General features: G+C 46.1%; 37 protein-coding genes, 2 tRNA genes and 1 riboswitch. Of the genes, 16 read left to right on the top strand and 23 right to left on the bottom strand.

Going from position 1 to position 46,248, the window contains the following annotated elements:
• Positions 1-62 precede the first annotated feature (62 nt).
• The 12 genes from C7379_RS10885 to bcp form a co-directional block, all read right to left on the bottom strand.
• Positions 63-449: a thiamine phosphate synthase gene (locus C7379_RS10885; RefSeq protein WP_165815066.1), complete on the bottom strand. Its 387-nt coding sequence runs from the start codon at positions 447-449 to the stop codon at positions 63-65.
• A 4-nt stretch (positions 450-453) separates the two neighbouring features.
• Positions 454-1,230, bottom strand: coding sequence for a sulfide-dependent adenosine diphosphate thiazole synthase (locus tag C7379_RS10880; protein ID WP_116617337.1), 777 nt, complete (start codon positions 1,228-1,230; stop codon positions 454-456).
• A 28-nt stretch (positions 1,231-1,258) separates the two neighbouring features.
• Positions 1,259-2,833, bottom strand: a complete 1,575-nt coding sequence (gene thiC, locus C7379_RS10875; RefSeq protein WP_116617332.1) for a phosphomethylpyrimidine synthase ThiC — start codon at positions 2,831-2,833, stop codon at positions 1,259-1,261.
• 12 nt (positions 2,834-2,845) lie between these two features.
• Complete coding sequence (locus C7379_RS10870) at positions 2,846-3,505, bottom strand: thiamine phosphate synthase (protein WP_116617331.1); 660 nt, start codon at positions 3,503-3,505, stop codon at positions 2,846-2,848.
• Entirely contained in the window at positions 3,502-4,317 is an 816-nt protein-coding gene (thiD, locus tag C7379_RS10865) for a bifunctional hydroxymethylpyrimidine kinase/phosphomethylpyrimidine kinase (protein ID WP_116617330.1), read from the bottom strand. The genes C7379_RS10870 and thiD overlap by 4 nt, the downstream gene beginning before the upstream one ends.
• 74 nt (positions 4,318-4,391) lie before the next feature.
• Positions 4,392-4,490: riboswitch (TPP riboswitch) on the bottom strand.
• A gap of 722 nt (positions 4,491-5,212) precedes the next feature.
• Entirely contained in the window at positions 5,213-6,538 is a 1,326-nt protein-coding gene (gene lpdA, locus C7379_RS10860; RefSeq protein WP_116617329.1) for a dihydrolipoyl dehydrogenase, read from the bottom strand.
• Complete coding sequence (gene gcvPB / locus C7379_RS10855) at positions 6,535-7,926, bottom strand: aminomethyl-transferring glycine dehydrogenase subunit GcvPB (RefSeq protein WP_116617328.1); 1,392 nt, start codon at positions 7,924-7,926, stop codon at positions 6,535-6,537. Before gcvPB ends, lpdA begins: the two co-directional genes overlap by 4 nt.
• Before the next feature lie 15 nt (positions 7,927-7,941).
• Positions 7,942-9,258, bottom strand: coding sequence for an aminomethyl-transferring glycine dehydrogenase subunit GcvPA (gcvPA, locus tag C7379_RS10850; RefSeq protein ID WP_116617327.1), 1,317 nt, complete (start codon positions 9,256-9,258; stop codon positions 7,942-7,944).
• A gap of 18 nt (positions 9,259-9,276) precedes the next feature.
• Positions 9,277-9,636, bottom strand: coding sequence for a glycine cleavage system protein GcvH (gene gcvH / locus C7379_RS10845; RefSeq protein ID WP_036892811.1), 360 nt, complete (start codon positions 9,634-9,636; stop codon positions 9,277-9,279).
• Between the two features lie 22 nt (positions 9,637-9,658).
• Complete coding sequence (gene gcvT / locus C7379_RS10840; protein ID WP_116617326.1) at positions 9,659-10,744, bottom strand: glycine cleavage system aminomethyltransferase GcvT; 1,086 nt, start codon at positions 10,742-10,744, stop codon at positions 9,659-9,661.
• Between the two features lie 545 nt (positions 10,745-11,289).
• On the bottom strand, positions 11,290-13,725 hold the full coding sequence (thrA, locus tag C7379_RS10835; RefSeq protein ID WP_116617325.1) for a bifunctional aspartate kinase/homoserine dehydrogenase I: 2,436 nt from the start codon (positions 13,723-13,725) through the stop codon (positions 11,290-11,292).
• Positions 13,726-14,231: 506 nt separating this feature from the next.
• The gene (gene bcp / locus C7379_RS10830) at positions 14,232-14,684 is read right to left on the bottom strand and encodes a thioredoxin-dependent thiol peroxidase (protein ID WP_116617324.1); all 453 of its coding nucleotides are present in this window, start codon (positions 14,682-14,684) and stop codon (positions 14,232-14,234) included.
• A gap of 202 nt (positions 14,685-14,886) precedes the next feature.
• On the opposite strand from bcp, the gene C7379_RS10825 reads away from it, so the two are divergent.
• From C7379_RS10825 to C7379_RS13030, 5 genes are all read left to right on the top strand, one after another.
• Positions 14,887-16,026 carry a dTDP-glucose 4,6-dehydratase gene (locus C7379_RS10825; RefSeq protein WP_116617323.1) on the top strand — a complete coding sequence of 380 codons (1,140 nt, stop codon included), beginning with the start codon at positions 14,887-14,889 and terminating at the stop codon, positions 16,024-16,026.
• Positions 16,027-16,048: 22 nt separating this feature from the next.
• Positions 16,049-17,101 (top strand): mannose-1-phosphate guanylyltransferase, encoded by a 1,053-nt coding sequence (locus tag C7379_RS10820; RefSeq protein WP_243406787.1) that lies wholly within the window; start codon positions 16,049-16,051, stop codon positions 17,099-17,101.
• Positions 17,102-17,108: 7 nt separating this feature from the next.
• Entirely contained in the window at positions 17,109-18,146 is a 1,038-nt protein-coding gene (locus C7379_RS10815; RefSeq protein ID WP_116617322.1) for a type I phosphomannose isomerase catalytic subunit, read from the top strand.
• Positions 18,147-18,875: 729 nt separating this feature from the next.
• Positions 18,876-19,127 carry a hypothetical protein gene (locus tag C7379_RS13035; RefSeq protein ID WP_243406786.1) on the top strand — a complete coding sequence of 84 codons (252 nt, stop codon included), beginning with the start codon at positions 18,876-18,878 and terminating at the stop codon, positions 19,125-19,127.
• 33 nt (positions 19,128-19,160) lie between these two features.
• Positions 19,161-19,325, top strand: coding sequence for a hypothetical protein (locus tag C7379_RS13030; protein ID WP_243406785.1), 165 nt, complete (start codon positions 19,161-19,163; stop codon positions 19,323-19,325).
• A gap of 406 nt (positions 19,326-19,731) precedes the next feature.
• Here C7379_RS13030 and C7379_RS10800 read toward each other — a convergent pair whose 3' ends face one another.
• From C7379_RS10800 to C7379_RS10775, 6 genes are all read right to left on the bottom strand, one after another.
• On the bottom strand, positions 19,732-21,423 hold the full coding sequence (locus C7379_RS10800; protein ID WP_116617321.1) for a peptide MFS transporter: 1,692 nt from the start codon (positions 21,421-21,423) through the stop codon (positions 19,732-19,734).
• Positions 21,424-21,471: 48 nt separating this feature from the next.
• Positions 21,472-22,239 carry a porin family protein gene (locus C7379_RS10795; protein WP_116617320.1) on the bottom strand — a complete coding sequence of 256 codons (768 nt, stop codon included), beginning with the start codon at positions 22,237-22,239 and terminating at the stop codon, positions 21,472-21,474.
• A gap of 3 nt (positions 22,240-22,242) precedes the next feature.
• Entirely contained in the window at positions 22,243-23,559 is a 1,317-nt protein-coding gene (locus C7379_RS10790) for an amino acid ABC transporter substrate-binding protein (RefSeq protein ID WP_116617319.1), read from the bottom strand.
• 277 nt (positions 23,560-23,836) lie between these two features.
• Positions 23,837-23,908, bottom strand: a tRNA-Glu gene (locus C7379_RS10785).
• Between the two features lie 20 nt (positions 23,909-23,928).
• Positions 23,929-24,015: transfer RNA gene (locus tag C7379_RS10780), tRNA-Ser, on the bottom strand.
• A 150-nt stretch (positions 24,016-24,165) separates the two neighbouring features.
• Complete coding sequence (locus tag C7379_RS10775) at positions 24,166-24,648, bottom strand: helix-turn-helix domain-containing protein (RefSeq protein WP_116617318.1); 483 nt, start codon at positions 24,646-24,648, stop codon at positions 24,166-24,168.
• A gap of 334 nt (positions 24,649-24,982) precedes the next feature.
• Between C7379_RS10775 and C7379_RS12615 the strand changes: the two genes are divergently transcribed.
• From C7379_RS12615 to C7379_RS10760, 3 genes are all read left to right on the top strand, one after another.
• Entirely contained in the window at positions 24,983-25,339 is a 357-nt protein-coding gene (locus C7379_RS12615; protein WP_133241895.1) for a hypothetical protein, read from the top strand.
• A gap of 268 nt (positions 25,340-25,607) precedes the next feature.
• Entirely contained in the window at positions 25,608-26,876 is a 1,269-nt protein-coding gene (locus C7379_RS10765) for a hypothetical protein (protein WP_133241894.1), read from the top strand.
• Positions 26,877-26,911: 35 nt separating this feature from the next.
• On the top strand, positions 26,912-27,961 hold the full coding sequence (locus C7379_RS10760) for a DNA/RNA non-specific endonuclease (protein WP_116617315.1): 1,050 nt from the start codon (positions 26,912-26,914) through the stop codon (positions 27,959-27,961).
• 958 nt (positions 27,962-28,919) lie between these two features.
• On the opposite strand, the gene C7379_RS10755 is transcribed toward C7379_RS10760, so the two are convergent.
• On the bottom strand, positions 28,920-30,677 hold the full coding sequence (locus C7379_RS10755) for a calcineurin-like phosphoesterase C-terminal domain-containing protein (protein ID WP_207773426.1): 1,758 nt from the start codon (positions 30,675-30,677) through the stop codon (positions 28,920-28,922).
• A 269-nt stretch (positions 30,678-30,946) separates the two neighbouring features.
• Complete coding sequence (locus C7379_RS10750) at positions 30,947-31,498, bottom strand: DUF3332 domain-containing protein (protein WP_116617313.1); 552 nt, start codon at positions 31,496-31,498, stop codon at positions 30,947-30,949.
• A 272-nt stretch (positions 31,499-31,770) separates the two neighbouring features.
• Between C7379_RS10750 and C7379_RS10745 the strand changes: the two genes are divergently transcribed.
• The 8 genes from C7379_RS10745 to C7379_RS10710 all read left to right on the top strand — a co-directional run bounded on the left by C7379_RS10745 (position 31,771) and on the right by C7379_RS10710 (position 40,002).
• Positions 31,771-32,361 carry a 30S ribosomal protein S16 gene (locus C7379_RS10745; RefSeq protein WP_116617335.1) on the top strand — a complete coding sequence of 197 codons (591 nt, stop codon included), beginning with the start codon at positions 31,771-31,773 and terminating at the stop codon, positions 32,359-32,361.
• A gap of 525 nt (positions 32,362-32,886) precedes the next feature.
• Entirely contained in the window at positions 32,887-34,029 is a 1,143-nt protein-coding gene (locus C7379_RS10740) for a replication initiation protein (RefSeq protein ID WP_116617312.1), read from the top strand.
• A gap of 43 nt (positions 34,030-34,072) precedes the next feature.
• Complete coding sequence (locus tag C7379_RS10735) at positions 34,073-34,591, top strand: DUF4494 domain-containing protein (RefSeq protein WP_116617311.1); 519 nt, start codon at positions 34,073-34,075, stop codon at positions 34,589-34,591.
• Complete coding sequence (locus C7379_RS10730; protein ID WP_116617310.1) at positions 34,591-35,265, top strand: YggS family pyridoxal phosphate-dependent enzyme; 675 nt, start codon at positions 34,591-34,593, stop codon at positions 35,263-35,265. Before C7379_RS10735 ends, C7379_RS10730 begins: the two co-directional genes overlap by 1 nt.
• A 4-nt stretch (positions 35,266-35,269) precedes the next feature.
• Positions 35,270-35,761 (top strand): Fur family transcriptional regulator, encoded by a 492-nt coding sequence (locus C7379_RS10725; protein WP_243406784.1) that lies wholly within the window; start codon positions 35,270-35,272, stop codon positions 35,759-35,761.
• A 15-nt stretch (positions 35,762-35,776) separates the two neighbouring features.
• Positions 35,777-37,054 (top strand): adenylosuccinate synthase, encoded by a 1,278-nt coding sequence (locus C7379_RS10720; protein ID WP_116617309.1) that lies wholly within the window; start codon positions 35,777-35,779, stop codon positions 37,052-37,054.
• 8 nt (positions 37,055-37,062) lie between these two features.
• Complete coding sequence (gene hisS, locus C7379_RS10715) at positions 37,063-38,433, top strand: histidine--tRNA ligase (RefSeq protein ID WP_116617308.1); 1,371 nt, start codon at positions 37,063-37,065, stop codon at positions 38,431-38,433.
• 489 nt (positions 38,434-38,922) lie between these two features.
• Positions 38,923-40,002: a tetratricopeptide repeat protein gene (locus C7379_RS10710; RefSeq protein WP_133241893.1), complete on the top strand. Its 1,080-nt coding sequence runs from the start codon at positions 38,923-38,925 to the stop codon at positions 40,000-40,002.
• Between the two features lie 731 nt (positions 40,003-40,733).
• On the opposite strand, the gene carB is transcribed toward C7379_RS10710, so the two are convergent.
• From carB to C7379_RS10690, 3 genes are all read right to left on the bottom strand, one after another.
• Positions 40,734-43,955, bottom strand: a complete 3,222-nt coding sequence (gene carB, locus C7379_RS10700) for a carbamoyl-phosphate synthase (glutamine-hydrolyzing) large subunit (RefSeq protein WP_116617305.1) — start codon at positions 43,953-43,955, stop codon at positions 40,734-40,736.
• A gap of 8 nt (positions 43,956-43,963) precedes the next feature.
• Positions 43,964-45,040 (bottom strand): glutamine-hydrolyzing carbamoyl-phosphate synthase small subunit, encoded by a 1,077-nt coding sequence (carA, locus tag C7379_RS10695; protein WP_116617304.1) that lies wholly within the window; start codon positions 45,038-45,040, stop codon positions 43,964-43,966.
• A gap of 205 nt (positions 45,041-45,245) precedes the next feature.
• Positions 45,246-46,043 (bottom strand): polysaccharide biosynthesis/export family protein, encoded by a 798-nt coding sequence (locus C7379_RS10690; protein WP_116617303.1) that lies wholly within the window; start codon positions 46,041-46,043, stop codon positions 45,246-45,248.
• Positions 46,044-46,248 lie beyond the last annotated feature (205 nt).

Below are 46,248 nucleotides of genomic sequence, written 5' to 3'. Positions count from 1 at the left end.
GGGGCTTACTTTTGAAAAAATAAACCCCGAAGTCCAATTTTACTGGGCTTCGGGGAGGATATTTATGCTCTTTTGAGTTTTACCGGACAGCAATAGTCAAAAATAGGACTTAAAAACACGTATCGCATGCCGTCTTTGTGTTCTTCCACCTCTTGTAAGGAATGACATGAGCGCGACAATCGTCCTTTGAAGCCCGGACATGGAGTGGGGTGACGGCCATTGAGGTGCAGTCCCCCTATCTGAAATTCCTTGGTTAGCTCAAAATGGTCGTGCAGCACCAATCGGTCGTGCCATCGAGCTGAAATGCTCGCTATCAACTCTCGCATCTGTCCAGCGGTGTATTTGGGTTTTCGCAAATGCGCATAGTCAACCCCTTGCTGTAGCATTTCCTCGATAATACGAGCTTCCCCCGCTTTGCAGTCGGGGGAAGTGACAATAATGATTTGCATGTGACTATTTTTTTGCCAGCTCCTTGATGATGAGGTTGGCCACCTTTTTGCCAGACAGCAACATGCCACCGAATATCGGGCCCATGCGCGGAGTTCCTGACACGGCCGACACGGCCATGCCGCACACATACAGCCCGGGGTAAATCTCCTTGGTGCCCTCGACCACAAGGCGCTCGCCCTCATCAACATTGAGCGACCCCTCGCCAACTACTTGGCCTGTGGGCGTGCGCAACTCAGCTCCGTTCTTACGCGCCACAACCTTGCATACCTCGCTGTCGTGCCCTGTTCCATCAATGACGCAGCGCGCCATGATGTTCAAAGGGTCCACGTGCAAGCCCTCGCGCAGCACTGGAGTCCAGTTCACTACTACGCCGCTCACTTTCTTATCCTTGAAAACCACGTCTTCCACCGAGTAGCAGTTGAAAAGTTTGGCGCCTGCGTGCACGGCCTTGTAGAGAATGGCCGAGGTACTCTCGATAGAGTCGATGGTGTAGAGGCCATCCTCGTATTTCTCGTAGTTGATGCCAAACTCCTTGATGATATCCATGGCTTCCTGTTGTATCACCACTTGGTTGAACATCATGGCGCCGCCCCACATGCCACCGCCGGGAGACAGTTTACGGTCAAAAAGAGCCACTTTTAGGCCTGCTTGCGCCATATAATAGGCGGCCACAATGCCACTGGGGCCTCCGCCGACAATGGCCACGTCAAGTTCCAAGCACTTTTCAAGTTTGTCAAAATAGGTACTGATGATACCTTTGGATACTTTTGTTTCAATCATTTTTTTAGGTTTTATGATGTTAAACTTATCATTGTTCGTCACATTTCTCTATTGTCTGACTGATGCGCATGGCACAGAAATGAGGCCCGCACATGGTGCAATAACGACCGCCCACGTCGTTAGATTGCTTGTAATATTCCAAAGCTCGGTCAGGGTCGAGCGACAGGTTGAACTGGTCTTTCCACCTAAACTCATAGCGCGCCTTGCTTAGTGCGTCGTCACGCAGCGTGGCTCCCGGAAAGCCTTTGGCTATGTCGGCGGCGTGCGCGGCTATCTTGTAGGCTATCACCCCAGTGCGCACGTCATCCTTGTCGGGCAGACCAAGGTGCTCCTTGGGTGTGACATAACACAGCATGGCCGTTCCCATCCATCCTATCATGGCTGCCCCGATGGCCGACGTGATGTGGTCGTAGCCCGGAGCGATGTCTATAACCAATGGGCCAAGCGTGTAAAAAGGCGCTCCGTGGCACTTCTCTATTTGGCGCTCCATGTTTTCTTTTATCTTGTGCATGGGCACATGTCCCGGTCCTTCTATAAAGGCTTGTACGTCGTGTGCCCATGCCCGTTCCACCAATTCGCCCATAGTGTCAAGCTCGGCGAACTGCGCCGCGTCGTTGGCATCGTGCGTGGAGCCCGGGCGCAATCCGTCGCCCAAGGATATTGCCACGTCGTATTGGCGGCAAATCTCGCAGATGTCATCAAAATGCTCGTATAGGAAACTTTCTTTTTGGTGCACTTGGCACCATTTGGAGATGATGCTTCCGCCCCGGCTTACCATGCCCGTGAGACGGCTGTTGGCCAAGTGGATGTTTTGCAGGCGGATGCCGCAATGTATGGTGAAATAGTCTACGCCCTGCTCGCACTGCTCTATTAGCGTGTCGCGAAAGATCTCCCAAGTGAGTTTCTCCGCCTTTCCGTCCACTTTTTCAAATGCCTGATACATTGGCACGGTGCCCAGTGGCACGGGGCAATTGCGCAATATCCACTCGCGAGTATCGTGGATGTCCGCTCCAGTGGACAGGTCCATGATGGTATCTCCGCCCCATTTACAACTCCATACGGCTTTCTCCACTTCTTCTTCGATGTTGGAATTGTTGGCTGAGTTGCCAATGTTGGTGTTAATTTTTACACGGAAGCGTGGCCCGATAATCATGGGTTCCGACTCGGGATGCCGGCGGTTGGCCGGTATGACGGCGCGGCCCGCGGCCACTTCCTGCCGCACGAACTCTGGCGTGATGTAGGTGTCGATGCCCCGTTGCTTGCAATCCATGGTTTCCCTGATGGCCACATATTCCATTTCCGGCGTAACGATTCCCTGTTTGGCGTAAAACATTTGGGTGCCCTCGCGCCCCTCTATCCATGACTCACGCATGCGTGGAATGCCACGGCGCAAGTCAATGTCTATTTCTGGGTCGCTGTAAGGGCCGCTGGTGTCATAAACAAGCAGTGGTTCGTTGGGTTTCTCGACGCGTTTGCCTTTCTCCATTTTTATCGTGGGAGTGAGGTTGATACGACGTACGCCGACACGTATGTCAGGGTAGATTTTACCATGAAGATACACTTTCTCCGAGTCTGGATAGGATATTTTGATGTTATTTTCCATGTTTGGGGTTTGTTAGTCGTTGTTTATCGCTGTTTGATGGTTGGCGTTCCCATCAAGCGCGGCCATGAAACGCTGAGTTTCCGCTGTGGGATTTTCCGCTTGGAGAATGGCTCCACTGATGGCTACGGCTTGGACGCCAACTTGTCGCAATGTCTTGATGTCCGCCAAGGTGATGCCACCTATGGCCACCAATGGGATGTCTATGCGTTCCCGGCGCATGGTGTCGATGATTTTCTTATAGCCATCAACGCCAATGATTGGAGCCAAGCGTTTTTTGGTGTGGGTAAAGCGAAAAGGTCCGCAACCAATATAGTCCACCCCCTCGGCCGCCAATCGACGAATGTCCTCTATGGTGTTAGCGGTGCCGCCGATGATGTATTCGCCTTTGGGCAGCAACTTTCGAGCCTCTGCCACGGGCATGTCGTTTTTGCCCAAGTGCACGCCTTGTGCCCCAACCTCGCGCACCAGAAGCGCTCGGTCGTCAAGAATGAGTGTGCCACCGATTTGTCTGCAGTGTGGTAACAATTGTCTGGCGGTTTCCGCGAACTCAGTGTCGCTCGCGTCTTTCATGCGCAGTTGTATCCATTTGCAGCCGCCACGCAGGGCGGCTTGGGCTCCCTCCGTGTAGCTTACACGCTCGTTGGTGTGCGTGATAAATTGCAATGGTGTCATCGCTTGATGAGTTTTTGAGGATTAAAAAAATGGTTCACGGGGCCGTGTCCATGTCCTATTGCCACGTCCGCGCCATGGCGCAACGCCTCGCCAACGTATGCTTTCGCCTTTCTGACAGCGGTTGGCAGGTTCTCTCCTTGGGCCAAGAAAGCCGTGATGGCAGACGAAAGCGTGCAGCCCGTGCCATGTGTGTTATTTGTCCGCACGGTTGGCGACGTGAGCCTTATGCATTGACCGTCATCAGTGAGTAGCAAGTCTGTTTTCTCCTCGCCGTTGGCATGCCCGCCCTTGACGAGCGTGGCGTGGCATCCCATGTGCGTGATGGTCTCGGCGGCGCGGCGCATGTCGGCTTCGTTCTTGATGGGCATGCCAGCCAAAATCTCCGCCTCCGGTATGTTAGGTGTAAGCAACGTGGCGCGTGGCACGAGTCGCTCGCAATATTTTTTGAGCGTGTCGGCTTGCATCAAGCGGTCGCCTGAGGTTGCCACCATTACTGGGTCAACCACCAAAAGAGCGGGCCATTGGCTGGAAAGCGTGTCGCATATTGCGTTGAGCGTGTCAAGGTCGTTTACCATGCCTATCTTCACGGCCTCGGGCGACAGGTCGTCCATGACGGCTCTGATTTGTTGGGCTATAATACTGGGTTTTACATTCTGCACGGCCTTGACCCCAAGGGTGTTTTGTGCCGTTATGGACGTAATGACCGAGGCTGCGTAACAACCCAACGCGGACATGGTTTTCAGGTCGGCCTGAACGCCTGCTCCACCACTGCTGTCTGATCCAGCGATGGTCAATGTAGTGATATATCTCATGCTTGCCTTAATATAATGCACACAAGTCTAAGAAGTGTGGTGAGGAAGGCGCGCCCGGACGTGCGCATGAAAAATCAGATGTCGTTTCACATTCCCTACGGCAGCATTATCTGCATCAGGTTAAACGGGTATGATCTCAGCAAACCAATGGGTTTGCACCCCTCGACAGAACACTCTGTTTATTTTTACAAAGATAGGTACTATTTGTATGAAATGCAAGCGACAGCATCTATTTAACAGTAATTAATATTCGCTGGCGCACGGATGGAATGATGTTTTTTGTGTAAAAAAAATCAATAAAATAGTGTCTTGCCACACGTGTGTTTTAGCGTGAAAAAGGGCCATCTTTTTAAACATGGCACTCTCTGTGTAATGCGCTAAAATAATAATACTTTCATGATTAAGGCTCAATCACGTGTGGTTTGGTGCCTAAACGCTTTGTCTTTGGAGCTTATTGGCAACGCGTTTGGCATCTAATCGCGCCACGATGAGGCACTAAAGGCAACGGGAAAAATATGGATATTGTTTGCCAATGTCTCGTTTTTGGGCATAAAGCGTTCATGTTAAGGCATTTATGAAACAGGTTCATTTTGGGCGTATTTGTGGCTGCCATGCTTGTTGTTTGTAAATATGCGAGTTTCAAGAGGGGTTTTGTCATGTATTTTCACTTGCGTATACATTTCCCGTCATGGTGGGTTAGCGTGTCGCCCCTGTCATAAGGTTTAAGAGCGACGTGCCCTTTGTGGGTTGGGGGGCGTGGGCATGGTCATCCGTTGGGGACGCGATGATAGTTGACGCACGTTTTAAAATATTTTTTTCGTGTAATAAAAAAAGAGACGAGCGTCGCGAAATGGACACTCGTCTTCTCTTTTATAGGTTTGCCAATGAAATGACGTTACGCCTTGGCGGCATCTAAAAGAAGCTCATTGAGCGTTGGGTGGATATGGACGATATCTACCAATTGCTCGCGTGTAACGCCGAAATTCATGAGTGAGGCCACCTCTTGCACGATGCTCGAAGCACCAGCTCCGAAAGCGTGGCAGGCGATAACGTGATTTGCCTCGTCGAAGAGCAGCTTAACAAAACCGTCTGTTTGCTCCATAGCTTGCGCTCTGCCGTTGGCGCGACAAAGCACCTTGCGTGTGGTGAAAGCTATGCTGTTGTTTTTGCAAAAATCGTCGGTCGGCCCTACGGAGGCTGCCTCTGGATAGGTGAACACGGCCGCTGGCATGATGTCCAAACGTATGTTGTCAGTTACACCAAGTATGTGGTTCACGGCGCGCCTACCTTGGAACGTAGCCGCGTGAGCCAGCATCTGCCGACCATTCACGTCGCCAATGGCGTAGATGTGTGGCAGATTGGTTTGCATGTTGTCGTTGGTCACGATACCCATCCGACTTGTCTCAATGCCAATGCCTTCCAAATTAAGATCCTCCGTGCGTGGCTTCCTGCCCGTGGCAACGAGTATGGCGTCGGCCTCAACACAACTCTCAGTTCCCTTTTTGGTGTCTTTAATGACTACTTTGTTGCCATCTATGCGCTGCATGGCGGTGGCGAGATGGAACTTGATGCCCCGTTTTTCCATGATTTTGCGTAGGCGGCGCGCTATCTCGGCATCCATCGTGGGTAGACATTCTTTTAAGAACTCCACCACGGTGACCTGTGTTCCGAATGCCGCGAATATGGACGCCATCTCCATGCCGATTACACCTGCGCCAACGATACAAAGTGATGATGGCAATTCCTCTCGGCTGAGCAGTCCCTCAGAGGTTACGAAATATGGGCTCACGGGTTGTCCGTCAGCCCCCAACCCTGGCACGGGGGGCAACTTGGCGGTGGACCCTGTGGCGATAATGATGTTTTTAGCCTCTATCTCTTCGCCGTTCACGACAATGGATTTGGCTGTCTTGAAAGAAGCGTGCCCCTGCATAAAGGTTATGCCGGGTTGCTTCATCAAGGCTTCCACACCCTGCCTAAGGCCAGCCACGACTGCGTCTTTGCGAGCGATGGCTGCACGGAAAAGTTCCTCGCCGTTTTCGCGCCCTAAAACTTTCTCCGCGTCATGCACAAGAGATTTGGTGGGTATGCAACCACAGTTGAGGCATGTGCCACCAGCGTATTTCTCTTCGACGATGACCACTTGCAGCCCTTGCGAGGCGGCATAAGCGGCGGTCTCGTATCCACCGGGACCGCTACCGATAATGATTAGATCTGTTTTCATTGCGCGTTCTCCGGGAAAATTAAGATGGGATTGCGTGCTGCCATTACGTCATCCACTCTTGAAATGGGCGTGTGTTGTGGCGCGCCCTTGACAATTTCTGGCTGTTCGGCGGCTTCTTTCGCGATGCGTCGCATCACGTCAACGAAACTGTCAAGCGTTTCCAAGCTTTCATTTTCGGTGGGTTCTATCATCATGGCCTCGTGGAAAAGGAGCGGGAAGTAGATGGTGGGCGCGTGGAAGCCAAAGTCGAGTAGGCGTTTGGCCACATCCATGGTTGTGACGCCGGTTGACTTGTCACGCAGGCCATCAAAGACAAACTCATGTTTGGACAATGCCTCGATAGGCAAGTCGTATACATCTTTGAGACGAGATTTGATATAGGTGGCGTTGAGTGTGGCCAATGGTCCAACCTGCTTGATGTTCTCTTTGCCGAGGGTTAGGATGTAAGTAAGCGCGCGCAGTTCCACAAGGAAATTGCCATGGTATGGGTTTACCATGGGGAAGAACTCTTGCAAGCCCTCGCGAACACCCACGGGACCGCTGCCAGGACCGCCGCCACCATGGGGGGTGGAGAATGTCTTGTGCAGGTTTAGGTGAACCACGTCAAATCCCATATCGCCAGGCCGGCATACGCCGAGTAGGGGGTTGAGGTTGGCGCCGTCGTAATACATCAATCCGCCACGGTCGTGAACCATCTTGACAATATCCTCAATATCGTGCTCGAACAGTCCCAAGGTGTTGGGATTGGTCATCATCATGGCTGCCACGTTGTCATCGAGCTTGCTCCGCAAGTCGTCGATATCCACGGTGCCGTCCTGTTTGCTTTTAACTTCGACAACCTCAAGTCCACATACTGCCGCGGAAGCGGGGTTGGTGCCGTGCGCGGAGTCTGGAACGATAACCTTGACACGCTTGCTGTCGCCGCGGCTCTCATGGTAGGCCTTGATAATCATCAGGCCTGTAAGCTCGCCGTGAGCGCCTGCGCATGGTTTCAACGTGAAGTCGGCCATGCCGGTAATGGAAGCCAAAACTTTACGCAAGGTGCACACTGCCTCTTCTGCTCCTTGAGTGGTAGATTCGGGCTGAAGTGGGTGAAGGTTTTGGAAAGCGGCACTTGCAGCTATCTCGTCGTTTATCTTAGGATTGTATTTCATGGTACAAGAGCCCAAGGGATAACAACCGTTATCCACACCGAAGTTGTTGCCGCTATGGTTGGTATAATGTCTCACTACGGTGAGCTCGTCACATTCGGGCAGGTCGGCTTGCTTTTCTCTTAACGAGCCTTTGGGCAAATCGTGTTGTGGAAATTCGCTCTTGGGCAGGCTGTACCCTTGTCGTCCGGGGTGGCTAAGCTCAAAAATGAGATGCCCATATAATTTGTTATTCATAGTCGTTGCTCCTCCTTATTTAATCAAACTCACCAATGTGTCTATCTCGTCCTTGGTTCGTTGCTCCGTCACGGCGAGCATCAGTGTGTCGTCAGAAACCTTGATGCCACCGAAAAATCCGTTTTCGAGCCATAATTGTTGCAAGGCATCGAGATCTCCATCGTACTTGACACAGAACTCATTGAGAAACTCTTGCCCGGGAAATGCGTCTTTGAAATGCCCCGTGGCCACGAGTGCGTCGTGCAGATAATGCGCTCCGTCACATCCTCTTTGTGTCACCTCTTGCAGTCCCTTCTTGCCCAGCAGAGACATATAGAGCGTAACCCAAAGCGTCATCAATCCTTGGTTGGAGCAAATGTTGGACGTGGCTTTCTCACGACGAATGTGTTGTTCGCGTGCCTGAAGGGTTAGCACGAAGACCCTGCGCCCATCTTGGTCGACGGTTTGGCCTACGATACGTCCCGGCATTTTGCGCATGTGTTTTTGCGTGGTGCACATATATCCAAGGTATGGACCGCCCCATGCCATAGGTATGCCTAAGCTCTGAGCCTCTCCAACGGCAATGTCGGCTCCCCATTCGCCCGGCGATTTGAGCAAGGCAAGGTCGGCGGCGACGCTGTTGATGATAAGCAACGCTTTCTTGGCATGGCATGTGTCGGCTATGCCCGAGAAGTCTTCGATGTTACCATAATAGTTGGGTTGCTGTGCGATGACACCGGCCACGCCACCCTTTGCCAAAGCGTCTGGGAGTGCGCCGAAGTCGGTTACGCCGTTTTTCTGTGGTATCATCTCGATGTCAATGCCTTGGAAATGGGCGTAGGTCTTCACCACCTCAACCACTTTGGGATCTACAGTCTCTGATATGAGCACTCTGTTGGATTTCCTCACGGAGGCGCACGCCATCATCGCGGCTTCCGCCGTGGCGGTGGAACCATCGTACATGGAAGCGTTTGAAACCTCCATGCCCGTGAGACGGGCCATCATGGTCTGGTATTCGAAGATGTAATGGAGTGTACCTTGTGACACTTCAGCCTGATATGGCGTATAACTTGTGAGATACTCTGAGCGCGAGGTGATTTGTGGTATTACCGCTGGCACATAATGGTCGTATGCTCCCGCACCAGCAAAGCAAATGGTTTGCTGGTTCTTTTCGCCTAATTTTTGGAAAAATTTACGTATCTCAATCTCACTCTTGGCGCTTGGGATGTCGTAGTCTCCCTTAATGCGCACGTCTTTTGGTACGTCTGCGTACAAATCGTCCAAAGACTTTTTCCCGATGACATCGAGCATGTGCTGAATGTCATCGGGAGTATGTGGAAAATATTTGAACATATAGTTGTTAAGTCTGGCTTATTGAACAGATGCGAGATAATCCTCTTCGCTCATCAGGTTTTCAAGTTCTGAGGGGTCGGTGAGTTTAACTTTGATGATCCAGTTAGCGTTGGCATCTTTGTTGATGAGTGCCGGCTCGTCTTCCAAAGCCTCGTTCACCTCAACAACGACACCGCTTACCGGAGCGGTCAAATCGCTGGCAGCCTTTACGCTCTCAACGGCTCCAAAGTCGTCTCCAGCCGAAAGTTCGTCGTCCACGTCGGGCATATCCACGTAGACAATGTTACCTAATGCTTTCTGGGCATAGTCTGTAATGCCGATGTAACCAAATTCGCCCTCTACGCGAACATATTCATGTGATTCACAGAAATAAGTCATAAAATAATATTTTTAGGTTGTTTTATTTTTTGTAATGCTTCTCGTAGAATTTCTTTTTAACAATCGTTCCAGGCACCTTTTTCTTTCTAATCTGTATCTCCAAGGTGTCGCCAAGTTTGAATTCAGGATCAACCATGGCCACCGCGCAGCTCTTGTCTGTGGAGATGAGCCGATAGCCGGTGGTTACTTCGCCCACTTCACGGTCGCCTTTGAACACTTTGTAGCCATGACGTGGAATAGCGTGCCCTTCCAATTCGATGCCGCGTTGGCGTTTGGCGGGGCCTTCTGCTTTCTGCTGAAGTAACGCTTCCTTGCCGATAAACTCAGGTTTGTCAAACTTGCAGAACATGCTTAAGCCAGCCATCACCGGTGTGATGGTGTCTGAAAGCTCGTTGCCATAAAGTGGCAATCCAACCTCAAAGCGTAAGGTGTCACGACATCCTAATCCACATGGCACACAGCGTTTGCTTGCCATGAGCTTGTCCCATTGGTCGACGATGAACTTGTGCGAGCCGTAAATTTCAAATCCATCCTCGCCGGTGTAACCCGTTCGGCTGACAATAACCTCGCCATCATTGTCATCAATGGTCTTTGCGGTATAGAATTTCAGGTCTTGGCAATCTATCCCAAGTACCTCTTTCATCACTTGTTCAGCCTCAGGGCCTTGTACGGCCAATTGCCCGTAACGGTCAGACGCGTTGTCAATTTGTACGTCGAAACCATTTGCGTTCTTGGTAACCCATTCCACATCCTTGTCAATGTTGGCTGCATTCATAACGATGAGAAACTCTTCTTTGCCCAGTTTGTATACCAAAACATCGTCCACGGTGCCACCATTGGGATAAAGCATCATGCCGTAAAAAATTTGGTAGATGGGTGCGTTGGACACGTCATTGGTATAGATGTGGTTGACAAAACGCTCAGCATCTTTACCTTTTATAAAGAGTTCGCCCATGTGGGAAACGTCAAAGACACCACAATGCTGGCGTACAGCGTTGTGCTCTTCTATGATGGATGAATACTGGATGGGCATGTCGAAGCCCCCAAAAGATTGGATGAGTGCACCCATATCGGCGTGACGCTCATAAAGACAGGTTTTTTTATTCAAGGTTATTGTAGTATTATGGTTTTTGTTTTCTCAATTTTAAATGCAGTGTCAATATTATGCCAATGCAAATTCGTATCAGATTTAAGATTGTTGCCCGTCTAAACCTCTGACATGAGGATAATGATGTGCAATGCTCTGTGATTTTTCTATGTCTGCAAACTTAAGAAAAAGTTTTGAGATAAATAGATATTAATCATAAAAAAATGTCAATATTCTAATCTTTTTTGGAAAAAAAATAATGCGTTCAATATATTGGACGCATTATAATGTGGCATATTGATAGTTGTGGGTACTTCTCTACGCCAGTCTATTCGTTTCTTATTTGTTCTGAAGTTGCATAGTGAAAGATATATCGCCATTATGCTATCATCAAGATTTGCTTGTCATTTGCACCAAAAAAATATCCTTTTTTTAAGTTATTCGCACATGACGACCTTGAGTTTATTTATATGACCATATCACTTTCTGCAAAAGAGAAGAATCGTTTTGTCACAATTCTATTTACATTTTCTTTCGGATAGGACACATAAAAAGGCATATAGGGCTTACACGTTGGCAATGCTCATGATATTGGCGAATACGCCAGCCGCTGTAACGCTCGCTCCGGCGCCATAGCCTTGGATTTGCATGGGATATTCTTTATATCGTTCAGTGGTGAGCATGACGATATTATTGCTTCCTTCCAAACGATAGAAAGGGTGGTTACGGTCCACTGCTTGCAAAGCGACTCGCGTTTCGCCCCCCTCCATTGTGGCCACAAATCGCCAGCGTTTGTGCTCAGCCTCGAGTTTGCTGCGCTTCTTTTCAAAATCTGCGTCAAGCTGTGGCAGCCTTTGCCAAAAATCTTCCACCGAGCCCTCAAAATATTCGTCGGGTACAAATAGCGATTTTTTCACGTCGGTCTGTTCCACTTGATAACCTGCCTCGCGAGTCAAAATCACCAATTTTCTTATAACGTCTATGCCGCTCAGATCTATTCTTGGGTCTGGCTCGGCATAGCCTTGCTGCCTTGCTCTCTTCACGGTTTCAGAGAACGGTACGGTTGCTGACAACTCGTTGAATATAAAGTTGAGCGTGCCACTAAGCACCGCCTCGATCTTCAAGATGCGGTCACCGGAGTTTCTCAAGTCGTTAATAGTCCCGATAATGGGCAGGCCAGCGCCCACATTTGTTTCATAAAGGAATTTTACTCCACGTTCCAAGGCAGTGTCTTTCAAAAGTCTATAATTCTCGTATTTGGAACTGGCAGCTATCTTGTTGGCTGTCACCACACTGATATTATGGCTTAAAAAAGATTGATACAGTGTCGCGATGTCTTTGGATGCGGTGCAATCCACGAACACGGAGTTAAAGATATTCATATCGAGAATATGCTCGCGCAACTTCTCCGGGGTACTTGGCACAGACGCTTTCAGTAATTCGCGATAGTTGTTAAGGTCTAAACCCTCACGGTCGAATATAGCATTTTTGGAACTTGCGATACCCACCACATTGAGTTTCAGTTTGGAATGTTCTTTCAACTCCTCGTATTGAGTACGGATTTGCTCAATAAGTTTGCCACCAACAGTACCTACACCACAGATGAAAAGGTTGAGAACGTTATACTCTGACAGGAAAAAGGAGTCGTGAATAACATTGAGTGATTTGCGTAGATACTTCGTGTCAACCACAAATGAAATGTTGGTTTCTGAGGCACCTTGCGCAAAAGCTAAGACGGAAATGCCGCTTCGGCCTAATGTTCCAAATAGTTTTCCAGCTATTCCGGGCGTGTGCTTCATGTTCTCGCCCACTATGGCAATGGTGGCCAAATTGCTTTCCGCTTGCATTGGCACCATCGCACCATCGTCAATCTCGGCCTTAAACTCTTTATTGAGTACTTTTACGGCCGCTGCCGCATCCTCGTCTCGCACGCCTATGGATGTGGAGTTTTCTGATGATGCTTGCGCGACGAGAAACACGCTAATGCCTTTGTCGGCGAGTGCGGTGAATATTCGTCTGTTCACACCTATCACACCCACCATCGACAGACCGGACACGGTGATAAGTGTAGTACCCTTAATACTTGAAATTCCACGGATAGCCTTGCTGTTATTCTCTATTTTGCTCTTAATAACCGTACCCCTGTTTTCAGGATTAAAAGTGTTCTTGACATGTATCGGAATGTTTTTAATACATACAGGATATATCGTAGGAGGATAGATAACCTTTGCGCCGAAGTTGCAAAGCTCCATAGCTTCCAGATAACTCAGTTCGTCAATAGTATAAGCTGACCGTATAACCTTGGGGTCGGCAGTCATAAAACCGTCTACATCTGTCCATATTTCTAAAGTTTCTGCATCTAATGTGGCGGCAATAATAGATGCCGTGTAATCAGAACCTCCACGCCCAAGATTGGTGGTGTCGCCCGAATTTTTATCTGTGGCGATAAAACCCGGCACAAGAGCAATACGTGGCAACTCTTTAAAAGAGTCTATAACTAATTTGGTTGTCAGCTCACTGTCAAGTGTGTTTTTACCATTTAAGACCTCTGTCTTGATAAATTCGCGCGCATCATAGAGTTTTGAGCCCCGAACAAATGTGCTCACTATGTTTGAGCTTAAGCGCTCTCCATAACTCACGATGGTATCTAAGGTTTTCTTGCTAAGGTCGTGTATGAGATATACTCCGTAATAGATGGAGTGGAGCTCAGTAAACAATGTGTCTACCTTATTAAATAATAGCTCGCGATCTTTGGTGTTGGTGATGATAGTATCGATAATTTTATGATGGCGCTCCACCATTTGCTCGTACTCTTTTTTCCAGTTTTCATCACCCTCAACAGCCAGTTGAGAGGTGGATATGAGTTTATCGGTTATTCCGCCGAGTGCGCTTACAACGACGATAACAGGTTGGTGTCGCGCCTCTTTCTCTACAATGCGTTTTAAACTGTGAATACTCTCCACGGAACCTACTGATGTTCCGCCAAACTTCAATACTTTCATTGGTTTATCAAAACTTTAGTAATGTGATGCCACCCCTGAGACAAACAGGGCCGAAGCAAAACTTGGATGCAAAAATAATAATAATAATTGTGATGTGCAACGGAAATGTTGACAAACTGACAGCATGCGTAAACAAAAAACTATAAATTATTTATCTCGTTCCTAACAAAATGGTATATACATGGCATGAACTAAGAAACGATTAGTATCCTGTTTTCGTAACTTACGTAAGTAATAGAGAAGTTTTTGACGATGATAATAGGCTGGTTCTAAAAAATAGACGTGTCGGTTTTGAGTTTATTTCTGAATTGGAAAGAAACAGAATGTGACAGGATGTTAATCATGTCTTTTTTTTATACTTTATGCAGGGGTAATTTTTAGCCCCAGCCTATTAAGGAAGATAATATTGCCTTATTGTTTAAGGTGGCATGACAACCGAAAAATTTTAAATAAGCAAAAAATATTTTTTCGTTTCAAAGGGCGGCATTAGATGATCTTGTCGTCCACTATTCGCCTAATATTTGCTCTGCGTGCTCCTTCACTTTGATCTGCTTGGGTGTGAAGATCTTTTCTATGACACCGTTTTCATCTGTGACGAATGTGGTCCGGAATGTTCCCATATAGGTTCGGCCGTACATTTTCTTCTCGCCATAAACACCTAATTCTTCCACTAATTTTTTATCGGTGTCGGCTATGAGTGGAAATGGTAGTTGATGTTTGTCGATGAATTTCTTGTGCGACTTCTCATCTTGGATACTTACGCCTACCACGGCATAGTCTTTATCAAGAAATCGCTGGTAGTTATCACGTAAATTACATGCCTCATTGGTGCATCCAGATGTCATATCCTTGGGATATGTGTACAGCACCAACTTCTTGCCTTTGAAGTCACTCAGTTTAATTAGTTGTCCATCTTGGTCTTTGCCTAATACCTCAGGCAGTTTGTCTCCTATTTCCATTGTTGTATTTTTTTGATGTTAATAGTACAAATTTACACAAAAAAACGGTAATAAGCAAGTAAATGTCAGAATAAATGAACTCAGAGTCATACGCTACGGATGGTTCTCAAACGATTTTTGCCATACCATAATTTAAAAAATAGAGTACGAATTATACGACGTTATTATTTAATTTTTTTATCTTTGCAAAAAACATCATATTATGAATAACGCAAGACATATTATCGTGACAGGTGGCGCAGGCTTCATAGGGAGCCATGTGGTCAGACTTTTGACAAACAAGTATCCAGATTATCATATCATCAATGTGGATAAGTTGACTTATGCAGGCAATTTAGCGACGCTAAAAGACATAGAGGATAAACCGAATTACACTTTTGTAAAAGCTGATATCTGTGATTTTGACAAAATGTGCGAGCTGATGACACGTTACCAAGTGGATGGCATAATTCACTTGGCTGCTGAAAGTCATGTGGACAGAAGTATTAAAGACCCATTCTCATTCGCACAGACCAATGTGATGGGTACGCTAACTTTGTTACAGGCAGCGAGGCTTTATTGGGAAAGTTTGCCCGAGGGCTATGATGGAAAACGCTTCTATCACATATCTACAGATGAAGTTTATGGTGCACTGAGGCTAACCAACCCAGAGGGCATTGAGTCTCCTTTCACTACCAAGGCATCATCGGGACATCATCACGCATACGGCTCGGACTTCTTCACAGAGGATAAAAAATACCAACCACACAGCCCTTATTCTGCGTCGAAGGCCAGTAGCGATCATTTTGTACGAGCTTTTCATGACACCTACGGAATGCCTGTTGTCGTGACCAATTGTTCTAATAATTACGGGCCATACCAGTTTCCGGAAAAGTTGATACCCCTGTTTATCAACAATATTCGCCATCGCAAACCATTGCCTGTTTATGGTAAAGGCGAGAATGTGAGGGATTGGTTATACGTAGAAGACCATGCGAGAGCTATCGACTTGATATTTCACAAAGGAGCTGACGCGGAGACTTACAACATAGGCGGCTTTAATGAATGGAAAAATATAGATATTATCAAGCTGATCATCAAGACTGCTGATCGGTTGTTGGGCCGCCCTGAGGGTGCGGACGACGATTTGATTACATATGTCACTGATAGGCCAGGACACGACGCTCGCTATGCCATAGATAGTCGTAAATTGCAGCGCGAATTAGGATGGGAGCCGAGTTTGCAATTCGAGGAGGGTATAGAGCGTACCGTGAAATGGTATCTTGACAATCAAGAGTGGTTGGATAATGTGACATCTGGCGACTATCTCAAGTATTATGACGACATGTATAAAAATCGCTAAGATAACGTAACAATATTCTATTATGGCAAACAACAATCATGTGGTAATCATGGCGGGAGGCATAGGAAGCCGGTTTTGGCCTATGAGTACGCCACAATATCCCAAGCAATTTATTGATGTGATGGGCGTAGGCAAATCGTTAATCCAACTCACTGTTGAGCGATTGGCACCTCTTGCGCCTATGAATAATTTTTGGATAGTGACAGGACACGATTATGTCAATATTGTCAAAGACCAGCTTCCTGATATTCCTGATCAAAATATATTGGCCGAACCTGTTGCTCGCAACACAGCTCCATGTATCGCATACGCTTGTTGGAAAATAAAAACCAAGTTTCCTGACGCCAATATTGTGGTTACGCCATCGGACGCATTGGTTATAGATATAGCAGAATACCGTCGTGTTATCAAGGTAGCTTTGCGGTTTACGGCTGACAGTGATAACATTATGACTGTTGGCATACAGCCTACTCGTCCTGAAACAGGGTATGGATATATTGCCGCTGCCCACCAATTGGAGGATAGCGAAATATACAAGGTAGAGGCGTTTAAGGAGAAGCCTAACCTCGAAACAGCAAAAAAATATTTGGCTGATGGAAACTATTTTTGGAACGCTGGCATCTTCGTGTGGAATGTTAAAACCATTACAGCGGCTATCAATAAGTTTTGCCCAAGTTTGGCCGAGAAAATGAAGGATATGGCTAAAGATTTCTATACAGAACGAGAACAAGCCACATTGGCTCGCATTTTTCCTACATGCGAAAAGATAAGTATAGATTATGCCGTGATGGAGAAATCGGACCGTATCTACACTCTGCCTGCCAATTTTGGATGGAGTGACCTTGGCAGTTGGGGCTCTTTGCACACTTTACTTGATAAGGATGATGAGGGCAATGCGCATGTTGGTGACAAAGTGCGGTTGTATGATAGCAAAAACTGTGTGGTTCATGCACAAGACGCTCAACAAGTTGTGGTGCAAGGTTTGACCGATTACATCGTGGCTCTGCGTAATGGCAGGCTGTTGGTTTGCTCGTTGCATAACGAGCAATTGATAAAAGAATATTCAAAGGAATAGGTTTAAAATGTTTTCAAAATATTATCCATTGCTTTTTGAGCCAAATCTCCATACTGTGATATGGGGTGGTGACACGATTACTAAGTGGAAAGGCCTTCCCGCGAACGAAAAACCCATAGGTGAGTCATGGGAGGTTAGTGCCGTTCCATCAAGTGTTAACATTATTTCAAATGGCGAATATCGGGGAAAGGATTTAGTCGCTTTTATAGACTCAAATCCTGAAGAAATTCTCGGTTCTCATGTGGCACGGCAGTATCACAACCAATTGCCTTTGTTGGTGAAATTTATCGACGCTCGCCGTGACCTGTCTATTCAAGTGCATCCTAATGACGAAATGGCGCAAAGATTACACCATAAAAGAGGCAAGAGTGAGATGTGGTATGTCTTGGATGCGGCCCCGGGTGCTTTTCTCTATGCCGGATTTGCTAAATCATTGGTGTCAAATGGCAATGGAGATGTGAGTAATAATCGTGAAACGGTGATCAACGCGTATCGCAGGAGAGTTGCCGATGGTACTATTGTTGATACGTTGGCCAAGCACGAAGTGAAAGCTGGCGACGTGTTTTATCTGCCCGCAGGCCGAGTGCATGCCATATGTGGTGGCATATTGCTGGCTGAGATACAGCAAAGTAGCGACGTTACTTATCGTATCTTTGATTATAACCGACTGGGCATTGATGGCAAACCTCGCGAGTTGCATACAGAGCTGGCAGCCGAGGCTTTGGATTTTAGGGTCGAAGACGATTATCGTACACAGTACAGCTATGAGCCAGAGCGTCCCAATGTTCTGGTGGATAATACTTTTTTTACAGTGAGAATAACAGAAATGACTTCGCCCTATCATTTCAATTTGTTGGAAGAAGATAGCTTTGTCATCGTGATGTGTCTCAAAGGCGATTGCCGTATTGTGGTTCATGGTGCAACGGAGGCGGTACAATTAAAAGAAGGCTATAGCGCATTTATACCTGCCACTGTGGCAAATTACGAAATTATTCCTGATAATAAGGATGGCTTTACAAAAGTACTTGATGCCTATGTGGGTTAGAAGAATTAGTGGTGTCCTTTGCCATTAATCGTCCAATAGGCAGTTTGTGTGCAGTAATGAAAACAACGTTAACTGTGGATATCCTATAAAAGCCATAGCTGGTTGTTTGTCAGTGTGATATATTTTTTGTGCCTTTGCATACCCCCGAATGCCTCATCATGGGTACAATCAGAGATTTTTTTTCAATAAAAAAATATTGCAGTCCGGTAAAACTTTTATTATTTTCTAAAATTAGGGCTGACACTTCTCACGAGGTATCAGCCCTTTTAGTTATCTTTGATTTTATAAAAAAAATTATAACCGTGAACAAAGTTAGTCATTTTTCCGGACAATTGGTCTATAGTCAGGTCTTAAAGTTGGTTGATAAATATTAAATTCTTTAAATTAATTGTGAAATACAAGGAAGTGAGTTTTATGTGAAGTGTTTTGACGGCTATACGCATTTTGTAGCAATGCTGATGGAGTCTTGAAACACTTTGATCCCCTTCGTGAGCACGAGATAGGCATGAAAGCGGAAGCGCACTAACTCTGCCACTTCGGATTGGAATATATAGTATCGTCAGACGACGTACGCTTGCGGAGGCAAACATCCTCCGTCCCTAAGCGTTCTTTGCAGGAGCCTATTTCTATCTTTTGGAGAAGTATGCCAAGTTTTTAGCGGACAGTCAGCCTTACAAGAGTTATAAGTGACAGACACATGAGCCCAAAGACTGGGAAAAGCTGCTTTATGTGATAGACTCAACCATGATCTCCCCCTTTGATAACATTCTTAAAGACATAGGCAGACACTCTAAATACGGCAAGAATAAAGGTGGAAAGAAGGTGCATACCTTGATGAAATATCATGTTTGGGGGCCGATGGTAGTTCAGTTCACATCTGCTGGCAAATATGACCATTACCTACTTAAAGAGGCGCAACTGCCCAAAGATGCCACTTTGACAATAGACAGGGCATACATAGACATTGTACAGTTTCAATGACTTGCAGAGGAGGATGTGTGCTATGTTACCAAAATGAAGAAGAAGCTCAAGTATGAGGTACTTAAATCGATAACATACATCAATAATAAAGGACTTGTAATACACATCGACCAGAAAGTGCACTTTACCGGAGAAGAACTTACCCATGAGGCATGGCGGGTGGAAATCTTTTACGAAGACAAGAAACCGGTAGTTTAACAGACCAATAACTTTGACAATTGCCAATTTGCTCATCACCGTCCTCGCAAGAAGCATCAAAAGAAATCGTGCATTCTCACATGTCATAACTATGGTGTGTCTTACATTAATGTCTTACATTAATATTATCAGATTTTTGGAAAATCCGGGCAAAATATCCTTGCCAAAGAGCAACAAAAAGCACCACCGCAACTACCCTTGTTTGATTAGGGGGGGGCTTACTTTTTGAAAAAGAAAGCTCGAATTCCGATTATAAAGGGCTTCGAGCAAGATCATTATGTCCTTTTAAGTTTTACCGGACAGCAATATTTTTGAATATCTAATTTATCATCCCATGCCCAAATAGGTGATTGGACATGGGATGAAAAAAGTAGGTTGCATCCATGAAAAAGATCATGGCATGTGCTTAGCAAACTTTCTCGAGCCTCTTCATCATAGAGAACATGAAAACTGCGGCAAGCAAGCAAAGGCCAATGAGAATGCCCCAGATGGCCGTAAGCGGCAGATCTCCCCAGAGACGACCTGTGATTTGCACCGCATAATTGCCAATGGCTGTGGCAGCAAACCATCCGCCCATCATAGCTCCCTTGAGTTTTGGAGGAGCCACCTTGCTGACAAACGAGATGCCCATGGGGCTAAGCAGAAGTTCAGCAAACGTGAGCACAAGGTAGGTACCTATGAGCAGGTTGGGCGATGCGGGATTAGTAAGCAAGTTGGCATCTGCACTCAGTGCGGCGGGTGTAGGCATGCCCATACTGCCAACAGAGAGCAAACAGTAAGCCAAAGCGGCTATCAGCATGCCGTATGCGATCTTGCGAGGGGCTGTTGGCTCTTTACCACTACGACCCAAGGCTGAGAACAACAGCAGAGAGAAAGGTGTAAGCGCTACCACGAAGAAAGGATTGAACTGCTGGAACTGTTGAGGTAGGATGGTGAAACTATCGGGTAATTCAAAATAGATGCTGCCAGCACCCACCAAACTCAGTGCAGCTACAACACCAGCGATAGTCTTGCTCTTGCTCGTCTTTGACTGGAAAAACGAGAATAGTGAGTAAATAAGAATAGCAAAAAATGCCAATATCCATACATTGAAGCCCATTCGGGTAGCACCTGTCACAGTGCTTGCGGTATAATCGCGTGCAAAATAGGTGAGCGTCAAACCGTTTTGGTGGAATGCCATCCAGAAGAATATAACCACAATAAATACCAATATAAGGGCCGTTACGCGCTGACGAGTCTCTTGCGGAGTTAATTCTTCCTCTATCACGTTGGCATTATTAGCAGCCTTGGCATCTTCTACCATCTGCTTGGAGTTGCCCTCAACATGTTTGAAAAGGCGGCGGCATGAGAAATAGATTACAGCAGAAAGTATGAGCGACAAGCAGGCAATGCCAAATCCATAGTTGTATGACCTTGACAAACTTTCTATGTACTGGTGTGCGAAGGTTACCAAATCGCCTGTATAGTTAGTGGCGATGGCCCCGCTTTTGATGAGTCCCTGTACCAAATCTGTGTTGGCCTGCGAAGCTGTACCATCAATGATTTGGTGTGCGATGGACGGTATGCGGCCATCATAGACAAAACCATCGCGCCCCATCATCCAATTGGTCATGGCCGTGGCAGCGGTCGGAGCAAACATGGCACCGATATTGATAGCCATATAGAATAACGAGAAAGCTGTATCGCGCTTGCTCGCATAACGCTTATCATCATACAGGTTACCCACCATCACTTGTAAGTTACCTTTGAACAAGCCGGTGCCTAAAGAAATAAGTGCCAATGCACCTATCATGCTCCAATAAGCCACATTATCATTGGCAGGTATGGCCAACAGCAAGTAGCCTATAAACATAACGGCTAAGCCTGTAACGACCATCTTGCCGTAACCAAACTTGTCTGCCAAGATACCACCGATAAGTGGAAGGAAGTAGATGCCGGCGAGGAATGCGGAATAGATGCCGGAGGCTTGCCCCTCATCGAAACCAAACTTCGCCTGTAAGAAAAGCGTAAAAATGGCGATCATGGTGTAATAACCAAATCGCTCGCCAGTGTTGGCGAGGGCCAAGGCAAAAAGGCCCTTGGGTTGATTTTCAAACATACTTGATTTAATTTTAAAGGTTTATAATCTTAATATATCATTCAATGGTTAGTGCCGGGATAACTGATTGCTATGAGTGCCCCTGTATCGAGTAATATCAAAGAGATAGGATAACTTGAGCATGATTGTCCCAAAATTGCTCGACCCGAAATAGTCGCGCTTGGAATCGCCATAAATATTTGCCAATCCATAGTAATAACGCGCTTCAAGTAAGAAGTGTCCTATGCGCGGATGGCTGTATTCCAAACCCAAGCCAGCAGTAATGCCATAGTCAAATTTGTTCTCCACAGCCATGGTGTCTTGCGCCACGATGGTATTAGCTCTATCGGCCATGTTGCGAGTTGCCCATTCAAAATTGCTCTTAGTGCTCTCGTTCAGATACCATCCGAACTGTGGTCCGGCATTCAAAAAGAAATTGAAACCACGTTCTTCTCTGCCCCATGCCAAATGCGCCAAGAAAGGAACTTGCACATAATTAATGGTGCGACTGTACTCTTCGGGTTGGCCTGTCGTTTCGTTGATAACAGGCTGATCATTCTTGTCACGGATGTCCTCGCTCCAACCCATCTGCCCATAATTGACCTCTACAGCTACAGAAGCGATGGTGGCAAAATACTTTTCAACCGTATAGCGCATTGAAAGGCCACCAGACAAACCACCTTTCATCTTCTGTACAACTTTTGGCGTGAACCGAATGGTGGAAAGGTTATAGCCTCCATTCACACCCACCGAAAAGGTGTTGCGGTGCTCGCCCACTTGTGCTAAAACAGCGAGTGGCGTTAAAAATAGCAGTGTGATGATGAGATGCTTGGTCATGAGTTAATAAACGATAGATTCTATACCGCCTCCGGGGACAAAATGTATGAGCTGGAGAAAATCATTTTGCATACCAGCAGCCCCTACTTGTTTAAAAATTAACGGATTTTGTAAAGCTGTGTAAGAATTTTGCTCCTTACTCCCCACGAAGCTCCTACCATATCTTTTCATGCCACGCAAGAAGAACTGCGCTTGATCATAGCCCATGATAGCAAACCGTGGCAAAGCTGTCTGCATGTCTTGCCTGAACCATCGACGATAGTTTTGCTCTAAACGACGTGTTCTGCCATCCAACGGATTGTAGTAAAAATGTGTGGGAATATAGGTGTCGAAACGGTGGAAACGCTCTGTGTTGTTTTCCGTATACATCAGCCATTCAGTATAACCGAAAAGTGAAATCTTTAACCTCGGATTGGCATTTTTTAGAGATTCTAACTTGGCTATTGCCACATTCAACTCGGGCGAGCGCCCTGTGTTGAGAATGACAACATTGGGCTGGGTCATGCTAAATGCCTTGGCAAACATGGTTTCGCTATTGTTCAAGTTAGTAATTTTATAGTGTATGTTTTTATTTTCCAACCTATTGCGTAGGGCAAACGTAAAAATCCCTTTTTGAGAAGTAGCATCGTTACAGTCTATAAAAACAACGTTGGTATTAGGAAAATGACGCATAAAAGCATCGATCGCACCATTATTGAGTTTGTCTGCCGACTCCCAAACTTGGAAAATCTGTGGATACCTTGCCACATCGTCGCCATTAATAGAGAACGGTATCACCATCTTGATATTGCGCGCCTTGCAAAATTCGGCCAATCCATGTACCTGATGACTATAGAGCGGCCCGAAAATAATATCGCATTGGGCAGCCTCAGCCTCCTTGGTTAAATGGGATATGTCCGCGTCAATGTTTACATTCCATGCATGAACATCAATGGAAAAACCAGCTGCTCGCAAGTCATCGCATGCCATGAGAAAGCCACGATAATATTCCACCATGCGCCTTCCGTCACCATCCACATTGTGTAGGGGCAGCATTACACCCACTTTCAAGGCATTCGTTTTGGGGGTGGATTGAACCGTGGGCCTGCTATATGGAATGAACACCATGTCACCTTTTTTTAGTTCATAGCCCTCGCTTTTCATTTCAGGGTTGGCATTCATCAGCTCTGGTATGGATATACTATACTTTTTGGCAATGCCGAAGATGGTATCCTTCTTTTTCGCTTTATACATATCTCGCCATTGGCCAGACTGTGCCATTGCCTCCATAGCGAAACACATGGTGACAACCATCAACAAATATATGGAAAATCTTCTCATTTGTTCACATACTAAATATCATATAGTTGTGCAAAAATACAAAAGTTAGATGTAAAAATCGAATAAAAACAAAAGAAATACACTGACAAAATTGCGCATAAAGGCCAAATTTAGACAAAATGTTGGCAAAAAATCTATTTTGAAAAATAAAAGTTTAAGATTTTTGAGATCATCTATTCGCCCAATGACGGAATTTATAAGGTTGCGAGACAAAAGTGACCGCAGTGCACAAAAAAAACCTTGGACAAACTATCCAAGGTTTAATCATTTTATTTTGTAGTCGATAGGGGAATCGAACCCCTATGCCAAGATTGAGAATCTTGTATCCTAACCATTAGATGAATCGACCATTTGAAGTTGTGATCTCCGCGGAAGCTGGGGGATTCGAACCCCCGGTACGCTAACGCGCACGGCAGTTTAGCAAACTGCTGGTTTCAGCCACTCACCCAAACTTCCATTCCGGAGGGTTTGTCAACCTCACTGCATTCTTGAAATGCGGTTGCAAAGGTAACAGATTTATTTGGTATCACCAAACGTTTTGTGATGTTTTTTCAAACAAAAAAACATTTAACATGCTTGCGTTACTATTTACACTTAACCCAAGCTCTATCTGTTTTTATTCTTGGAACCTGGCTTTCGACCACGCTTTTTGGGTTTATCTTGAAGCACTGGGTGACACTCCATTTGCTTCATTTTGTATTCGCGTGGCGTCATTCCGGTGTTTTTGAAGAATGAAGCATAAAATGATTGTCTATTGGAAAAGCCCACGGTGTCGGAAATTTCTTCCATGGTCAAATCCTTGTAGCGCTTATCTACCAATAGCGTCATAGCCTCCCTGATGCGATAATAATTGACCAAAGAAGTATAATTCATGTGGAACCTTACGTTCACGACGGCCGAGATATACCGAGTGTTGGTACCCAAATCCTCAGCAAGACGTTTGGCAGAATAGTTCTTGTCACGATATTTTTTTTGGATAATGATAACATCGTTGATGCGCGCTTCGAGTTCATCCATCATCTGTGGACTTACCAAAGTCCTATACGAGGCCTCTTTTTCTTTTATTTCCGTTATGTTATACTTTGCCATGACTTAAGGATTTTGAATCGTTAGTAAGAACATATCGCAAAGATAATAAAGTTAAATTTATTTTCCAACATTTTTAATATATTTTTCTAAGATTTGTTTAATGTTTTTATGAAAATCATAATGATTTTGTTATACCATTATCACATTGTGTTCATCTTCCCATATCCTATGTATCAAGCAAACATGCTGTTGTAGGCTTCCCTGAGATGACAAGATGGCTTTGTTTGGAAAACATAGATCATGTAGAGGTTTAGCACACGCCACATCAAATGTTATTCAAAAAAAATACTTAATTTTACGCTTACAATCAAATAGCATAAATTTAGATCTCTCATTGAAAAAATATTATCATCCGCTGTGTCTTTGTACCACGTACCACCTTGACAACGGCGTCGAGCAGGCAGGAAATGGCATTCAGGATAGTTTTGTCTATTTATACCAAACCACTCCGCAGGCACCAAAGGGTTGCGTTTGCATCATGGATGTCAATGTTTTTTTTGACTGCCTGCAGTGCAAAAATATAGATATTGTCTGCAATCTGCTACAAGACTTTGACGCCGCCATTTCAGACAGCGAAGCCCGTAACAAATTCACAAAGCAGTCAGCCTCTCTGGAAAGCATTGAAAATCTGCCTAAAAGATGCGGACAAATTATCTTGGTGAACAAACTAAACGGTATGAAATGCCTATAAATAGCATACGAAGTGGAAATCTCAGAAAAACAAGTTGGTTGTCAAATCAGAAAAATTTTGAAACTCATCAGGTACATGAAACATACTCTCCTTACGTATTAACCTATCTTACTTAACGATAAGAAAACGGCAAAACAATATTGTAACCAAAATATATACACGAAAATGCCATTTTTTTCTACACATAAATCATATTTAATGCGTATATTTGCACACTTAATTTCCGTTTTGATGTAATATCACTAATAATTTAACGACACAAACAAACATGATTAAAAACTTACGACTAACAATCTTATCGCTATTAGCATTCATTTCGACGGCGGCGTTGGCAAACGAATACAGACATGTGTTCGATGCCGCGACACTTAACGGCGACGGCGTGGTTGAATTAAGCCACGTGAACTGGGAAATCATCGCTACAGGCGCCGGCTATTGGGGATACCAAGAGCTCAAAGGTCAACAAATAGGTAGTGCCAATAAACCAGCAAAGACCATTACGCTTTCCACATCAGACATTAAAGGCTCAGTATCGAAGATAATAGTAAACACAAGCGGCGCGAAAGGTATCGACGCCACACTCTCCGTGACAGTAGGAGACACGACGTTTGGCACGCCATACAAACTCACGGCTTCTCCATCATCGGCATCATTCACCGATAACGCTTCTGGAAAGATTACGCTTCTCTTTCAGCAACAATCCTCAAAAGCCATCTATATCAAGTCTATCCAAATAGTATATACCGAAGGCGGTGGTACGATAAATCCTCCCGCAGAAGAAAAGATAGCCAAGGTTAATAGTATCGCGGAATTTGTAGCTTTACCTAATGGCAAGGAAGGAACGCTCTATTTAAGCAATGACATGAACGCTCGTGTGACATACGTACATGGCTCCACTGCCTATTTGCGTGACAAAACGGGCGCCATATGCTTCTATCAGTTTGACAAGACACCCACAATGGCATATAACGACCATGTGGCGGGCTACATAACTGGTAAAAAAATGATGGTGGGCAATATGCCTGTCATGGTAGCAACAGACAAAACCAATACCAATCTACTTGCCATCGCCAAACCTGTGACCGAGTTAAACGTCGAGCCAACAGTCATTAAGTCCGCAGACTGGTCTAAGCATTACGCCGATTGGGTTACTATCAAAGATGTGAAAATGCAGGACGCAAACATAGGAAACGATGGTACCGGGAATGTAAATGTCGCAAATACCTTTAATATAACCCCTATTGACGCCTTGGAGGCCAGCTGCACATACAACCTTTCGGGCATCGCAAACGCCACAACGAATGGTATCGACGAACTCAGTTTGGTGTACAATGAGGCTTCGGCGAGACAAGGCAACCCATCAGCAGATGTTGCCGCGAAGTTCTCGCCCATAAGCAAAGTCACGACAGGGATTGGCGCACTTGTTAACAATAAGCAGAGCCATGCCATCATATACGACATTACAGGACGACGTGTTTCGCCCGCAAAAATGTCGAAGGGCATTTATATCTTTAACGGAAAAAAATACATAAAATAGTTTTTGTTCATACCACCTATTATTATATTGAACACATGAAAAGACAATTGCTTTTTTTATTCGCCATATTTATAGCTTTCAACGCCACTGCTCAATCTGACAAAATGGTTAAGAGCGTGACGCTAAAAACTGGTGTCGCTTTCAACTATGACAAGGATGCGCAAGACAGTGTGCGAGTGATTTTCACGCCAAGTGGCGACTCGTTGGGTATCAAAATATACACAAAGAGAGAAGGCTCGGTAGATTTTCTTTACTCCCAGATACACCATGTCGTTTTTTGGAGCAACCAACCCTCAATTATTCCCGACGGCACCAATGTCAATAAAAATAACGAAATAGACTTACAGAAAAACCCAGAGGCTTGGCGATTGGAGTTTCCAAAATTGTACCAAGGTTCTGACATTACTTTTGAAGTAACTCACTCCACGCCCAATTATGGTATCACTTATTCGATAGAGTGGGATGGCAAACGGCGCGCTAACAGATGGTCGTGCTATCAAATGTATGCCGGTAACATGCTAAAAAACGTGAAAAGACAGAATGCTTTTATAGAAGACCCCAAGATACCATCTGTCTATAATGTTTCTCCTAATGAATATAGTGGCTCTGGCTACAGCCGTGGGCACTTGTGTCCATCAGGAGATCGACTTTGCTCAAAAGAACAAAACTCACAGACATTCTACATGTCTAATATGCAACCACAAATCCAGGCGCATAATGGAGGCGTGTGGGGTAATTTGGAAAACAAGGTAAGGAGCACGTGGGCGCCACAGGGAAAAGATTCCAAAGACACTTTATACGTTGTAAAAGCGGCCACAATTGATCCGGGAAACATCAAAGGATATACCAAGACAGAACTTATCGTACCCAAATATTTCTATATGGCGCTGCTTTATTACAGCAAGTCTTCTAACAGTTATTCGGCCATAGGCATATGGTCCCCACACGAGGAGAACAGCGTGACAGAATACATCACCATAGATGAGTTGGAACGAAGAACGGGCATAGATTTCTTCTGCAACCTGCCTGACAATATAGAAAACGAGGTGGAGAGCAAGATAGATAACGAAAAATGGGGTACTTAAAAAGCCTTATTCAACCAATCATAAAATATAACTCACTCTTCTATACTGGAAAGTCAAGGCAGGTGGGAGACAAGACATACATTTCCAATAACAAATCATAAATGTCAATAGCAAAAATGAGAAGCGCTGTTAATGAATTGCCAAGAACTCCATGACTTGTTAAAATATTTGTCAAAGATTATTTTTTCAAAGCGAGTGGAAACATTCGAAAAAAAATGATTTCTGGTTGTCAATTGCTTGTGGAACCTGTGTTGTTGAGTGGGTGACATGGCAATTAGTGCCTAATCGTGTGACAATTAGGTATCAATGAGTTCGTCAATGCGTGCTGATCATGTGCTCATTAATACTTAATTGCACGACGATTAAGCCTTAATGGCAAGGGATAGAAGCATGCGTGGTTTCTCGTGAATTTAAGACTCGTTGTATTTTCCTGAATTACAAGATATTATGTTAAGCATCTTTTTTCGTGTTTTTCAGAAGAATCTTGTGGCTTTGGGCGTTAATAAGGTGTGACAATAGGTGTTGTTGAATTATTTCATCATATTTTTAATTTGTTGTTTCACCGTCGCTATATGTACGTGTGCACAGTACATCGCACGGTTGGGGCTTGATTTATCATGTTACGCTCCCTCGGCCGTGCGTGTTCCTCTTCGTTGCAATTCACAATTTGACAACGACATAAATGATATTGTTTAATAATATGTCGTAATGGTGAATCGTGACAAATTGTAACCCTACTATTTACGTCGTGGCTGTTTTTATTATGTCAACTCAAAAGCTGATAAAGTTGATTTTGAGCACTAACCTCTATATTGTTTTGCAAGATCACGATATGCTAATATCTCACTACTTTCCTATGGTAAGTGCAAGGATATGTTGAGAATACATGGTTGAGACGAGAGGGCCACGCCAAATTTGTTGGCACGGTTGCGACGTGAATGTCTTGGGCGGATAGGGTTTACTTTCTTTTCTTGTAATAGTGTGCAAAATTGTAGAACGGTTCTTGGATGATGTCAGCGCTTCTTGCGGTGTACACATTGCCATATGGGTCGGTGGCCTCGATGATAATGCCATTGCGTCGTGACTTGGGCTTGTAATAGTAGAGGTGGTTCATGATGAGATAGCCATTGTGCTTGCTGACAAACCAATAACTGACAGACTGGCTGTACTGGTGATGGTAGCCTGTGGCGAAAGCATCTTGCCCTTTGCTGTTGATACGGGTCATGGGGTGTTCTACGCCATTCTCGATGGCTAAAATCTTCCATCGCGAGTCGGCGTTGAACACGTTGGCCACCACCACGCCGCTGTCTGTAGGCAGTTTCCAGTCTTTGGCATAGCTCTCTTTGTTATAATTGGCGTCTGCCCTGAAGAGAGTCATCTGCAATGCCGGCGACAATAGCGTGGCTTTGTACCTGCAATTTGCCAGGCTGCTCGATTTGAATTGATAGATATAATAGCCATTTGGCGTGCCACAGATATTGATATTTGATTGCCAGATGGCTCCGCAAGCGGCAGCGTGGCAGTGCTCAAGCACGTGATGCCCATCGAGGTCGATCTCGTGATTGAGCGCGAAATGCGTGTGTCCACAGAATAACTCGTACCCCCCCTTGAACCGCTCAAGCAACGAAAGCAGCGTTTTGAGGCGTGAGGAGTAAAAATGTCCACGCTCGGTGGGGGCTTGCAAAGGCACGGCAGTGCTGCTGGGACTGTTTCCAAACGTTAGCGGAATGTGGTAGCAGAGCACCACTTTTTTGCTGGTGTCGGCTAAGGCAAGGTCTTGGGCTATCCATTCCATCTGCTCATCGGTGGGCTCGCCCGGTGAGTAATAGAGTGCGCCATGATAGAAGTTGCAATCATTGAAACACACATAATGCACGTCTCCTCGGTCGAAAGAATAATCGGTGGGCCCCCAGTTTTGTTCCCATTTCTCGGTATAGATACGCTTGCCATCTTGGTCGTGGTTGCCGATGACAGAAAAAACGGTCATCTTGGTGGAGCCGAGTGCTTGGCGCACCTGTAGCTCGAGCGAGTCGTTGTATCCGCCGTAATACTGCACGTCGTCGCCCATGGACATGCCATAAATGGGTGTCTCGGCCGGCAGCGAGTCGATGGTGTGCCTGATGTCGGCTATCGTCTCGTCGGTGAAGCGTGCCACGTCCGATTTCTCCACCAAATTGTCGTTAGGTCCTGTGTAGTAGGGATTGATGACATTGGTGGCTTGTGGGTCGCCAATAATTATCATGCGATGGTCAACCTCCTTGCCGTTCTTGAGCCTTGTGAGCGTGAAATCATAGATGGAGTCGTTGGCGTTGATGGCCTTGTAGAAACATGCCGTATGGTCGTTGGGGGCGTGCGTGGGAACCTCGCAATAATCGGGCACGGTGTAATAGACGAACCTGGCCTTGGGGTTGCGGTGCAACGCATAGTGCCCGGCAGAGTCGGTCACGGTGCAACTGTAGCTGTCGCTTACCACAACGCCGGGCATTGCGGTGCCGGTGGTGTCGGTCACGGTGCCTCGAAGGCTGTCTTTCAAAGCTCGTTCGGCTTCGGCATCTCTGAGTGCTTGTGCCATAATTGAGTCGTACTCAGCTTGATAGCGCATGGCGTTGATGCGGTCACGCTCTCTGATTTGAGCGGAGTGGCTGATCATAGAGCTAACCATGATACCTGTAAAGACTAATACGGCCACGAACCCGAGGCTGATTTCTTTTCTCATCTTGTTCTCGCTCATAAACTGTTTCGGGGGTGCTTTGTTATGTTTGTTGGAGTTTTTTTCTTTTCAACGCGGATGCGTGGTAGCACGGTGGGTGTCTTGGTACGTGTCGAGCACCGTGTAAAAAGTGGGAATAAAGGTAAAAAACATCCCATACGAACCAAAGTGTTTTGGGATGTCTTTTTGCAATAAATGTCGTTTCTGGGCAACATGAAGGTCGTTTAAAGCCTTGCTGGGTGTACCGTAGAATGGTATATGCCGCCCTTTTAGATTTATCTTGCGGCGAAGAACCTCCCGTCATTCATGGCCATGCGCACTTGGTACAGCCCGGCCTCGTCGGGTGTGACGTTCAGTTTTGTGCCGTCAGGGAGGTTGGCTTGGATGGTGCCATCACTGTTGAAACGAAATATCTCGGTTTTCTTGCCTTTTTGAATTTGCGACCAAGCGTCTGTTTTCTTGTCGTAAACGAAAGAGATAGTTTCTCCGGTGGGGAGCATGATGTCGTAGCCGTCGGCTTTGTAGGTTACCGCATAGTATTTTCCATCTTGGCCCATCACCTGTTTGACAGTACCCACTTTCATGGCCATGGGATTGTCCCCAGTCCAAAACTCAATGGTGTTGAGAATGAGCATGTCTGCCATTCCAGCTATTGCATAGGCTGGAGAGATGACGATGAAGATAATTTCGTTAAGAAATTTGTTGTCTGTGGCGTTTCTGTTCCATGACGCCAACTTGTTGAACATGGAGAATGTGCCCACGCAAGAGGTCGTAAAGAAGATGCCAGCCATGAGGCATGTGGCCAATGTTAAATGTCTTGTTTTCATATTTGATTATGATGTTTATACTGAAAAACCGCGTAAATTTAGATATATAATTTTGTAAAAGATGGTTTTTGGATAGATTTAACATAATTTTCTACGATTGGTGTAGATTGGAGTGGCGTGATGAGGCTGAAAGCATTTTCTTAATATTCCTTAATTAAGTGGAGAAAAAATGGCAATATGAGGTTGGCAATGAACTAAAAGTAGTAACTTTGCAGTCGCTTCCACGAGATGGAGGCATAATTCAAACCTTATATAAAAGATTTAAAAACAAAATGGCAACAAAAATCAGATTGCAACGAGGCGGTCGTAAGAACTATGCGTTCTACAGAATCGTTATCGCAGATGTAAGAGCTCCACGCGATGGTAAAATTACAGAGAAGATTGGTACTTACAATCCCAACACCAATCCTTCAACCGTAGATTTGAATTTCGAGCGCGCTCTTTATTGGGTAGAAACGGGTGCACAGCCTACTGACACCGTACGTAACATTCTTAGACAAGAGGGTGTGTATATGATGAAACACCTTAAGGGCGGTGTGAAAAAGGGTGCTTTTGACGAGGCCGCATGTCAGCAAAAGTTTGACGCATGGAAAGCGAGCAAAGATCAAAAGTTGACAGAGGCTCGCAACGCAAATGCTAAGAGTCGTCAAGACTTGGCTGCGAAAGCATTGGAACAAGAGAAGAGTGTGAACGAGGCTATTGCCAAGAAAATAGCAGACAAGAAAGCTGCCGAAGCTGCCGCAAAAGCTGAGGCTGAGGCCGCCGCTAAAGCAGAAGCTGAGGCTAAGGCTGCCGAGGAGTCTGCTGCACAGGCAGAAGCAGAGGGCGCTAAGACTGAAACAGAGGGCGCTGCGGCAGAATAAAGCCGTACGACGTAATACTATCTTGCATTCCCAAACACAGCTAAGTGTTTGGGAATGTCATTTAAGGACAGCTCAGAAAATTACAAACATATATAATAATGTGAGAAATTTCAATTATGTCTTGTTATCTTTGTGTTTTCTTAAATTCAAAACGTAGGTTCGTTTTGTCACGTGGCTTGCTACGCTTACAATCTTACGGAATATATTTAGCTTGAAAACAAACTCATAATTTGGCATGTTTGATTTTTAAAACTATCCTTAAAAAAAACAAACGCAACGAGGTTTTTTGCCTTGTTGCGTTTTCAGTTGGCACGCAATGTCAGCTTTGATAAGGCTGCCGTGCGAGCGATGCGAGATCATGTGTGCGGTGGGAGACTTGGCGCACAATTGTTAATGGAGAAAAGTGGCGGAAACACTTGGTTGTGTTTTCGTTTTTTATTTATCGCAACTTTTGGTAGAACCGAAAAATAATCTTAACTTTGTAAGCATCACAAAAGGGAAAGCCGCTAAAAAAATATCTATTTGATGGCAGAAGAAATATCGACAGTAATACCGGCAACTAAAAGGACAACCAAGACGACAAAGGCTGTGGTCGGTGTCGGTAAGGGTAAAAAGCGCGAGGTTAAACGCAATATCCCCACGGAGCTTATACCTGTGGAGGAAGAGACATGGCTGCTTCAACCCATAGCGGTAACCATGATGCGGCACGATTATTCGCTGATACAGATCAGAATACTCGTCACGATCGTTGAATTCATGCAGAACAAGCTTCATAAGATTCTTAATAAAGAGAAGATGGAGCCAGGCATTTTTTCGGATGTGGAACTTGACAATGATGGCCGGCTTGAAATCAAGACGCTGTTTAAAACATTGGGCGTAGACCCAAACCATTACCCTCAATTGCGTCAAAGTTTGAAAATGCTCGCAGCCATTCCGGTGGAGATACCTTATAAAACCACGGACGGGCGCAGCTACCTTAAAGTGACTAACTTGTGCGATGTGTATATTCCTAAAGACACTGGGCTGTATGAAAAGTATGCGCTATTGAAAATAGATCGCACCGTGGCTCAGCGTTTGGTGTCGCTCGATTTGGGGTACCATAGGCTGGGAAAACAGATTGTGTTTGCGTGTCGTAATCGGTACACACAGCGAATATACATGTTTATAGAAAGTTGGCTTGACAAAGGTGGAACAAGAATAAAAACGTTGGATTTCAGGAAAATGCTACGACTGGAAAACAATTACAATAAATTCAGCGACTTCACGAGGCGCGTGTTGAATCCTGCCAAGGAAGAGTTGCAGTCTCTTGCGGAGAATGGTTTTTGTGATTGTTACTTCGATTACGAGAAACGTTACAATCATGGGCAACGTGGTGGAGAGCCTGACGAGTTGGTGTTTACTATTTTCAGGGCTAAAAATAAGCTTAATCACCAACTTAAAGACATCACGGAAATGCAGCGCAATCAGTTCTCAGACATGTTGATGCGATATTTTGGATTTGAGGTGGCAGTGGCTAAAAAGATGAGTGAGCGAGTTACGCCAGAAAACTATCAGGGAGCTGTCTCGAAGTTGGTTGATTTGAGAAACAGGTTGCGTAGCGACTTGACCATTCACGACAGGGCAGCTTACACATATCGTGTGTTAGACAACTTGTTTAGAGGAGTGTAGATTAATTTTACTATATAATATTATTTTGTTTATAGAATACAACATGAAATCCAGAACATCAGATTGGTTTGAGACCAAAATAAAATATGACAAGACACAGGAGGATGGGTCGCAAAAATCCGTAGTGGAGCAGTATGTTGTAGACGCCCTTAGTTTCACGGAGGCGGAGAGCACGCTCATTGAAGAGATGTCGGCTTATATCAGTGGCGATTTTAAGATTGCCGGAATAAAGCCTGCGCCTTACCATGAGATATTTTTCAGTGACAGTGCCTCGGCTGACAAGTGGTATAGAGCCAAGTTGTCATTTATCACCATTGATGAAAAAACGGAAAAAGAAAAGCGTTCCACGGTGAACTATTTGGTTCAGGCCGCTTCTTTGCCGGGAGCGGTGAAAAGCATAGAAGAGGTTATGGGTGGAACGATGATCGACTATGTGATAGCCTCGATAGCTGAGACATCGTTTATGGATGTGTTCTTGCATACCGACAATATGGCGAAAGGGGAGGCCAACGACGTTCCAGAATACGAAGCGCAGTCACAAGAAGAGAAAGGAACGGAGTGATGAAGGTTGATGTTGCTAAAAACTTAAGTAAAGTACTTGAGCAGCTTCCTGAAGGCGTTAGTCTGGTTGCCGTGAGCAAATTTCATCCGAAAGAATATATAGAGGCTGCCTATCAAGCTGGACAGCGCATATTTGGTGAGAGCCATGAGCAGGAGTTGCGAGTTAAAGTGGAGGAGCTGCCTAAGGATATCTTGTGGCATTTCATTGGACATTTGCAAACCAACAAGGTGAAATATGTCGCTCCTTACATTTCAATGATTGAGGCTGTGGATACCCTTAAACTTTTGAAGGAGATCAACAAACAGGCTGCCAAATGTGGACGCGTCATAGACGTGCTGCTTGAGTTGCATATCGCGGAGGAGGCGACAAAATATGGTTTCTCCATAGACGACTGTCGAAACATGCTGAAAGCGGGTGAATGGAAACAGTTAACTAACGTTCGGATATGCGGCTTAATGATGATGGCAAGCAATGTGGACGATGAAAACCAAATCGCGGCAGAGATGAACCAAGCTGCAGATTTTTTTGATGAGGTAAAGCGTGATTATTTCGCTGACGCTGATTATTTTCGTGAACGGTCGTGGGGCATGAGCCAAGATTATAGGGTAGCGGTGAGATGCAGGTCTACGATGGTAAGAGTTGGAACCTATATATTTGGGCCAAGGGTCTATTGAGACGATGGTAAAAAACAAGATGTTCAGTAACGCTCGAAAGATATTGGACGATTTTTTAGATGTCACAGCTGGAAGAAAAACGCCGGAGCGATATGCCATCTTGGAAGCCATCTATGATATTGATGGGCATTTCACGGTTGAGGAGCTAAACGACCGACTCTCTAATGAAAAGTTTGTGGTGAGTAGAGCCACGCTTTACAACACCTTAAAACTGTTTCAAATGATACACCTTGTGGTGCGTCACAAGCTCATTGACAAAACAAAATATGAAGCTGCGTTAAGGAACGACTCGCACAGTCATCAGATTTGCACTATGTGTGGCAAAGTGAACGAGGTGACATTGCCTGACGTGGAGGATAGCATTAGAGACGCTCGCTTGCGTCGTTTCAGAAAAGAGGGCTTCACGCTCTATATTTATGGTATTTGCAGTAGTTGTCAATCACGGTTGACTCGACGTAGAACCATCAGAAATAAAACTAAATCGGACAACAAATAATTATATAGATAGCTTATGAATACCGGGAAAGTGGATGTCCTGCTGGGTTTGCAGTGGGGTGATGAGGGTAAGGGTAAAGTTGTAGACGTGCTTACTCCGAAGTATGATGTGGTAGCTCGTTTTCAGGGAGGACCCAACGCTGGGCACACCTTAGAGTTCGAAGGGCAGAAGTATGTTTTACGCAGCATCCCCTCTGGCGTGTTTCAAGGAGGCAAGATCAATATCATTGGCAATGGTGTGGTGCTGGCTCCAGACTTGTTTATGAACGAGGCCAAAGACTTGGAAAAGAGTGGCCATGAGTTGCAATCTCGTCTGCACATTTCATCCAAGGCGCATCTCATCATGCCTACCCATCGCATATTGGATCGCGCGTTGGAAGTCGCGAAAGGCAAGGCCAAGGTGGGCACAACCGGCAAAGGCATAGGTCCGACCTACACAGACAAGGTCAGTCGCAACGGATTGCGCGTAGGAGACATATTAGAAGGTTTCGAAGAGAAGTATGCGGCGCATAAAGAACGTCACATGAAAATGCTCTCTTCTATGGGCTGGACTGATTTTGACGGATTTGAGGAGACTGAGAAAACATGGATGGAGGGTGTCGAGTTTCTTCGCCGTTTCAAGATAGTCGATAGTGAGCACGAGGTGAACAGGACTCTCAAAGATGGTAAATCCATTCTTTGCGAGGGAGCGCAAGGCACCATGCTCGATGTTGATTTTGGTAGCTATCCCTTTGTAACCTCAAGTAACACCATTTGTGCCGGAGCCTGTACGGGTTTGGGAATTGGTCCGAACAAGGTCGGAAACGTTCTCGGTATTATGAAAGCTTACTGTACACGCGTAGGTTCAGGACCGTTCCCGACAGAGCTTTTCGATGATACCGGAAAGCGCATCCGTGACCTTGGCCATGAGTATGGAGCGGTGACGGGGCGTGAACGCCGTTGTGGATGGGTAGACCTCGTGCAACTAAGATATAGCATCATGGTGAATGGCGTAACCCAGTTGATTATGATGAAGAGTGATGTGCTTGATGATTTTGACACCATCAAGGCTTGCGTGGCTTACGAATTGCCTGATGGCAGCACCACCCCTGATTTCCCATACGACATTAACAACGTTAAACCTGTCTACGAAGAGCTGGAGGGTTGGAAGACCGACATGACCAGGTTCACGAGCGAAGAAGAGTTCCCCAAAGCGTTCAATAATTATATCAAGTTTATCGAGGATCAATTGGAGACACCTATAACCATCGTCTCCATAGGTCCGGATAGAAGTCAAACCATCATAAGGAAATAACAAAGAGAATGGGAAACAACAAACCATCCATCCCTAAGGGCACCCGAGATTTTGGCCCTGACGAGATGGCCAAACGCAATTATATCTTCGACACCATCAAAGAAGTCTATGCTCTATACGGTTTTCAACAAATAGAGACACCGGCTATGGAGACGCTTCGCACCCTCATGGGCAAATATGGAGAGGAAGGTGACAGGCTACTTTTCAAAGTGTTGAACTCTGGTGACTATTTTAAAGGTATCACGGACGAGGAGCTTCAAGAGCGTAACACGCTGTATCTTCAGACCAAATTGTGCGAAAAGGGCTTGCGATACGACCTCACGGTTCCTTTCGCCAGATACGTGGTGATGCATCGTGAAGAACTCCAAATGCCATTCAAGCGTTATCAAATCCAACCTGTTTGGCGCGCTGACCGACCACAAAAAGGACGGTATCGCGAATTTTACCAATGTGACGCGGATATCGTTGGCTCCGACTCTCTGCTCAATGAAGTGGAGTTGATGCAGATTGTCGATACTGTTTTCCAAAAATTTGGCGTCAACGTACAAATCAAAATCAACAACAGGAAGATACTTACCGGCATTGCAGAGGTTATTGGCGAGTCCGAGAAAATCATCGATATCACTGTTGCTATAGATAAATTGGACAAGATTGGTATTGACAATGTCAATGAGGAATTGCGTAATGCCGGTATAGCCGAGGATGCTATCGCACGCCTTCAGCCTATCATTGCGTTCCAAGGAAGCAACAATGAGAAATTGGATACCATCGCGGAAGTTCTTAAAACATCGGAAACAGGACTGAAGGGGGTGGAAGAATCTCGTTTTATCCTGAACACATTACAGGCAGTTGGCCTTCACAACGAAATACAGTTGGACCTCACCTTGGCTCGCGGGTTGAATTATTACACGGGTGCTATCTTTGAGGTTAAAGCCCTTGACACGCCTATGGGCTCTATCACTGGTGGTGGCCGATACGACAATCTCACCGGTATATTTGGCATGCCGGGCCTTTCCGGTGTAGGCATATCGTTTGGTGCCGACCGCATTTATGACGTGCTCAACACGCTTGACCTTTATCCCAAGGATGCCGTGGCAACCACGCAATTGCTTTTTATCAATTTTGGTGACAAGGAAACGGCTTATTGCATGCCTTTGGTGGCCAAGGCGAGAGCTGCCGGAATACGCACGGAAATTTATCCAGACAAGGCCAAAATGAAAAAACAGATGACTTATGCCAATACCAAAAATATAGCGTATGTGGCTTTGGCCGGTGATAATGAGATGGCGGAGGGCAAGGTTACGCTAAAGAATATGGCTACGGGAGAACAGTTGTTGTTGACTGCGGACGAGCTTATCGAGACCGTCAACAAACAATAAGCGTTAGATGTCGTGTATAGATAAGGTTGCCGTTAAGTTTTATTTAACGGCAACCTTATTTTTAATCTGTTACTTTTATAAGGCAAATCATCACTTATACGTTTGTATTTTCTCCCCTTTTTTGTTTGACTTTCAGTGCGATAAACTCCACAATGTTTATAATAAGCGATTTTACGGCAGCAGAAAAATCTTGTTCAGACATCAATCCGGAACGAGGGTGTAGCATGGTATTGCAAGTTTTTTTTGATGAAACTATATTGGTGGACAATCACGTTGAGAATGGTCGGTCGTCTATTTTCGCTTTTTTGGCACGGTTTGCAACAGTCCTCAAGCTATCCTGTCCATTGCTATTTTTAACCAATAAAGTTGTTTTGTAAACATGTTTTTTTTCTAAAAATTGTTCTTTATCATTTTTTCTCGTTAACTTTGTCTTTGTCAGTATCAACTTTTTATTTCCTTCGCAAAAGAATCTGTTAATTTAAATCGCCAATGAAATCCTTTTTATTAATCACATTTTTCAGCCTCATGGCTCCACTTTTCGCGCATGCTGATAATGATTGGGCTATATTCAAACATAAGGGCGATAGTTGCATGCGCGCGTATGACGTGTTCCATGCCACGCAATATTACCAACAAAGCATTGCGCTCAATCCTTCGAATGTGGATGTGCGCAGGCAGTTGGCTTCGTGTTACCGCCAATCTGCCGACAATATGGCTTGCGTGTCATGCCTCGACAATATACCGCGGGATAGTGTGAACCACAAGGATATGCGTATGTACTATTACTGCATGTTAGATATGGGCGACAAGGACAAAACGGCTTATTGGGGCGACCGTATCGTGGCTACATACCCATACGACAGCGAGATTGTTGGCTCGCTTGCCACTTATTACAATGACAACAACATGCCGGGCAAGGCGGAGGCTGTGGCAAAAAGCTATATCACCCAATGCGACTCCACCAATCTGTACGTGAACAAAGCCTACGCCTATTCGTTATATTTGCAGTTCAGGTACGATGAGGCTATTCCTGTGTACAATAAGTTGATAGCTCAAGGCTATGACAATTTTATTTCCAACTTCGTACTTGGTCTTTGTTATGAGCATTTTTCCCAGTATGCCAACTATCCCAAAGCACACTACCATCTAACCCGAGCCTCCAAGTTCAAAGATAATAACGCCACGTGTTTCTACCGTTTGGCATTGGTTGAGAAAGAGCTTTACATGGACTCCTTGGCGCTGGAGCATTTCAATCGTGCCATCGAGACCGCCACGCCGAGGGCAAGGATGTGCGACATATACAAAAAGATGGCTGATTTACATTTTCAGCACAGCCAATACGAGGCCGCTGGGCGCGCTTTCGAACTAAGTCTTTTGTACGATGACGAAGACACACCCGTCAACTACTACAATGCGGCACAGATGTACATAGCCTCAAAAAACGATTTGAAAGCCAAGCTATACCTACAACTTTTTCTCTCAAAGGCTGTACGGCTGAAAGATGATGGGCAGAACAAACTTCTGGTTTCCAAGGCTAAAGCGCAGCTGGCTCAATATGGCGCTCGGTAGACGCAGGTTGTCTTGGGGCGGCCATTTTTACCCATATCGATAGCGAGAGACGCAGCTTGGCGTGCCTTCGGTATATTTTGGTCTCGTTATATTGACCACCTTGGAATGTACACAAGCATTTGTATTGTAAGATATTAGTCACGAAAAACGATGCTTGCGATAGTCTCGTTTTGGAACGGCAGCCACCGTCTTGTGTTACGCAAGATGCCCTTTTTGCGCTTATATTTTTGTCAGCAGTGTGCGATGAGTGCCTTATCGTGTTTCGTTTAGGCCTTGATGACGCTGCGTTTTGGTCTTAATGACCTTGCCTTTAAGCCCTGAACGAGCCGCCATTAGTATTGAATGGCAAAACGTTGATAAAACTTTTTCCCAGAAAACACGTTGCGACGCTTATAATATTATGAGTATAAGCGGTTTGCGAAAAACTCAAATGCTTGGCGTATTTGTGACCTTGATACATGCCGTTTGCAAATACGCCCAGCATTTGAGACCTTTTGTCATATATTTTCATCATATTCTTTGATAGCGCGCATGTGTATTGATCGCGCATGCGCACTGTCTTTTCACAAAAAGAGCGAATGGCAAGTTGACCGCCAATCGCTCTTTAGGAGGGTTTGTTGGGACAAGACATGGCTTAAAAGATCCAAACTCCCAACAAGTGCTTGTGGCTCAAAGGGGTGGGGTGGGAGAGTTCCGTGTCATTGCTTTCAAGTGCTCTCCACCCAACCTGCTTAGTATTCGCCCCACGCCTTGATGTCAATGTCTTTTGGCTCCAAGGTGCAAAAAGCGGTGATATATGCCCCGGCTAAACGGCTGTTAGTGATAACCGGCACGTTGAGGTCGATGGCCGCGCGCCTGATTTTGTAACCGTTGGTCAGTTCGTGGGTGGTCAAGTCTTTTGGAATGTTGACCACCATGTCTATCTTTTTTTCGTGGAGCAGTGTCAAAGCCTGCGGCTCCTTGTCCTCGTCAGATGGCCAATACACCAAGGTGTTTGGTATGCCATTTTCCTCGAGATACTTGGAGGTTCCGCTTGTGGCGTACAGCTCATAGCCGTGGTCTATCAGCATCTTGGCCGCGTCGAGCATCTCGGCTTTCTGCTTGGCTCCACCCGTTGAGAGCAGGACGGTGTGTTTGGGTATGCGCTGCCCCACGGAGAGCATGCTTTTGAGCAACGCTTGGTTGGTGTCGTCGCCGAGACAGCCCACCTCGCCAGTGGAACTCATGTCGACACCAAGCACGGGGTCGGCTTTCTGCAAACGGTTAAACGAGAACTGGCTGGCTTTGATGCCCACGTAGTCAAGGTCAAAGAGGTTTTTGTTGGGTTTCTCGACAGGCACGCCGAGCATCACCTTGGTGGCCAAATCGATGAGATTTAGTTTCAGCACTTTAGACACGAAGGGGAACGAGCGGCTCGCGCGCAGGTTGCACTCGATGACAAGGATGTCGTTCTCGCGTGCCATGTATTGTATGTTGAAAGGTCCGGAGATATGCAATTCCTTGGCTATTTGGCGGCTGATGCGTTTAATTCGGCGCACGGTCTCAATGTATAGCTTCTGTGGTGGAAACTGGATGGTGGCGTCGCCGGAGTGCACGCCGGCAAACTCGATGTGCTCAGAGATGGCGTATGCCAGTATCTCGCCATCCTTGGCGACGGCGTCCATCTCTATCTCCTTGGCGTGCTCGATAAACTTGGACACCACCACGGGATGGTCCTCGCTCACGTTGGCCGCCAATTTGAGGAAACGCACCAATTCTTCTTTGTTGGAGCATACGTTCATGGCAGCGCCCGAAAGTACGTAGCTTGGGCGTACCAAGACAGGAAAGCCCACGCGGTCCACGAATTGCTCAATGTCGGCCATCGAAGTCAGCGCGCTCCATTCGGGCTGATTTATGCCGTTGCGGGTGAGCATACTTGAGAACTTGGCGCGGTCTTCTGCGTTGTCAATATCCTTGGCCGATGTTCCGAGGATGGGCACGTTCTCCGCGTCCAAATACATGGCCAGGTTGTTAGGAATCTGCCCGCCCGTGGACACGATGACGCCGTGCGGGTTTTCGGCCTCGATGATGTCCATGACTCGCTCGAAGGTCAACTCATCAAAGTAGAGCCGATCGCACATGTCATAGTCGGTCGATACGGTCTCGGGATTGTAATTAATCATTATGCTGCGGTAACCCTGCTTGCGTATGGTGTTTAACGCTTGTACCCCACACCAGTCGAACTCCACCGAGCTGCCGATACGATAGGCGCCCGAGCCAAGCACAATGATGGAGCGTTTGTCGTTGGAGAAGGTCACGTCATTGGCCACGCCAGCATAGGTCAAATACAGGTAGTTGGTCTGCGCGGGATACTCCGCGGCCAAAGTGTCTATCTGTTTTACCACGGGAACGATGCCATATTGCTTGCGCAGGCGGCGTACCACAAGCACGGCTTGGTGCATGTTCATCTCTTGTTCCAACCCGATGGCGCGCGCAACTTGGAAATCGGTGAACCCATACACCTTGGCCTCGCGCAGAAGCTCAGCGCCGAGGGTGTTAATATTGGCCTTTCCAAGTGTCTCGTCAATGTCGATAATATGCTTGAGTTTGTACAAGAACCATTTGTCTATTTTTGTCAAGTCGTGTATTTGGTCGATGGAATAACCTCTGTGCATGGCTTTGGAGATTACGAAAATGCGTTTGTCAGTGGGTTCTTGGAGAGCCGCCTCGATATCGTCAATCTCCAACTCTTTGTTCTCCACGAAGCCGTGCATGCCTTGACCGATCATGCGCAAGCCTTTCTGGATGGCCTCCTCGAAGTTGCGCCCTATGGCCATCACTTCGCCCACGCTTTTCATGCTTGAGCCAAGCTCACGGTCCACGCCTTTGAACTTGGAGAGGTCCCACCGCGGTATCTTGCAAACCACATAGTCCAAGGCAGGCTCGAAAAACGCGCTCGTGGTCTTGGTAACCGAGTTTTTCAGCTCGAAAAGCCCGTACCCCATGCCCAACTTGGCGGCTACAAAGGCCAAAGGATAGCCTGTGGCTTTGGAGGCCAAGGCCGAGCTGCGGCTCAATCGGGCGTTCACCTCGATGACACGATAATCCTCACTGGCCGGGTCGAACGCGTACTGCACGTTACACTCGCCTACAATGCCGATGTGGCGCACTATCTTGATGCTCAATTCGCGCAACTTATGGTACTCGCTGTTGGAAAGTGTCTGTGACGGAGCGATAACGATAGACTCGCCGGTGTGAATGCCGAGCGGGTCAAAATTCTCCATGTTACACACCGTGATGCAGTTGTCGTAACGGTCGCGCACCACCTCGTATTCTATTTCTTTCCATCCCTTCAGGCTTTTCTCCACAAGCACTTGGGGCGAGAAAGCAAATGCTTTCTCACAGATCTTGCGCAGTTCGTCATCGTTGTTGGCAAAGCCAGAGCCAAGTCCTCCCAAAGCGTAGGCGGCGCGAACGATGACTGGATAGCCAAGGTCGTGGGCCGCTTGGAGCGACTCTGACATATTCTCACAAGCCTCGCTCTTGATGGTCTTTACTTTGATTTGGTTCAGTTTCTCCACGAACAACTCTCTGTCCTCGGTGTCCATGATGGCGCGCACGGGCGTGCCAAGCACCTTGACATGATATTTTTCCAACACGCCACTCTCGTATAGCTGCACGCCACAGTTGAGCGCTGTTTGCCCGCCAAAACTGAGCAGGATGCCATCGGGACGCTCTTTCTCAATGACGCGCTCCACGAAATAAGGCTGAACGGGCAAGAAATATATTTGGTCGGCCACGCCTTCTGAAGTTTGGACGGTGGCGATATTTGGATTGATGAGCACGGTCTCTATACCCTCCTCGCGCAAAGCCTTGAGCGCTTGTGAGCCAGAATAGTCAAATTCGCCAGCCTCGCCAATCTTCAGCGCGCCCGAACCCAACAACAACACTTTCTTGATAGCTGTATCTTTCATCTTGTGTTTTACTTTAAAGTTTCAATGAATTTGTCGAACATGAACATGGTGTCTACTGGCCCGGCGCAAGCCTCCGGGTGGAATTGGCTGGTGAACCAAGGGTTGGTCTTGTGGCGTATGCCTTCGTTTGACCCATCGTTCATGTTTACGAAAAGTTCCTGCCAATCGTCATCAAGCGTTGACGTGTCGACAGCGTAGCCATGATTTTGGGATGTTATATAGCATCTCTCCGTGCCCACCATGCGCACGGGCTGGTTGTGACTGCGATGTCCGTATTTGAGTTTGTAGATATTGGCTCCCGCTGCCTTGCCCAAGAGCTGGTTGCCCATACAGATGCCACAGATGGGTTTAGAGCTGATGCTCATGTGCTTGCGAATGATATCCACGGCGGCTTGACAAGTATCGGGGTCGCCGGGACCGTTGGCTAAGAAGAGTCCGTCATAGCTCATGGCTGTATAGTCGTAGTTCCAAGGCACCCTGATGACTTCCACGCCACGTTTGACAAGGCTTCGAATGATGTTGGCCTTGACGCCACAATCCACGAGAACCACTTTTTTGCCAGCTCCCTCATTGTATTTGACAACCTCTTTGCATGACACTTGGTCCACGAAGTTCACTCCCTCATAATCTGCTTGCGGAATGTTGTCAGGTTCATCATCGAATATAATCTGCCCCATCATCACGCCATGATCGCGCAGCACTTTGGTGAGCTGGCGTGTGTCTATGCCTGTGATGCCGGGCACGTGCTCTCGTTTGAGCCAATCGCCTAAGCTCTCCACGGCGTTCCAATGGCTGTATGCCTCGCAATAGTCGGCCACAATGATAGCCGAAGCATGGATCTTGTCGCTCTCCATGAACGTGGGCAGGCCGTTAGCCTCTGTGGTGAAGGGTGGAACGCCATAGTTGCCTACCAATGGAAAGGTAAGGGTCATTAACTGTCCGGCATATGATGGGTCGGTGAGCGACTCTGGATAGCCCATCATGGCCGTGTTGAAAACTACTTCGCCGGCAACGGGCGCGTCATAGCCGAAGGATTGACCATGAAACTTTGTTCCGTCTGATAATACTAAAGTAACGTTCTTCATCTTGTCGCTTATTTTCTTTTTTTAGACTGTTTGTTGTTGTGCTTGCGGACATGTAGGGGTGCATGTTTGGGTGGTAGGCTGTCGCAGAAACCTACAATCGCGGTGGAAATATATGAAAAATGGAATATTAATGATTACGCGGACGTAATGATTAATATTCCATTTTTCATATATTCAGGATTAATAATTTTATCCAAGTTTTTAATTATCTCAATATGTTGAACAATAACGAGGCGGTGGAAGTTATCAAGCCAACCACAGAGAACCATAGTGTGGTGCTTGAGCCGATGCTGGAGTTTTTGGCTTTGGTGGAGTTTGGCTCAACATAGATAATGTCGTTTTGCTGGAGATAATAATACGGCGAATTGAAAATGTTGCCATCGTTGAGATTGATGCGGGTGGCATGTTTTTCTCCCGTGGCGTCTTCGCGTATCAAAAGCACGTTGTTTCGCTTGCCGTATATGCTAAGGTCACCAGCCGACGCGAGCGCCTCGATGATACTCATCTTCTCTGTTGTGACAGGGATGACTTTGGGTGAGCCAACTTCGCCGATAACGGTGACGCGATAACTGGCCATCCGAACGGTTACGATGGGATTTTCTTTCTCATTCAGGTATGGCCTGATTTTTTCTTTAATCATATCCTCACATTCTGTCTTGGTCTTGCCAGCCACATGCAATTCGCCAATGATGGGGAAGTTGATGTTGCCCTCATTGTCGACAAGATAGCCTTGTAATGATTGTGAAGAGGAGGCAAGCTGCCCACCAGTGCTTACAGTGCTTCCCACCGTGAGATTGAAAGGGGCCGAGGCTTCGGGATTGGTGGTCATCACGGTGATGGTGAGTTGGTCTTTGGGCATGATGTGAGCATCATACAAACCTCTTGACGCGGCTAAGCTGATGGTGTCGATGTTTTTGAAATAAGCAACATGTTTGCTGCTTGAACAACTGCCAAGAAGCAGGGCCGTTGTTATAAAAAGGAATGAGATTAAAAATTTCTTCATATTGTCAAATGGCTGTTGTCAGGCATATTTTTTGCAAAATTAATATTTAATTTCCAAAGGTACAAATAAATAATGTGTTTATTTATATTACTGTCCGCTAAACTTTTGGGTAAGATACAAATTTAGGGCTGACACTTCTCACGAGGTATCAGCCCTTTTTGTTATCTTTGCTTTTGTTCCCAAACTCAGATAACATGGGCAAAAG

Origin of the sequence: Hallella colorans (assembly GCF_003096815.1) — a bacterium.
GTDB classification, from domain to species: domain Bacteria; phylum Bacteroidota; class Bacteroidia; order Bacteroidales; family Bacteroidaceae; genus Prevotella; species Prevotella colorans.
This window is presented reverse-complemented; position numbering and strand designations above follow the sequence as displayed.

Coding starts and splice junctions, on each gene's coding strand:
- C7379_RS10885 (WP_165815066.1), bottom strand. CDS start 449: ATGCAAATCATTATTGTCACTTCCCCCGACTGCAAAGCGGGGGAAGCT.
- C7379_RS10880 (WP_116617337.1), bottom strand. CDS start 1,230: ATGATTGAAACAAAAGTATCCAAAGGTATCATCAGTACCTATTTTGAC.
- thiC (WP_116617332.1), bottom strand. CDS start 2,833: ATGGAAAATAACATCAAAATATCCTATCCAGACTCGGAGAAAGTGTAT.
- C7379_RS10870 (WP_116617331.1), bottom strand. CDS start 3,505: ATGACACCATTGCAATTTATCACGCACACCAACGAGCGTGTAAGCTAC.
- thiD (WP_116617330.1), bottom strand. CDS start 4,317: ATGAGATATATCACTACATTGACCATCGCTGGATCAGACAGCAGTGGT.
- lpdA (WP_116617329.1), bottom strand. CDS start 6,538: ATGAAAACAGATCTAATCATTATCGGTAGCGGTCCCGGTGGATACGAG.
- gcvPB (WP_116617328.1), bottom strand. CDS start 7,926: ATGAATAACAAATTATATGGGCATCTCATTTTTGAGCTTAGCCACCCC.
- gcvPA (WP_116617327.1), bottom strand. CDS start 9,258: ATGTTCAAATATTTTCCACATACTCCCGATGACATTCAGCACATGCTC.
- gcvH (WP_036892811.1), bottom strand. CDS start 9,636: ATGACTTATTTCTGTGAATCACATGAATATGTTCGCGTAGAGGGCGAA.
- thrA (WP_116617325.1), bottom strand. CDS start 13,725: ATGAAAGTATTGAAGTTTGGCGGAACATCAGTAGGTTCCGTGGAGAGT.
- bcp (WP_116617324.1), bottom strand. CDS start 14,684: ATGGAAATAGGAGACAAACTGCCTGAGGTATTAGGCAAAGACCAAGAT.
- C7379_RS10825 (WP_116617323.1), top strand. CDS start 14,887: ATGAATAACGCAAGACATATTATCGTGACAGGTGGCGCAGGCTTCATA.
- C7379_RS10820 (WP_243406787.1), top strand. CDS start 16,049: ATGGCAAACAACAATCATGTGGTAATCATGGCGGGAGGCATAGGAAGC.
- C7379_RS10815 (WP_116617322.1), top strand. CDS start 17,109: ATGTTTTCAAAATATTATCCATTGCTTTTTGAGCCAAATCTCCATACT.
- C7379_RS13030 (WP_243406785.1), top strand. CDS start 19,161: ATGAAGAAGAAGCTCAAGTATGAGGTACTTAAATCGATAACATACATC.
- C7379_RS10800 (WP_116617321.1), bottom strand. CDS start 21,423: ATGTTTGAAAATCAACCCAAGGGCCTTTTTGCCTTGGCCCTCGCCAAC.
- C7379_RS10795 (WP_116617320.1), bottom strand. CDS start 22,239: ATGACCAAGCATCTCATCATCACACTGCTATTTTTAACGCCACTCGCT.
- C7379_RS10790 (WP_116617319.1), bottom strand. CDS start 23,559: ATGAGAAGATTTTCCATATATTTGTTGATGGTTGTCACCATGTGTTTC.
- C7379_RS10775 (WP_116617318.1), bottom strand. CDS start 24,648: ATGGCAAAGTATAACATAACGGAAATAAAAGAAAAAGAGGCCTCGTAT.
- C7379_RS10765 (WP_133241894.1), top strand. CDS start 25,608: ATGATTAAAAACTTACGACTAACAATCTTATCGCTATTAGCATTCATT.
- C7379_RS10760 (WP_116617315.1), top strand. CDS start 26,912: ATGAAAAGACAATTGCTTTTTTTATTCGCCATATTTATAGCTTTCAAC.
- C7379_RS10755 (WP_207773426.1), bottom strand. CDS start 30,677: ATGAGAAAAGAAATCAGCCTCGGGTTCGTGGCCGTATTAGTCTTTACA.
- C7379_RS10750 (WP_116617313.1), bottom strand. CDS start 31,498: ATGAAAACAAGACATTTAACATTGGCCACATGCCTCATGGCTGGCATC.
- C7379_RS10745 (WP_116617335.1), top strand. CDS start 31,771: ATGGCAACAAAAATCAGATTGCAACGAGGCGGTCGTAAGAACTATGCG.
- C7379_RS10740 (WP_116617312.1), top strand. CDS start 32,887: ATGGCAGAAGAAATATCGACAGTAATACCGGCAACTAAAAGGACAACC.
- C7379_RS10735 (WP_116617311.1), top strand. CDS start 34,073: ATGAAATCCAGAACATCAGATTGGTTTGAGACCAAAATAAAATATGAC.
- C7379_RS10730 (WP_116617310.1), top strand. CDS start 34,591: ATGAAGGTTGATGTTGCTAAAAACTTAAGTAAAGTACTTGAGCAGCTT.
- C7379_RS10725 (WP_243406784.1), top strand. CDS start 35,270: ATGGTAAAAAACAAGATGTTCAGTAACGCTCGAAAGATATTGGACGAT.
- C7379_RS10720 (WP_116617309.1), top strand. CDS start 35,777: ATGAATACCGGGAAAGTGGATGTCCTGCTGGGTTTGCAGTGGGGTGAT.
- hisS (WP_116617308.1), top strand. CDS start 37,063: ATGGGAAACAACAAACCATCCATCCCTAAGGGCACCCGAGATTTTGGC.
- C7379_RS10710 (WP_133241893.1), top strand. CDS start 38,923: ATGAAATCCTTTTTATTAATCACATTTTTCAGCCTCATGGCTCCACTT.
- carB (WP_116617305.1), bottom strand. CDS start 43,955: ATGAAAGATACAGCTATCAAGAAAGTGTTGTTGTTGGGTTCGGGCGCG.
- carA (WP_116617304.1), bottom strand. CDS start 45,040: ATGAAGAACGTTACTTTAGTATTATCAGACGGAACAAAGTTTCATGGT.
- C7379_RS10690 (WP_116617303.1), bottom strand. CDS start 46,043: ATGAAGAAATTTTTAATCTCATTCCTTTTTATAACAACGGCCCTGCTT.